At 40.7% G+C, this 57,671-nt stretch carries 52 protein-coding genes and 2 tRNA genes (1 of these 54 running past the window's edge); 35 read left to right on the top strand and 19 right to left on the bottom strand.

What is annotated here, in order from left to right; all coding sequences use genetic code 11:
* On the bottom strand, window positions 1-501 hold the 5' end (the start) of the coding sequence (gene rsmF, locus ABMY41_RS01270; RefSeq protein WP_349273968.1) for a 16S rRNA (cytosine(1407)-C(5))-methyltransferase RsmF. Its footprint begins 939 nt before the window's first position; 501 of the gene's 1,440 nt are visible here — the first part of the coding sequence; the start codon lies at window positions 499-501; its stop codon lies off the left edge, out of view.
* Window positions 502-781: 280 nt separating this feature from the next.
* Between rsmF and ABMY41_RS01265 the strand changes: the two genes are divergently transcribed.
* The 5 genes from ABMY41_RS01265 (at window position 782) to prpF (ending at window position 7,476) form a co-directional block, all read left to right on the top strand.
* A complete protein-coding gene (locus ABMY41_RS01265) occupies window positions 782-1,486 on the top strand; it encodes a GntR family transcriptional regulator (RefSeq protein WP_289098031.1) in 705 nt (234 codons plus the stop codon).
* An 84-nt stretch (window positions 1,487-1,570) separates the two neighbouring features.
* Complete coding sequence (prpB, locus tag ABMY41_RS01260; RefSeq protein WP_054561375.1) at window positions 1,571-2,446, top strand: methylisocitrate lyase; 876 nt, start codon at window positions 1,571-1,573, stop codon at window positions 2,444-2,446.
* Between the two features lie 24 nt (window positions 2,447-2,470).
* Window positions 2,471-3,595 (top strand): 2-methylcitrate synthase, encoded by a 1,125-nt coding sequence (gene prpC, locus ABMY41_RS01255; RefSeq protein ID WP_175078245.1) that lies wholly within the window; start codon window positions 2,471-2,473, stop codon window positions 3,593-3,595.
* A 116-nt stretch (window positions 3,596-3,711) separates the two neighbouring features.
* Window positions 3,712-6,303 carry a Fe/S-dependent 2-methylisocitrate dehydratase AcnD gene (acnD, locus tag ABMY41_RS01250; RefSeq protein ID WP_289098032.1) on the top strand — a complete coding sequence of 864 codons (2,592 nt, stop codon included), beginning with the start codon at window positions 3,712-3,714 and terminating at the stop codon, window positions 6,301-6,303.
* Between the two features lie 3 nt (window positions 6,304-6,306).
* Entirely contained in the window at window positions 6,307-7,476 is a 1,170-nt protein-coding gene (gene prpF / locus ABMY41_RS01245; RefSeq protein WP_289098051.1) for a 2-methylaconitate cis-trans isomerase PrpF, read from the top strand.
* 29 nt (window positions 7,477-7,505) lie between these two features.
* Here the strand turns inward: prpF and ABMY41_RS01240 are convergent, their stop codons facing one another.
* Window positions 7,506-8,414 (bottom strand): transporter substrate-binding domain-containing protein, encoded by a 909-nt coding sequence (locus ABMY41_RS01240; protein WP_289098033.1) that lies wholly within the window; start codon window positions 8,412-8,414, stop codon window positions 7,506-7,508.
* A gap of 194 nt (window positions 8,415-8,608) precedes the next feature.
* Between ABMY41_RS01240 and ABMY41_RS01235 the strand changes: the two genes are divergently transcribed.
* Both ABMY41_RS01235 and ABMY41_RS01230 read left to right on the top strand, forming a co-directional pair.
* Window positions 8,609-10,555 (top strand): glycoside hydrolase family 97 protein, encoded by a 1,947-nt coding sequence (locus tag ABMY41_RS01235; protein ID WP_289098034.1) that lies wholly within the window; start codon window positions 8,609-8,611, stop codon window positions 10,553-10,555.
* 192 nt (window positions 10,556-10,747) lie between these two features.
* Window positions 10,748-11,062 (top strand): multidrug efflux SMR transporter, encoded by a 315-nt coding sequence (locus ABMY41_RS01230; protein ID WP_062565271.1) that lies wholly within the window; start codon window positions 10,748-10,750, stop codon window positions 11,060-11,062.
* Window positions 11,063-11,321: 259 nt separating this feature from the next.
* Here the strand turns inward: ABMY41_RS01230 and ABMY41_RS01225 are convergent.
* The 4 genes from ABMY41_RS01225 to ABMY41_RS01210 all read right to left on the bottom strand — a co-directional run bounded on the left by ABMY41_RS01225 (window position 11,322) and on the right by ABMY41_RS01210 (window position 14,052).
* Window positions 11,322-11,398, bottom strand: a tRNA-Val gene (locus tag ABMY41_RS01225).
* A 110-nt stretch (window positions 11,399-11,508) separates the two neighbouring features.
* A tRNA-Val gene (locus tag ABMY41_RS01220) sits at window positions 11,509-11,585 on the bottom strand.
* A gap of 114 nt (window positions 11,586-11,699) precedes the next feature.
* The gene (locus tag ABMY41_RS01215; RefSeq protein ID WP_289098035.1) at window positions 11,700-12,719 is read right to left on the bottom strand and encodes a DUF3080 family protein; all 1,020 of its coding nucleotides are present in this window, start codon (window positions 12,717-12,719) and stop codon (window positions 11,700-11,702) included.
* Window positions 12,694-14,052, bottom strand: coding sequence for an MATE family efflux transporter (locus ABMY41_RS01210; RefSeq protein WP_289098036.1), 1,359 nt, complete (start codon window positions 14,050-14,052; stop codon window positions 12,694-12,696). Before ABMY41_RS01210 ends, ABMY41_RS01215 begins: the two co-directional genes overlap by 26 nt.
* A 94-nt stretch (window positions 14,053-14,146) precedes the next feature.
* On the opposite strand from ABMY41_RS01210, the gene ABMY41_RS01205 reads away from it, so the two are divergent.
* On the top strand, window positions 14,147-14,773 hold the full coding sequence (locus ABMY41_RS01205) for a riboflavin synthase (protein ID WP_062565281.1): 627 nt from the start codon (window positions 14,147-14,149) through the stop codon (window positions 14,771-14,773).
* Between the two features lie 39 nt (window positions 14,774-14,812).
* Here the strand turns inward: ABMY41_RS01205 and ABMY41_RS01200 are convergent, their stop codons facing one another.
* Entirely contained in the window at window positions 14,813-15,016 is a 204-nt protein-coding gene (locus ABMY41_RS01200) for a CPXCG motif-containing cysteine-rich protein (RefSeq protein ID WP_054561385.1), read from the bottom strand.
* A 228-nt stretch (window positions 15,017-15,244) separates the two neighbouring features.
* Window positions 15,245-16,105 (bottom strand): fructosamine kinase family protein, encoded by an 861-nt coding sequence (locus tag ABMY41_RS01195; protein WP_289098037.1) that lies wholly within the window; start codon window positions 16,103-16,105, stop codon window positions 15,245-15,247.
* Between the two features lie 112 nt (window positions 16,106-16,217).
* Here ABMY41_RS01195 and ABMY41_RS01190 point away from each other — a divergent pair, with 112 nt between their 5' ends.
* A complete protein-coding gene (locus tag ABMY41_RS01190) occupies window positions 16,218-16,913 on the top strand; it encodes a hypothetical protein (protein ID WP_063704977.1) in 696 nt (231 codons plus the stop codon).
* A gap of 53 nt (window positions 16,914-16,966) precedes the next feature.
* Here the strand turns inward: ABMY41_RS01190 and ABMY41_RS01185 are convergent, their stop codons facing one another.
* The gene (locus ABMY41_RS01185) at window positions 16,967-17,329 is read right to left on the bottom strand and encodes a DUF3718 domain-containing protein (RefSeq protein ID WP_287245801.1); all 363 of its coding nucleotides are present in this window, start codon (window positions 17,327-17,329) and stop codon (window positions 16,967-16,969) included.
* Window positions 17,330-17,687: 358 nt separating this feature from the next.
* On the opposite strand from ABMY41_RS01185, the gene ABMY41_RS01180 reads away from it, so the two are divergent.
* The 3 genes from ABMY41_RS01180 to ABMY41_RS01170 all read left to right on the top strand — a co-directional run bounded on the left by ABMY41_RS01180 (window position 17,688) and on the right by ABMY41_RS01170 (window position 21,206).
* Window positions 17,688-18,473 (top strand): hypothetical protein, encoded by a 786-nt coding sequence (locus ABMY41_RS01180; RefSeq protein ID WP_175081871.1) that lies wholly within the window; start codon window positions 17,688-17,690, stop codon window positions 18,471-18,473.
* A gap of 112 nt (window positions 18,474-18,585) precedes the next feature.
* Window positions 18,586-19,968: an amidohydrolase gene (locus ABMY41_RS01175; RefSeq protein WP_062565285.1), complete on the top strand. Its 1,383-nt coding sequence runs from the start codon at window positions 18,586-18,588 to the stop codon at window positions 19,966-19,968.
* Window positions 19,969-19,979: 11 nt separating this feature from the next.
* Window positions 19,980-21,206: an amidohydrolase family protein gene (locus ABMY41_RS01170; protein ID WP_289098038.1), complete on the top strand. Its 1,227-nt coding sequence runs from the start codon at window positions 19,980-19,982 to the stop codon at window positions 21,204-21,206.
* Between the two features lie 65 nt (window positions 21,207-21,271).
* Here ABMY41_RS01170 and ABMY41_RS01165 read toward each other — a convergent pair whose 3' ends face one another.
* Window positions 21,272-22,471: an Nramp family divalent metal transporter gene (locus ABMY41_RS01165; protein WP_289098039.1), complete on the bottom strand. Its 1,200-nt coding sequence runs from the start codon at window positions 22,469-22,471 to the stop codon at window positions 21,272-21,274.
* 223 nt (window positions 22,472-22,694) lie between these two features.
* Between ABMY41_RS01165 and ABMY41_RS01160 the strand changes: the two genes are divergently transcribed.
* The 3 genes from ABMY41_RS01160 to ABMY41_RS01150 all read left to right on the top strand — a co-directional run bounded on the left by ABMY41_RS01160 (window position 22,695) and on the right by ABMY41_RS01150 (window position 24,629).
* A complete protein-coding gene (locus ABMY41_RS01160) occupies window positions 22,695-23,162 on the top strand; it encodes a MarR family transcriptional regulator (RefSeq protein ID WP_251598945.1) in 468 nt (155 codons plus the stop codon).
* Between the two features lie 29 nt (window positions 23,163-23,191).
* Window positions 23,192-23,932 carry an SDR family oxidoreductase gene (locus ABMY41_RS01155; RefSeq protein WP_251598948.1) on the top strand — a complete coding sequence of 247 codons (741 nt, stop codon included), beginning with the start codon at window positions 23,192-23,194 and terminating at the stop codon, window positions 23,930-23,932.
* A 280-nt stretch (window positions 23,933-24,212) separates the two neighbouring features.
* Window positions 24,213-24,629, top strand: a complete 417-nt coding sequence (locus ABMY41_RS01150) for an MAPEG family protein (protein WP_054561393.1) — start codon at window positions 24,213-24,215, stop codon at window positions 24,627-24,629.
* A 74-nt stretch (window positions 24,630-24,703) separates the two neighbouring features.
* Here ABMY41_RS01150 and ABMY41_RS01145 read toward each other — a convergent pair whose 3' ends face one another.
* Window positions 24,704-26,551, bottom strand: coding sequence for an ABC transporter ATP-binding protein (locus tag ABMY41_RS01145; RefSeq protein ID WP_349273964.1), 1,848 nt, complete (start codon window positions 26,549-26,551; stop codon window positions 24,704-24,706).
* Window positions 26,552-26,708: 157 nt separating this feature from the next.
* Between ABMY41_RS01145 and ABMY41_RS01140 the strand changes: the two genes are divergently transcribed.
* From ABMY41_RS01140 to ABMY41_RS01130, 3 genes are all read left to right on the top strand, one after another.
* Window positions 26,709-27,542, top strand: coding sequence for an alpha/beta hydrolase family protein (locus ABMY41_RS01140; protein WP_349273963.1), 834 nt, complete (start codon window positions 26,709-26,711; stop codon window positions 27,540-27,542).
* A 3-nt stretch (window positions 27,543-27,545) separates the two neighbouring features.
* On the top strand, window positions 27,546-27,941 hold the full coding sequence (locus tag ABMY41_RS01135; RefSeq protein WP_349273962.1) for a VanZ family protein: 396 nt from the start codon (window positions 27,546-27,548) through the stop codon (window positions 27,939-27,941).
* 61 nt (window positions 27,942-28,002) lie between these two features.
* The gene (locus ABMY41_RS01130) at window positions 28,003-28,911 is read left to right on the top strand and encodes a GGDEF domain-containing protein (protein WP_130166392.1); all 909 of its coding nucleotides are present in this window, start codon (window positions 28,003-28,005) and stop codon (window positions 28,909-28,911) included.
* A 23-nt stretch (window positions 28,912-28,934) separates the two neighbouring features.
* Here ABMY41_RS01130 and ABMY41_RS01125 read toward each other — a convergent pair whose 3' ends face one another.
* The 3 genes from ABMY41_RS01125 to ABMY41_RS01115 form a co-directional block, all read right to left on the bottom strand.
* Window positions 28,935-30,035 carry a tyrosine-protein phosphatase gene (locus ABMY41_RS01125; RefSeq protein WP_287245197.1) on the bottom strand — a complete coding sequence of 367 codons (1,101 nt, stop codon included), beginning with the start codon at window positions 30,033-30,035 and terminating at the stop codon, window positions 28,935-28,937.
* A 65-nt stretch (window positions 30,036-30,100) separates the two neighbouring features.
* Entirely contained in the window at window positions 30,101-30,859 is a 759-nt protein-coding gene (locus ABMY41_RS01120) for a hypothetical protein (RefSeq protein ID WP_349273961.1), read from the bottom strand.
* Window positions 30,860-30,883: 24 nt separating this feature from the next.
* Window positions 30,884-32,590, bottom strand: coding sequence for a TonB-dependent receptor plug domain-containing protein (locus tag ABMY41_RS01115; protein ID WP_349273960.1), 1,707 nt, complete (start codon window positions 32,588-32,590; stop codon window positions 30,884-30,886).
* A 307-nt stretch (window positions 32,591-32,897) separates the two neighbouring features.
* Here ABMY41_RS01115 and ABMY41_RS01110 point away from each other — a divergent pair, with 307 nt between their 5' ends.
* From ABMY41_RS01110 to gdhA, 5 genes are all read left to right on the top strand, one after another.
* On the top strand, window positions 32,898-33,737 hold the full coding sequence (locus tag ABMY41_RS01110) for a hypothetical protein (RefSeq protein ID WP_349273959.1): 840 nt from the start codon (window positions 32,898-32,900) through the stop codon (window positions 33,735-33,737).
* The gene (locus ABMY41_RS01105; RefSeq protein WP_349273958.1) at window positions 33,734-34,831 is read left to right on the top strand and encodes a hypothetical protein; all 1,098 of its coding nucleotides are present in this window, start codon (window positions 33,734-33,736) and stop codon (window positions 34,829-34,831) included. The genes ABMY41_RS01110 and ABMY41_RS01105 overlap by 4 nt, the downstream gene beginning before the upstream one ends.
* Before the next feature lie 91 nt (window positions 34,832-34,922).
* Window positions 34,923-36,320 (top strand): M28 family metallopeptidase, encoded by a 1,398-nt coding sequence (locus ABMY41_RS01100; RefSeq protein WP_349273957.1) that lies wholly within the window; start codon window positions 34,923-34,925, stop codon window positions 36,318-36,320.
* A gap of 133 nt (window positions 36,321-36,453) precedes the next feature.
* On the top strand, window positions 36,454-36,576 hold the full coding sequence (locus tag ABMY41_RS01095) for a hypothetical protein (protein WP_285835528.1): 123 nt from the start codon (window positions 36,454-36,456) through the stop codon (window positions 36,574-36,576).
* Window positions 36,577-36,658: 82 nt separating this feature from the next.
* Window positions 36,659-38,011: an NADP-specific glutamate dehydrogenase gene (gene gdhA, locus ABMY41_RS01090; RefSeq protein WP_287243782.1), complete on the top strand. Its 1,353-nt coding sequence runs from the start codon at window positions 36,659-36,661 to the stop codon at window positions 38,009-38,011.
* Window positions 38,012-38,254: 243 nt separating this feature from the next.
* Here gdhA and ABMY41_RS01085 read toward each other — a convergent pair whose 3' ends face one another.
* The 4 genes from ABMY41_RS01085 to ABMY41_RS01070 all read right to left on the bottom strand — a co-directional run bounded on the left by ABMY41_RS01085 (window position 38,255) and on the right by ABMY41_RS01070 (window position 42,961).
* Entirely contained in the window at window positions 38,255-39,229 is a 975-nt protein-coding gene (locus ABMY41_RS01085) for a transposase (protein ID WP_349273954.1), read from the bottom strand.
* Window positions 39,230-39,479: 250 nt separating this feature from the next.
* Window positions 39,480-41,195 (bottom strand): AMP-binding protein, encoded by a 1,716-nt coding sequence (locus ABMY41_RS01080; protein WP_289096705.1) that lies wholly within the window; start codon window positions 41,193-41,195, stop codon window positions 39,480-39,482.
* 235 nt (window positions 41,196-41,430) lie between these two features.
* A complete protein-coding gene (locus tag ABMY41_RS01075; protein WP_175078269.1) occupies window positions 41,431-41,883 on the bottom strand; it encodes a DUF3010 family protein in 453 nt (150 codons plus the stop codon).
* A 64-nt stretch (window positions 41,884-41,947) separates the two neighbouring features.
* Window positions 41,948-42,961: an endonuclease/exonuclease/phosphatase family protein gene (locus tag ABMY41_RS01070; protein ID WP_287244333.1), complete on the bottom strand. Its 1,014-nt coding sequence runs from the start codon at window positions 42,959-42,961 to the stop codon at window positions 41,948-41,950.
* 249 nt (window positions 42,962-43,210) lie between these two features.
* Here ABMY41_RS01070 and thrS point away from each other — a divergent pair, with 249 nt between their 5' ends.
* From thrS to ABMY41_RS01020, 10 genes are all read left to right on the top strand, one after another.
* Entirely contained in the window at window positions 43,211-45,121 is a 1,911-nt protein-coding gene (gene thrS / locus ABMY41_RS01065; protein WP_063529252.1) for a threonine--tRNA ligase, read from the top strand.
* 57 nt (window positions 45,122-45,178) lie between these two features.
* Window positions 45,179-45,742, top strand: a complete 564-nt coding sequence (infC, locus tag ABMY41_RS01060) for a translation initiation factor IF-3 (RefSeq protein WP_082389338.1) — start codon at window positions 45,179-45,181, stop codon at window positions 45,740-45,742.
* 208 nt (window positions 45,743-45,950) lie between these two features.
* On the top strand, window positions 45,951-46,151 hold the full coding sequence (gene rpmI, locus ABMY41_RS01055; protein ID WP_054554888.1) for a 50S ribosomal protein L35: 201 nt from the start codon (window positions 45,951-45,953) through the stop codon (window positions 46,149-46,151).
* 15 nt (window positions 46,152-46,166) lie between these two features.
* The gene (gene rplT, locus ABMY41_RS01050; protein ID WP_036968189.1) at window positions 46,167-46,526 is read left to right on the top strand and encodes a 50S ribosomal protein L20; all 360 of its coding nucleotides are present in this window, start codon (window positions 46,167-46,169) and stop codon (window positions 46,524-46,526) included.
* Window positions 46,527-46,725: 199 nt separating this feature from the next.
* Window positions 46,726-48,522: a M14 family metallopeptidase gene (locus ABMY41_RS01045; RefSeq protein ID WP_289096701.1), complete on the top strand. Its 1,797-nt coding sequence runs from the start codon at window positions 46,726-46,728 to the stop codon at window positions 48,520-48,522.
* A 1-nt stretch (window position 48,523) separates the two neighbouring features.
* Window positions 48,524-49,165 carry an MBL fold metallo-hydrolase gene (locus ABMY41_RS01040; RefSeq protein WP_287244326.1) on the top strand — a complete coding sequence of 214 codons (642 nt, stop codon included), beginning with the start codon at window positions 48,524-48,526 and terminating at the stop codon, window positions 49,163-49,165.
* 145 nt (window positions 49,166-49,310) lie between these two features.
* A complete protein-coding gene (locus ABMY41_RS01035) occupies window positions 49,311-49,769 on the top strand; it encodes an Lrp/AsnC family transcriptional regulator (protein ID WP_036968198.1) in 459 nt (152 codons plus the stop codon).
* 144 nt (window positions 49,770-49,913) lie between these two features.
* Window positions 49,914-51,470, top strand: a complete 1,557-nt coding sequence (locus ABMY41_RS01030; protein ID WP_175078273.1) for a SulP family inorganic anion transporter — start codon at window positions 49,914-49,916, stop codon at window positions 51,468-51,470.
* 155 nt (window positions 51,471-51,625) lie between these two features.
* The gene (locus ABMY41_RS01025; protein ID WP_054554884.1) at window positions 51,626-52,699 is read left to right on the top strand and encodes a histidine kinase; all 1,074 of its coding nucleotides are present in this window, start codon (window positions 51,626-51,628) and stop codon (window positions 52,697-52,699) included.
* Window positions 52,696-53,520, top strand: a complete 825-nt coding sequence (locus ABMY41_RS01020) for a LytTR family DNA-binding domain-containing protein (RefSeq protein WP_289096699.1) — start codon at window positions 52,696-52,698, stop codon at window positions 53,518-53,520. The genes ABMY41_RS01025 and ABMY41_RS01020 overlap by 4 nt, the downstream gene beginning before the upstream one ends.
* A gap of 82 nt (window positions 53,521-53,602) precedes the next feature.
* Here the strand turns inward: ABMY41_RS01020 and pyk are convergent, their stop codons facing one another.
* On the bottom strand, window positions 53,603-55,036 hold the full coding sequence (gene pyk / locus ABMY41_RS01015) for a pyruvate kinase (RefSeq protein WP_054561412.1): 1,434 nt from the start codon (window positions 55,034-55,036) through the stop codon (window positions 53,603-53,605).
* 423 nt (window positions 55,037-55,459) lie between these two features.
* On the opposite strand from pyk, the gene gndA reads away from it, so the two are divergent.
* Both gndA and ABMY41_RS01005 read left to right on the top strand, forming a co-directional pair.
* Window positions 55,460-56,833, top strand: a complete 1,374-nt coding sequence (gndA, locus tag ABMY41_RS01010) for an NADP-dependent phosphogluconate dehydrogenase (protein WP_054553937.1) — start codon at window positions 55,460-55,462, stop codon at window positions 56,831-56,833.
* A gap of 128 nt (window positions 56,834-56,961) precedes the next feature.
* Window positions 56,962-57,671 (top strand): IS4 family transposase (locus tag ABMY41_RS01005; protein ID WP_349274019.1); only part of this gene is annotated, 710 nt, incomplete at its 3' end.

Here is a 57,671-nt window from a genome sequence, read left to right as displayed (position 1 = left end):
ACCCATACGTTTGAGGGTTGCAGCCAATACTTTTAAGCGTGACGATGACAACTCATTGGCCACTAACACGCCACTATTATCCATCATGGCGGCGATTTGTGATGTTTTTGAACCTGGTGCCGATGCCATATCAAGTACCGCGTCGCTTTGCTTAACTTCGGCTCTCAGTGCTACCGGTGGTAACATTGAGCTGGCTTCTTGCACATACATAGCACCACTTAAGTGTAAATCGGTATTACCGATTGCAAGGGCGGCTTCTTCGTCGCTTGGTCGTGTTAGCCAGAATCCTTCTTCGCACCATGGAATTGCTGTTAATTCCCATCCTTTTTTGGCGCATTGACGCTGAAATGCATCGACTGACATTTTTAATGTATTTACGCGAACAGATCGTCTTAGTGGGCGGCGACAGGCTGCAATAAAGTCGTCTAATGATAAATGTTCAGGAAGGTAGCTTTTTACATCATCAATAAATGAGTCAGGAATATATGTATTAGCGTCCACTAAATGGCTCTCACATCACGTAATAATAGCTGGATCATACCATTTATAGCGCTATCAGGGGATATTTTTAGCTTTTTAAGAGTGATATTGAAGTGTCGACACATTGCTAATATAAATGTTCTTTATAGCCATTATTTTTGATAAATATCAATTTATGTCGACATTTTTTTGGTTTTTTAGCCTGTTTTTCCGATCTCAAGGTTGACACTTGCAATGATAGGGCGCATAGTGAACTCACAAATTGTCGACAATCTTAATTTAGTACTTTGATAGATCTATTATGACAGAGCAAAAAGCTAGCGATAACTACAACGATATCACGATAACAACAGCATCAGACCAAGTGTTTGTCGACATGCGCCGTGAAATTGTACAGGGCACCATTGAGCAGGGTAGCAAAATTTCTGAGCCAGAACTTGCTAAACGCTATGGTGTAAGCCGTGCCACCTTACGTGAGGCGCTAAATCGTTTAGAGAGCTGTTATTTGGTAGAGCGTAAAGCAAATGTCGGTTGTCGTGTTGTTGCACTAACCGCCGAGCGTTTAATCGAAGTCTATCAGGTTCGTAGTGCCTTAGAAGGGCTGGCTTGTCGGTTAGCTGCCGACAACATGGAACCTGAAGAAGTGCAGGGTTTAAAACAGTTATTGAATCAGCACTTACAAACACAGCGTGTAAAAGAAGGTGAATCATACTACCAAGAAGCGGGCGACCTTGATTTTCATTATCGCATTATTAAAGGGTCGAAAAACGCACACTTAATTCATCTTTTATGTAATGAGTTGTACCAGTTAATTCGTATGTACCGTGTACAAATGGGGATGGTTGGGCCACGTGTATCAAAAGCGTTTGATGAACACTTGGCTATTATTAATGCCATTGAAAACCATGACGGTGAATTAGCCGAAATGCTTATGAAGCGCCATATTAGTGCGTCTCAGGCAAATATTCAGACGAAGTTTGACTTACTCGCAGCAAAAAATCAGTAGCGCCGTAGTTAAACAGTCACAATTTAGATTTAAAAAATAGAGTCAGCCAAAGAGCTGAAACCGTTCAAAGATAGGAGTTATCCAATGTCAGCAGGATTAAAGTTCAAACAGGCAATCGCCAACAACAAGCCATTACAAGTGGTTGGCACCGTCAATGCGTACTGCGCAATGATGGCAGAGAAAACCGGTCACCAAGCACTTTACCTCTCAGGTGCGGGTGTTGCTAACGCATCATACGGCATGCCAGATTTAGGTATGACTAGCCTTGATAACGTACTTGAAGATATTCGTCGAATCACCAGCGCTACCGACTTACCGCTTCTTGTTGATGCTGACACAGGTTGGGGCGGTGCTTTTAATATTGCTCGTACCGTTAAAGAAATGACCAAAGCAGGCGCAGCGGGCTTCCATATTGAAGACCAAGTAGCACAAAAACGTTGTGGTCACCGTCCTAATAAAGAGATCGTGTCTAAAGATGAAATGGTTGATCGTATTAAAGCTGCGGTTGATGCTAAAACAGACAGTGATTTTTACATTATGGCGCGTACTGATGCATTCCAAAAAGAAGGCTTAAATGCAGCTATTGACCGCGCAGCAGCGTGTGTTGAAGCTGGAGCAGACGCCATCTTTGCAGAAGCTGTGCATGATTTAGCAGATTACCAAGCGTTTGCTAAAGCGTTAAATGTGCCAATTCTTGCGAACATCACTGAATTTGGTCAAACGCCACTTTATACAAAAGAGCAATTGAGCGAAGTGGGTGTTGAAATTGTACTTTATCCACTTAGTGCATTTAGAGCGATGAACAAAGCAGCACTTAATGTGTATTCGTCTATTCTTAGCGAGGGCTCACAACAAAGCCAAGTAGACAATATGCAAACACGTGCGGAATTATATGAGTTTTTAGATTATCACTCATATGAAAACACACTCGATAACCTTTTCTCAGCTAAAAAATCATAACGACAACATATAAGGAGAACACTCATGGTAGATAAAGCATTAGGCGGCGCAGGTTTACGTGGTCAAGTAGCAGGTGAAACAGCACTGTGTACAGTAGGTAAGTCAGGTTCAGGTTTAACTTATTGTGGTTATGATATTAGTGAATTAGCAGATAAAGCACAGTTTGAAGAAGTGTCTTTTTTACTGTCGCGCGGTGAATTACCAACAGAGTCTGAGCTGACTGAATATAAAGCAAAGCTAAAATCACTACGTGGTTTACCAGATGCACTAAAAACAGTGCTTGAGAACATTCCTAAAGACGCGCACCCAATGGATGTAATGCGTACTGGTTGTTCTATGCTAGGTAACTTAGAGATGGAGCAAGATTTCTCACAAGCGAATGATGCGATTGACCGCCTAGTTGCCGTATTCCCAAGCATTATTTGTTACTGGTATCGTTTTAGCCATGACGGCGTTCGTATTGAAACTGAAACAGATGATGATTCGGTAGGTGCACACTTCTTACGTTTATTACATGACGAAGCACCATCAGCACTGTTTGAGCAAGTAATGAATGTGTCTTTAATTCTTTATGCAGAGCATGAGTTTAATGCATCAACATTTACTGCGCGTGTGTGTGCATCAACATTGTCTGATATTCACTCTTGTGTAACGGGTGCGATTGGTAGTTTACGTGGCCCATTACATGGTGGTGCGAACGAAGCCGCTATGGATATGATTGAAGGCTTCACAAGCCCAGATCAAGCTGAAGACGCACTAATGGGTATGCTTGAGCGTAAAGACAAGATCATGGGCTTTGGTCACGCTATCTACCGCGAATCAGATCCACGTAACGTGATCATCAAAAAATGGTCAGAAAAACTGGCTGCAGAAGTGGGTGACGATGTTCTATATCCTGTGTCTGTTCGCTGTGAAGAAGTTATGTGGCGTGAAAAGAAATTATTCTGTAATGCTGATTTCTTCCATGCATCTGCGTATCACTTCATGGGGATTCCAACTAAATTATTCACGCCAATTTTCGTGATGAGCCGTGTTACGGGTTGGACAGCACACGTGAAAGAGCAACGTGCTAACAACCGTATTATTCGCCCAAGTGCAGATTATACGGGCCCAGAAGCGCGTAGCTATACGCCAATTTCTGAGCGTTAATCGTAATTAAATCAGTGATAGGGGTAGCTTAGCTGCCCCTTTATGAAGGGGCGAAATAAATACGAAAACAATCAGCCCATCTTTGTTCACCGTCACCAAGTACAAGTAGAATCATCATGAATACAAATTTTAGAAAACCATTAGCAGGCACCGGAGTCGATTACTTTGATACTCGCGCTGCTGTTGATGCAATTAAACCAGGCAGCTATGCCACACTTCCTTACACATCGCGAGTACTTGCCGAAAACTTAGTTCGTCGCTGTGAACCTGAAATGCTAAATGATGCACTGTCGCAATTGATTGACCGTAAGCGTGATTTAGATTTTCCATGGTTTCCTGCGCGCGTTGTGTGTCACGACATCTTAGGTCAAACAGCGTTAGTTGATTTAGCAGGTCTGCGTGATGCTATTGCTGCAAAAGGCGGCGATCCTGCAAAAGTGAACCCTGTGGTACCAACACAGTTAATTGTTGACCATTCATTAGCGGTTGAACACGCAGGTTTTGAACCTGACGCATTTGAAAAAAACCGTGCTATTGAAGACCGTCGTAACGATGACCGTTTCCACTTTATCAATTGGACAAAAACAGCATTTAAAAATATTGATGTGATCCCGCCGGGTAACGGCATTATGCATCAGATTAATTTAGAGAAAATGTCACCGGTGATCCAAAAACGTGATGGCGTGGCATTCCCAGATACCTTAGTTGGTACAGATAGCCACACACCTATGGTTGATGCGTTAGGTGTTATTGCTGTCGGTGTAGGTGGTCTTGAAGCTGAAAGCGTGATGCTTGGCCGTGCATCTTACATGCGTTTACCTGACATTGTGGGTGTTGAACTAAAAGGCAAGCCACAACCGGGTATTACTGCAACCGACATTGTATTAGCGATCACCGAATTTTTACGTAATGAAAGAGTTGTGTCGACCTACCTTGAATTTTATGGCGAAGGTGCTGATGCACTTACATTAGGCGATAGAGCAACTATTTCTAATATGACGCCAGAGTTTGGCGCAACAGCAGCGATGTTCTACATCGATGACAACACACTTGATTATCTACGTTTAACTGGCCGTGAAGAAGAGCAAGTTAAACTAGTTGAAACATACGCAAAAGAGACTGGCCTTTGGAGTGATAGCCTTAAAACTGCTGAATATGAGCGTGTGTTAACCTTTGATCTGTCATCAGTTGGTCGCAATATTGCGGGCCCATCAAATCCTCATCGCCGTGTTGCAACAAGCGAACTTGATAAAGCGGGTATCACTGGCGTTGTTGAGAATGAAGAAGGCTTAATGCCAGATGGCGCCTGTATCATTGCAGCAATCACAAGTTGTACTAATACCAGTAACCCACGCAACGTTATTGCTGCAGGTTTACTTGCGCGTAATGCCAACGCTAAAGGGTTAACTCGTAAGCCATGGGTTAAAACATCACTGGCACCGGGTTCTAAAGCGGTTAAGTCTTACTTAGAAGAAGCCAATTTATTACCTGAGCTTGAACAACTTGGCTTTGGTATTGTTGCCTTCGCGTGTACAACCTGTAACGGCATGAGTGGTGCGCTTGATCCAAAAATTCAGCAAGAAGTGATTGAACGTGATTTATACGCAACGGCTGTACTGTCGGGTAACCGTAACTTCGATGGTCGTATTCACCCTTATGCTAAACAAGCATTCTTAGCTTCACCACCACTGGTTGTTGCTTATGCTATTGCCGGTACTATTCGTTTTGATATCGAAAAAGATGTATTAGGGCATGATCAACAAGGCAACGAAATTCGCCTAATGGATTTATGGCCATCAGACGAAGAAATTGATGCAGTGATCAAACAAAGTGTTAAACCTGAACAATTTAAAAAGGTTTACGAGCCAATGTTTGATTTAAGTGTAGATTACGGTGAAGACAACGATCCGCTTTACCAATGGCGTCCACAAAGTACTTATATTCGCCGTCCTCCTTATTGGGAAGGTGCATTAGCGGGTGAACGCTCTCTGAGTGATATGCGTGCGTTAGCTGTGCTGGGCGACAACATCACTACTGACCACTTATCACCTTCGAATGCGATTTTAGCGTCAAGTGCTGCTGGTGAATACCTGGCTAAAATGGGTCTGCCGGAAGAAGATTTTAACTCGTATGCTACTCACCGAGGTGACCATTTAACAGCACAGCGTGCTACATTCGCTAACCCTAAGTTATTGAATGAAATGGTTAAAGAAAATGGTGAAGTGAAGCAAGGTTCATATGCTCGCATTGAACCAGAAGGCAAAGTGACGCGTATGTGGGAAGCTATTGAAACCTACATGCAGCGCAAGCAGCCGCTTATTATTGTGGCAGGTGCCGATTATGGCCAAGGCTCATCACGTGACTGGGCTGCAAAAGGTGTACGTTTAGCTGGTGTTCAAGTGATTGCAGCAGAAGGCTTTGAGCGTATTCACCGTACTAACTTAATTGGTATGGGTGTATTACCGCTTGAGTTTAAAGCAGGTACCACGCGAACTACGCTAGGTATTGATGGTAGTGAGAGTTTCAGTGTCAAAGGTGAGCCAACACCAGGCGCAACACTGACATTAGTGATTACCCGTGCCAATGGTGAAATCGTTGAAGTACCAATGACGTGCCGTTTAGATACTGCTGAAGAAGTGTCAATTTATTCAGCGGGTGGTGTACTGCAACGTTTCGCGCAAGATTTCTTAGAATCTGAGGAGCACTAAGTGATGGCGTTTAAACCACAAATTAAGGTGCCAGCGACCTATATGCGTGGCGGCACCAGTAAAGGGGTGTTCTTTAACTTGACTGATTTACCCGAGCCTGCCCAAGTGGCAGGTGAGGCGCGCGATAATCTGTTATTACGTGTGATTGGCAGCCCCGATCCTTACCAAAAACAAACTGATGGTATGGGCGGTGCAACCTCAAGCACCAGTAAAACGGTGATATTATCGAAAAGCGCTAAAGCTGATCACGATGTTGATTATTTATTTGGTCAAGTTGCTATCGATAAGGCGTTTGTTGATTGGAGTGGTAACTGCGGTAATTTAACTTCAGCAGTCGGGGCCTTTGCTGTGTCAAACGGTCTTGTTGATGCCAGCAAAATTCCAGAGAACGGCGTTGTTGAAGTTAAAGTATGGCAAGTCAATATTAGTAAAACTATCATAGTGCACGTGCCAATTACTAACGGTGAAGTGCAAGAAACTGGTGATTTTGAGCTTGATGGCGTGACCTTTCCAGCCGCTGAAGTGAAACTTGAATTTATGGACCCTGCAGATGGCGAAGGGGCCTTATTTCCAACAGGTAACTTAGTCGATGAATTAGAGGTACCGGGTATTGGTATGTTGTCTGCAACGATGATCAATGCGGGTATTCCTACAGTTTTCATTAACGCCAGTGAAGTTGGCTACGATGGCACAGAGCTACAAGAAGCCATTAACGGTGATGCATCGGCACTTGAAAAGTTAGAAACGATTCGCGCCTATGGAGCGTTGAAAATGGGGCTAATTTCTCATATTGATGAAGCAAAAGCACGTCAACATACGCCAAAAGTAGCTTGGGTTTCACCAGCTAAAACTTATCACGCATCAAGCGGTAAAGTTGTAAATGAAACCGATATTGATTTAGTGGTACGTGCTATGTCGATGGGTAAATTGCACCATGCTATGATGGGCACGGCTGCGGTAGCAATAGGTACTGCAGCTGCCATACCTGGAACTTTAGTAAACCTTGCTGCTGGTGGTGGTGAGCGACAAGAGGTAAACTTTGGTCATCCTTCTGGCACTTTAAAAGTGGGCGCTGCTGCAACACTTGTTGATGGTAATTGGCAAGTCACAAAAGCAAGTATGAGCCGAAGTGCACGTGTATTAATGGAAGGCTGGGTTCGAGTGCCCGAGTAGCAGTACACATAATCAAAATAAAGCGGCGGTTACGCCGCTTTGTCTAATCCGTAGCATTGTTGCTTCATACCTTCGATAAACTCGTCAAACTTGCCGCTTTGTTGCATTAGTTCTATTTCGTCATTTAAGTCTTCTAAAACTTTTTGCCAGTGCGGCGTTGATTTGCTGACAGAAAAATATAGCGGTTTGTATTCAAGCTTAGGCTCTAATGCGACCAGAGATTCTAAAATTTGTCGTTTGCCGCTATTTGATAATTCAGACTTGTAAACGCTTGCTTTTAACACTTCAAGATCTGCCACAATCAGGCTTACTCGGTTACTAAGCAAGAGATGAATTAGTTGGTACTCATTATTAGCGACGATTGTATCGATTTCTTTATTATCAATCATGGCATCGAGTTCTTTGGTGTTTTTATATGAGCGAACTACACCAATAGGCAAGTCTTTTACGGAGTTTAAACCCCCATTAAATGGAATTTGAGTTCCTTTTAACGCCACGAAAGAAAGATTCCCACCTGGAATGGCATGGCTTAAAGCGAGTAAATTGTTGCGGGTTTTATCAAGGAAGTTATCTGAAATAACATCATCTTCAATGAAATATTCAGGAAAGAGAATATCAGCGCGACCTAATTCAGCTTCTCTTACGGCACGCGCCCAAGGATAAAAGCTAATGTGCACGCCATAGCCTTTTTCAAGTAAGGAGCTTACAGCAAATTGGTAAAGCCAGCCTTTGTTGCATAAGTTTTCGTCTATATAAGGAGGCCAATCTAAAGTAACGAGCTTTAAAACATGTTTGGCATCTAAGTTATAACCATATCCGCCGTTGAAACGCACCGCTTTTTCAGTGATGATTTCGCCATTTTTTTCAAAGCTAACAGGCGTAAGGCCCGCAAGAGCTTGATATGAGGCGAATAAAAAAAATACGGTTAGTAGTTTCATAAATTGTTTAAGTTTTTGTTATTTATCTAAAGCTTAGCCTTTTGCCGTAAATATACAACCTAGTAACTGTAACAATATCTAACGGATGGAGTACATTTTTCGATCACAGCTTATTTTAATAGGCTTGAGTGACAAAAAGTTTACATTTGTATTATGATATCACTTAATGCTTTTGCAGCTTAAGGATAACAACAATGATAAAACCAAGTATCTATATATCACTTCTCACAAGCTCTATGCTTGCTCACGCACAATTACCGCTTAGCGTTACAAGCCCAGATGGACAAATAACTGTAAAACTCGAAAAACAACAAAATCAGCTTGTTTATAGCGTAAATTATGGCAACCAAGAGTTTTTGCAGCAATCACAGCTTGGTTTAAATACCAACCTGGGTGATTTTTCACAAAGCCTAAAATATAAAAGCCATACAACAGCTTCAGTCAATGAAAGCTATAAGCTGCATAATGCGAAGGTGAGTGAAGTAAACTACACAGCAAATTCACTCAAAGCGCAATTTGAAAACCAAGACGGCAGAATGCTTGGCGTCGAGTTTAACGTGTCTGATAGCGATGTTGCATTTCGATATCAGATATCGGGAGCTGAAACAGACACCCGTATCAAGGTGTTAGCTGAATACAGCGCTTTTAATTTACCAGATTCTGCAACTACATTTATAAGCCCACAAGCCTTACCTGAAACGGGCTGGATGCAAACAAAACCAAGTTACGAAGAGCCTTACACCTTTAACGAAACCCTTGGAACACCGTCAGCGAACGGCGTGGGCTATACATTTCCTGCATTATTTAAAAATAGCGATAAAGGTTGGCTTTTAATCTCAGAAACCGGTGTTGATAGCCATTATGTTGGCTCAAAATTAAGCGAAGGCACGAAAGACGGTGTTTATCGTATTTCATTTCCTCAGGCTGGAGAGAACAATGGCATTGGTGCAACTTATGCGGCTATGGCAATGCCTGCAACCACACCTTGGCGCACCATCACGTTAGGAGCAAGTTTAAAACCAATCGTTGAATCAACCGTGGCGTTTGATTTAGTTAAACCCCTTTATCAAGCAAGCCAAGATTATAAAATGGGTCGTTCAACATGGAGCTGGATTGTTTGGCAAGACCCAAGTATCAACTACGATGACCAAATCAAATTTATTGACTTAGCTGCATCATTAAATTTTGAATATGTATTAATCGACAATTGGTGGGATAAAAACATTGGCCGCGAGAGAATGGCTGAATTGGTTAAGTACGCTAATGGTAAGGGCGTTGATGTTATTTTGTGGTACAACTCAAATGGCTGGTGGAATGATGCACCACAGACCCCACAAAATAGAATGAACAGTGCACCAGCACGTCGAAATGAAATGGCGTGGCTGCAAAGCATTGGTGTAAAAGGGCTTAAAGTAGACTTTTTTGGTGGTGATAAACAAGAAACCATTAAACTCTATGAAGATATTCTCACTGATGCAAATCAGTATGGTTTAGTGATCACCTTTCATGGCAGCACCATACCGCGTGGCTGGGAAAGAATGTATCCTAACTTCGTCACATCTGAAGCGGTACTGGCATCGGAGAACCTTGTTTTTCATCAAAATTCGTTAGATTTACATGCCTATAACGCAACTATTTTACCGTTCACTCGTAATGCTATTGGCGCTATGGACTTTGCCCCAGTGTTTTTAAACAAACGCTTATCTCAAGATCAAACAGTCGGCACTATTCGTAAAACCACAGATACATTTGAACTGGCAACAGGTGTGCTTTATCAATCACCAGTGCAACATTTTGGCCTGACGCCAAATAACCTTGAAGAGCAACCTCAATTTGTTCTTGATACTTTAAAGGCGATGCCAACGGTATGGGATGAAACACGCTATATTGCAGGTCAGCCAGGTCAAGATGTAACGATCGCAAGGCGTCATCAACAAACATGGTGGGTAGCAGCTGTGAATGGTGAAAATAAAGCCAAAACATTAGATATTGATTTACCTATGTTAGCAGGCAAAAAAGTCACATTGTTGTTTGATAACAAAAATGGCAGTGCAGGAACCAAGCAAGTCAAAGTAAGTAACAGTGGTAAGTTAACCTTAAACTTATTAGCTCAAGGTGGCGCACTGATTATTGGTCGCTAAATGTGAGTCAAAAGGCGATAAACAAAACCAAGTAGAGAAAAGCGAGCAGGTTGCTCGCTTTTTTTTGGCTATAGTTGCCTTGCTACCTTGGGCGTGCTAGATTTCGTCGGGTGTGGTGATGTACTACACCGCTTTGAGGACGACCTTAAAGCTGAAATTAAATTCGGGGACGACCCCATAAAGAGGTCGACCATGAATTGGATCCTACTTATTGCTGCTGGCTTACTTGAAGTCGCTTGGGCTTATGGCCTAAAACAATCAAACGGTTTTACTAAACCACTCATTTCATTCTTTACAATCTTAACCATGGCTGCGAGCTTCTATTGCTTAAGCGTGGCGCTTAAATCATTACCACTTAGTTTGGCTTATGCGGTTTGGGTAGGTATCGGCGTAATTGGCTCAGCAATTATTGGCATGACGCTATTATCAGAAGGCGTAAGCCTATTAAAAATTGCCAGCTTACTGCTGATTGCTCTTGGCATTATTGGTTTGAAATTAGCGAATTAATATTGTTTTACTTAAGCTGCTCAGTTTCACATCTTTAATTCAGGCAATAAAGCAAAGTGCTTAAGACTGATAGGTGTAGTGCACTAACCAACTGAACTACATATTTTAAATTTGGAAAATTAAGAATTGGTACGACCGAGTGGATTCGAACCACTGATTTTGGCGTGGGTCATAGAGAGCGGTAGTGCTCTAACCAACTGAGTTTCAACTGTATAATATTGATTTTAGGATAATGAAATTATGAGGATTTTGAATAAATTGGTACGACCGAGTGGATTCGAACCACCGACCTCTACCATGTCAAGGTAGCGCTCTAACCAACTGAGCTACGGTCGTACTGAGGTGTTAAAATCAAGAGTGGTGCAACCGAGTGGATTCGAACCACCGACCTATGGACCGGGCCGTTAAGAGTGGTAGTGCTCTTTCCTTTGGTTATACCTAAATCATGGTACAACCGAGTGGATTCGAACCACCGACCCCTACCATGTCAAGGTAGTGCTCTAACCAACTGAGCTACGGTTGTATTTTGATTTAAAACTGTTGTTAGCGTGGCTAAACAACGGAGGCTAATATATAGCGACTGGTTGTGTGAATCAAGCAGCTTTAGCTATTTTTGTGCTAAGTGCTGGTTTTTTATTCATAACGGACTAATTTCGCACGTTCTGTAAAAACCTTGCCACCAAGCAACATGGCTTTTCGCAGAGCGCTTAAGACTTTGTAAAATTGCGGCATTACTGTCGCTATCTACAAACTGTGCCATTTCGGTGTCATGCCATATTTGCTGGTAAAGAGGTTGTAGGGTTTCTAATCGACCCACTAAGAATGATTGATAAGGCTGTAGTTGCTCTAAATAAAACTTTTTAAACACATTACTTAGCGTTTGTGCCTTTTGTTTATTCTTATTTTCAGGGCAGAGCTCATCTTTTGAGTACTGCATGAGCAGCGCTGTTATTTGTTGATTGTAATGTGTTTGCACCCTTGCCGCAGAAATGAGTAGCTTGTTGTATTTAAAACGATTTAATACTTCGAGTTGGTTGATGATTTGCTCAGGCTCTATAGCGTTTATTTTGCCGGTATTAATTTGGTTGTTTAACTTAGCAATTTGCTCCATCGCGCTCACGGTTTCGCTAAAACCTGCGGTGTTTTCATCAATGTGAGTCGAACTTAGCTGCCAGCTTTGCTTAAACTCGGTTTCGTTGAGGAGCATAGCTTTAAAGTAGTTTGATAGGTTTGCTTGCTTTTGTACTGCGGTGAGTTTTATTTTTTCAAATAACTCATCTTGTTCATCAAAACTTTCTAAGCACTCATTTGCGCTTTGAATAAACTTAATTTGATAACTAAGAATGTTAGCAGGAGTTGCTGTTTTGCCGAGCTGGTTATTGTGCTCAGCGATAAGAGTTGCAAGTTTACATTGACGTAATTGGGCAAGCTCGAGCATGCCAATGGTTGCTTTATGTTCATTATTTTCAGTGAAGTAGTTAACAGTTATTGTACTTGGTTTAGATAGCTTAAAACTTTCGGTTTTAAGTACGTTTTCTAATCTTTGCGCGTAGGTGTGATTTACTTCACCGGAGGAGGGCGTGCAGGCAATAAGTGCCACACATGCTGTTGCGATTATAGAGTTTAAAAGGCTATTGGTTTTGCAAAAAAGGTGCATGTTTAAATCGCCTATGAACAGTGAACATCAACATAACTGCTGCGGCACTTAAACCCACAATAATGCCTATCCAAAAGCCATGAGGGCCCAGTGCTGGAACAATTAAATCTGTACGAGCAAGTACGAAGCCAAGCGCAAAGCCGATCAACCAATACGATACAAAGGTGATATAACCAATCGGTGCTGTGTATTTCAATCCACGTAAAATACCATTGGCAGAAACTTGCAGGGCATCTGGTAATTGATAGATACAAGCAAGTACCATGATTGAAGAGGCAAGTGCCAATACTTCAGGGTTGTCAGAATACAATTGGCTTATAATATCTCGAGCAAAAAAGGTCACACTTGCCAGTAAAAAAGCAATAATTGCCGCGAGAATATAACTCGTTTTAACGGCATTTTTTAACTGCTGATAATGTTCTTGGCCAAACAAATTGCCTATTCGAATGCTAATGGCAATTGAGAGGCTTAACGGCATCATAAACAGTAATGTCGTCACACTGGCTGCAATTTGGTGACCGGCAACAGCAACTGCACCTAAGTGCGCTATAAACAAAGGAATACAAGCAAATAGCGTTACTTCAAAAAAGGTAGCTAATGAAATTGGAATACCTACTTTGGTGATAGTCCATATAGTCGCGAGCTTTGGCGCTTTGAAATTGGCTAGCAATGCTTTGGCATCAATCTTTTTGTTAAAGTGACAATAAATAACCTGAGTTAACGCCATTGCTGTAAATACCAACGCCGTGGCAATACCACAGCCCGCGCCACCGTACGCTTGAAAACCTAATTTACCGTGGATAAATACGTAGTTGGCCGGAATATTAACCGCTAAGCCAATTAAACTAATGTAAAAAGCAGGTTTGGTCATTCCCATACCTTCAGTGATATTGCGATACACACTGAAAAGTAAAAAGCCAAAAATACCCCATTTAACAAAATGAATATATTGCTCGGCTAAGTCGGTAATAGACTTTGAAGTATCTAATTGACTTAGCACAGTATCAGCGAGGCTTGCCAGCCCTAAACCGATTATGGCAAGTACTAATGCCAGATACAGGCCCTGTTGAAAATAATGACTAATACCTTGTTTGTCGTTTGAACCAGCAAACTGCGCAATGATACCCGTTAACGCCAATAATATGCCTTGCAATGCAAGCATTAACGGATTCCAAATACCTGTTGCAATAGAAAGTGCCGCCAAGTCTGTTGCACTTACTTGGCCTGCCATCACGGTATCAACAACCGTCATTAAAATAAGGGTTACCTGTGCCAAAAAAACAGGAATGGCTAACGAAATTAACCTTTTGGCTTCCCAACTACAAAAAGACATAAATTACACGACTAAATAAACAGACAGCCATTGTAATCTATTCATAGATCAATAAAAATCGCAGTTATCCATTTAATGAAAAAAAGAGAAAGCGATGTTCACTGGAATTGTGCAAACGCAAGCCGTTGTGGTTGACGCTACTAACCAAGGCGGTGTATTGAGGCTAGCTTTAAAAGTAGATCAGCAATATGCTGAAAACTTGAATATCGGCGCGAGCATAGCCATTAATGGTTGTTGTTTAACCGTGGTGAAGTTTGCATCAGACACGAAAGGCTGCTGTGTTATAAATTTTGATGTGATTGATGAAACATTGAAGTTAACCAACCTAGGTATGCTGGCTGTCAATGATACGGTGAATTTTGAACGTTCAGTGACTTTTGGTACTGAACTGGGCGGGCATATCGTGTCTGGTCACATTCATTGTATGGCCGAGATACTTTCAATTAACCACTTTCAAGATAACTGTAAAATGCAATTAGCATTAGCAAAAGAGTGGCAAAAATACGTGCTTTATAAGGGATTTGTGAGCGTTAACGGGGCAAGCCTCACTGTAGGTGAAGTTGATGAGCAGGGATTTTGGCTACACCTGATCCCAGAAACACTCTCTATTACCAATCTCGATAACTACCGCGAGGGTGATAAGTTAAATATCGAAGTTGATCAGCAAACTTATACCATTATCAACACGGTCGAAAATTATCTCTCGCAACAAGCAAAATAAATACAATAAACGAGCTAAATAAGTATAAAAACGAGCAAATTAAAAAATTTGCTCGTCGTCACTATCGACATGTAATTCGAGTTTGTTATGTGCGTAATCTATATGCATATTTAAATGAATGGGATTGCAACATGCTGCGCAATCTTCATAGTAATCTTGGTCACCGTCGCTTGCATCAAGTGCAACATGAATGTGGTGGCCACAGTGAGGGCATGAAATCCGTTGTGTGTATTGGTCTTTCATCAGCTTTTACCTTAATCAGGCATGCCTGAGTTCGTTAAATTGCAATCTTCGTTAAACCCTAACTCATCAAAAATGAATCTAGATTTAATTAGATTGATATAACTCACTAACCGAATAGATGTAAGCGTAGTGCTACCAATTCGGTTAGCATCTTTATTAATACGCTTTATAAGCTAAATATAGCTGTGTTTAGCGGTTTGTGACATTCCTTTTACAGTGAATTCTCGCTTATTTCAGTAGCTGATCAATTTGTTGTTTTGCTTCAGTAAGATAGTGCCCTGCAAAAATATAGGCATTATTGAGCATAGGGTATAGTTGATAGATGGCTCTACGTTGCTCGTAACCTACCTGCAGAGGATAGATTTCGTTATAGGCATCATAAAAGCTATCAGGCAGTGGCGCATATAGCTCACTCATTGCTATATCGCATTCCCGATCACCATAATAACAAGCAGGGTCAAATACACTGGGAACATTATTATAAAAGCCCATATTTCGACGCCAAAAATCTCCGTGTAATAAGGAAGGCTCTACAACATGGCTATGCAGTGCGTCTTTAACAAAAGCGATGAAGGTGTCTTGATTGACAAGCTCAATGCCTTTTTCTTGTAATAACTGTAATTGCCAACCAATGCGCTCTTCAGCAAAAAATACATCCCATTTTTTGTGCCAGCGATTTGGTTGTAGAGTAGGGCCAAGGAAGTTGTCGTTATCTAAGCCGAACATAGCTTGGGTATGCTTTTGGTGTAAATGGGCAAGGTGCTCCCCCATTTCATGCCAATTGGTATGGGGCTGTTTATCAAGCTCTAACCATTCAAGCACGATAAATGAAAACTCAATATTGCAACCTGTGGTGATGCAATCTGGGATCATAAATAAGCTTTCTTGGGTTAATAGCTCAAGATTAAAGGCTTCGCACTCTAGGCGCTCCAGATCACTCAAGTGAGCGACTTTCACAAAAAAGTGGTGTAGATCATCACCAATTTGGAAGTATTTGTCGTTATTGGGTGATTGTAATTGGCGCTTAAAGGTATGCTTAAAATCAAAGTGCATCGCTTGGCTAATCTGTTCATTCACCGAATTCCACATAATTTTGTTCACCTTTTAACCATATAATTAAACTATGGCAAAAAGACGATGAATTAACAAACCCATAGCGTTAATATTGTTAAAGTTTATCGAAGTATTTATGAGGGATCAGATGAATAAAAGTCTCATTACTAATTTAGTGGCGCTTGCCTTAGTATTAGTCGGATTTTTATTTGAACAAGCAATTGTGCTTTCTGTTGGTTTATTTGCGTTATCGGGCGCAGTAACTAACTGGCTTGCTATTCACATGCTATTCGAAAAAGTACCATTTTTATACGGCTCTGGGGTTATCACTTTAAAGTTTGCGTCTTTTAAGGTGGCTATTCGTAACCTGATCATGACCGAGTTCTTCGCCGAAGAGAAAATAGATCAGGTCATGGCGCTCGCTAAGCCAAATATTGATTTAGAGCCTGTGATCAGTGAAGTTAATTTAAGTCCGGCTTATGACTCATTAATTGAGGTTATCGAAAACTCACAATTTGGTGGCATGCTGTCGATGTTTGGCGGCCGTGATGCGCTCGAGCCAATGCGAGAGCCCTTTATTGAAAAAATGAAAGCAGCGGTGATTGATATTTCTAAGAGCGACGAATTTAAAACGATTCTAGATGAAAAGCTATTTGCCAACTCTCATCTTGGTGGCTCATTACACGGTACAGTTGAGCGTTTAGTAGATGAGCGTCTGAATGAGCTTACGCCAACCATGGTGAAAGATATTATTCAAACCATGATCAAAGAACATTTAGGTTGGTTAGTGATTTGGGGTGGGGTGTTTGGCGGCTTATTTGGCCTGATCGCTGCGCTCGTTTAACAAAGAAGAAACTTGTAGCAGGCCTTTAAAGACCTGCTACAGTGAATTCATCATTATTTAGAACCAGCAATAACAATCACTGTGTCATCAGATACTCTAGCAATATCTTGAATACTTGTTTTTGTTGCTGTTTCAAAATTTAAGTATTTCGCAGAGTTATGAAAACCATAAGTGCTTGCAAACTTATCAGTCGTCATATCATTGCAAAGTAGTTTTTCTGTCATTACTCGTTTGCTTAAGCGTAGATCGCGCATTGTGCTTGATACGTTTAATGGTTTGTTAGAAGCAATGGCCATGCAAGCTTGCGTGCCAGGCGAGTTATCTGCTGCGACAAATTGTGCTGCACTTGCATCAGTTGCTGCTAATGAAGAACCTAAAATTAATGCTGTACCGAGTGCTGTAGTTAACGTATTCATCTTTCTCTCCAGTTGTTGTCCGTATTACGTTTAGTATGTGCGACCTCGCTTTTATGGATACTTCACACTTCCTGTTTGCTGGGCACATTTAAAGTATTACGCTAAACAAGAACAATTGCTGTTAATGAAAATCGACAAGATGTAAGTAAGTATGTAGATGTGAACAAGTAAAACTAACCGCTTGATAAGTGCTATTTTAAAGTGTGAATTTTGACACAAATAGGCTGAAATTTTTTTTCATTTATTTTTTAAAACGTGTTTTGGCTCGTATTAAAGGCTTAATTTTTACGTAGCTTTTACATTTAAGTATTAACTCTAGCTTTTCTTAAAAAGGCTATTCAGAGTATAAGGAGCATGAGTGACCACAAAATTAGCAGGCTATTATCAACAAGCCTATGCATCTGAATCAAAACACTTTAATCAATGTTTTTATTGTGGTTGTGAAGCAACTGAGCGAGATTTTTGTCCGCCATTGCATATGCTGCAAAGCATTATAGATTTAGGCGAAGAGGCTGAATTTATATCAATTCCAGCATGTTATGAGTGCTTTGCATTACTGCATAACGAACGAGTGCTGACTATTGATGGGCGAGTGACAAAGCTTAAAAAGAAACTCTCAACAAAGTATGCAAAAGCGCTGAGAATTTATCACATGTGGCATGAGAGTGAACTTCACGATATGAGTGATGAGTTTGTGCACAGTATTAAAGCAGGCATGAAGTTAGGTGCAGAGGCAGCTGAGCGACTTGCATTTCAAGGTTTCAGCTATGCAACTGAAGATGCCAGTGTCACTATTCGTGAGAAGCGTGCCGAATTTGATGTGCAAGGCAAAGTCTTTTATGACTTTAAAGACGCGCTTAATTACTGCATTAATGATTTACAAGTCGACAGAACAGAATTCTATAAGCTGGTGGTAGAAGATTACAATGGCGATTTTAACCGTGCATTGAGTCAATACCGCCATCGACACGAAAAAGTAACCGCAGCTAACGATGCTGATTCACTGATTAAAAGTTTTGCCAAGCAGCATAAGCAAAACTCAGACTTTGTAACTCGAACTGTGAAACATTTTATCAACAAAGATCCGAGCTTAACGACCGAAGGTGCGTTAGAGCAGCTATATAACAACTACATAAAGAAATAGCGCTCTGTGAGGCTGGTTGTTCGTCTTGAATATTGGTGACTGGCCTCGTTTACTCGCATTAGAATTAACAATTAGTTAAAGTAATTAAATAATAAAAAAGAGGAACGTAAGAATGCAGAAATTTGCACCATCCTTGTTGGTTATGGCGCTTGGTGTCGCGTTAGCGGGTTGCCAAGACAATGGCCCACAAGATCCAAAAGTCTCAATTAACAAAAACCCATACCCAAGCACTTATCAACCACTTGCATCACAAAGTACGTTAATCACTAATGCCACTGTTTTAACCGGCACAGGTGAACGTTTAGATGACGCAGATGTATTCTTTGTTGATGGAAAAGTACAACAAGTAGGTAAAGACCTTTCTGTTCAAGCTGATAAAACAATTGATGCACAAGGCAAATGGGTAACACCGGGTATTATTGACGTGCACTCACATTTAGGTGCATACCCAACTCCATCGGTGGCATCTCACCAAGATGGTAATGAAATGACCAGCCCTGTGACTGCAGAAGTATGGGTTGAGCATTCAGTATGGCCACAAGACCCTGGTTTTAACCGTGCTCGTGAAGGCGGCATTACGTCATTACAAATTCTACCAGGTTCAGCAAACTTAATTGGTGGCCGTGGTGTAACGCTTAAAAACATTCCTTCGCACACAATGCAAGGTATGAAATTCCCTGAAGCACCGTATGGTTTAAAAATGGCATGTGGTGAAAACCCTAAACGTGTTTATGGCCGCAAAGGTGTTTTACCATCAACGCGTATGGGTAACATGGCGGGCTATCGCACAGCGTGGATTGAAGCGACTGAGTACAAACGCGAGTGGGATAAATACGAAAGTGATTATGCCGCGGGTAAAAACCCTGCAGCACCTCATCGCGACATTAAGCTAGATACGCTAGCTGGTGTGTTAGAAGGTGACATTTTAATTCATAACCACTGCTATAAAGCAGAAGAAATGGCCATGATGATCGACCTTGGTAAAGAGTTTGGTTATCACTCAGGTACTTTCCATCACGGTGTTGAAGCATACAAAATTGCTGATTTACTTGCCCAGAACGGTAACTGTGCGGCACTTTGGCCTGATTGGTGGGGCTTTAAAATGGAAGCCTACGACATGGTTCAAGAGAACGTAGCAATTGTAGATGCTGTTAAAAATTCATGTGCCGTTGTTCACTCTGATTCTGATACAACTATCCAACGCTTAAACCAAGAAGCCGGTAAAGTGATGTATCGCGCAAATGATGTGGGCTATGATATCTCTGAGCAACACGCAATCAAGTGGATCACTTCAAACGCGGCTAAATCGCTAGGTATTGATGATAAAACAGGGTCACTTGAAGCAGGTAAGCAAGCTGATGTGGTTATTTGGAACCAAAACCCATTCAGTGTTTATGCGAAAGCTGAACAAGTATTTATCGATGGTGCCAAAGTTTATGATCGTAACGATGATAAATACCAAGCACAAAGTGATTTCATGCTAGGTCAAAAATAGGAGTAACATTGATGACAAAATTAACTAAATCATTAAAGCTGTCACTTGTTGCTGCTGGCTTATTTTCTGCGACAGCAAGTGCTGCATCGGTAGCGATTGTAAATGCAACACTACACACTTCAACAGAGCAAGGCGTACTTAAAGGCGCAAGCGTTGTTATTGAAGATGGCAAAATTGTTGCTATTAACCCTGCGTCTATCAACGCGGATACAACCATTGATGCAAAAGGCCAAATCGTGACTGCTGGCTTTATTGGTACTATGAACCAATTAGGCTTAGTCGAAGTGGGTGCTGTTGCAGGGTCGCGTGATGGTGGTGACGACAAAGCGGGGATTGATTTTGATCCAAGCCTTGCATTCAACCCACGCAGTAGCTTAATTCCTTATGCACGCAAAGGCGGCATTACTCAAGACGTGATTGTACCAAACGGCGGTGACAGTATTTTTGCGGGTCTTGCATCTGTAGTTGATCTATCAGGTAGCTTTGAAAGCGTAAATAAAAAGCAAGTTGCACTTGTTGTTCATTTAGGTGAAAAGAGCAAAGGCTCACGTGCTATGTCGATGAAAACACTTATCGACAAGCTTGAAGGCGAAAAGTCTGCTAAAAAAGATGACAAAAAAGAGCCATCAACAGAGCAAAAAGTGCTAGCAGCTGTGCTTTCGGGTGATATGCCGCTGATTGCGAGTGTTCAACGCGCATCTGACATCTATGAACTTGTAAAGCTAAAAGAAACCTATGGCATCAATTTAGTGATTCATGGCGGTGATGATGCTGTTGTGGTTGCGGATGCTCTAGCTAAAGCGGATGTACCTGTGATCATCAGTTCTATGGCTAACTTACCGGGTAGCTTTGACTCATTACATGCAAACCTTGCTAACGCAGGTAAGCTTGAAAAAGCCGGTGTAAAAGTCATTATTGGTGTTGCTGGTGACTCAAGTCACAATGTATACCAATTACGTTTTGATGCAGGTAATGCCGTGTCATACGGTATGAGCCAACAAGGTGCACTTAGCGCAGTAACCAGCAATATTGCTGATGTTTTTGGTTTAAACTCAGGCGCAATTGCCAAAGGTAAACGTGCAAACCTAGTTATGTGGTCTGCAGATCCATTTGAGCTAAACTCACACGTAAGCAAAATGTGGATCAACGGTGAAGAGGTTTCAACCGAAGCGCGTCAAGACAAACTACGCGATCGTTATACAACTGATTCAGCGATGCCACGCGCTTATACTAAATAAGCGTTCAGCATATGAAAAAGGCCGCAAACTTGCGGCCTTTTTAATACATATTTTCAAAGTAAAAGCTAAAAAATTAGATTACTTAGTTTATAAACGCTAAGGCCAAATATAAGCAGTATTACTGGCACAATTACAAGGTTAAGTAACAGCGAATTAGTGTAGCCTTTCATCACCGATTTTTGATTTACCAACCAAACAAGGTAACAGGTTACAATTGGCAGTAATAAACCATTGGCAGCTTGCGCAAAGATGATTACCGCAACTGGGTCAAGCCCAAGTGATGCGACCAGTGCACCAAAAACAAGGATAGTGATAGCAACCAGTTTAAAACGTGTATCACTCATTTGTGTTGACCAACCAAGCATGCCGCATACAGCATAGGCACCCGCAAGTGGTGCGGTGATTGCACTAGTAAGCCCGGCAGCACATAAACCGATAGCAAAGAAATAATGAGCCATACCACCTAGAAGTGGCTCAAGCTGCACAGCCATATTGGCCGCTGAAATTTTACCTGCATCGGTACCGTAAAATGCCACAGAGGCTGTTGATAAGATAGCTAACGTGATTATGCCACCTAAAGTTATCGAAATACCGGTATCAAGGTTTGTTTCTTTGATAACTTTGTCGATATTTTTTGAACTATCGTGTTTTTCTGCAAGTACCCCAGAGTGTAAAAACAGGTTGTAGGGCACAATTGTTGTGCCTATTAAGGCAAGTACCGTGGTAATTGAATTATCAGGTAAGCTAGGTATAAATCCTTTTAGCACTTCGCCAAGTGGCGGAGCCGCCATCACCAGCGTTGAAATAAACACTAAACTCATCAACACCACTAAAACAATTAACGCACCCTCAATGACTTTATGTTTGCCAGTGTACAAAAGAACTGCACTTAAAATTGCAATAAGGGGAGTCCAGAGTAATGGGCTTACAGAAGGTAGTATTTCTTGCAGTCCTAAACTTGCACCAGTCAGATTACCAGCTTCATAAGCTGCACTGCCAATGCCAATCGCACTTATTACTAATATTACAGCCAGGGCTTTAAATACCGGTGTTTGAATGGTGGTTCTAAGTGCAGAGGCTAAATCTAGCCCAGTAGCCACACCAAGACGAGCTGCCATAGATTGCAGCAAAATAGTCGCTATTACGGAGAACAATAACGTCCAAATAAGAGCAAAGCCAAAATTAGCACCAGCAACACTTGCCGTGGTGATGGTACCTGGGCCAATAAAAGCAGCGGTGACCAGAAGTCCGGGACCTAAACGCATAAAAAACCTTTATTATTAGAGTTTTAGTATTTTTGTGGGGGAATATTATTCATACCACAAAATGATCAATAGGTAAGGGTAAAGGCTCTTAAGGCTGCGGTAAAGTAGAAATAGCAACAAGGTTAACCTTAATCGAAATTTAAGAAAATTGAATAATGCTAATTGCAAGTAAGTCTTATTTAAGTTATTTTGTTGTATATGCAACTATATGTGGTGAATGCTTTTGGAAAACAATAAACACCAAGCAGAAGTGCCTTTAACGGTCTCTATGGGACATTTAACAGGTTTAGCGAGTCGTTTATTTAATCGGCTTTTAACTTCTCGGTTTAAGCAGGCAGGTATAAATATCACTGCGGAACAATGGGGAGTGATCTTAACTTTAAAGCAATATGGCTCCATATCACAGAGCCAAATCTGTGACATTTTGTATCTTGAAAAATCAAGCGTAAGCCGCTCAGTAGAAGTATTAGAGAAAAATGGCTGGATTATGCGAGTTAAGTCACAAACAGATAGCCGTACTAAATTGGTTAACCTGACAGAGCAGTCACTCGATGTTGTAAGCGAATGCACAAAAATTGCTCAGGGTGTATTAGATGATTCTCAAAATCATATTGATCTTAAAGGTTTAAATGAATCGCAAGAGCTATTAGTTAAGGTTGTCTCAAATCTTCGATCTTTGCTCAAATCTTAAATTATATTTTTTATTAATAAGGAATTAGTATGTCTAAAAGAAATGCATTAATTACAGGTGGTGCGCGTGGTATTGGTGCAGCTTGCGCAAAGGCATTGGCTGCTGAGGGTTACCGAGTATTTATTAATTATGTAAATAGCTCAGAAGTTGCAAACAAGCTTGCTGATGAAATTATCGCAAATGGTGGTGAGGCTTTTGCTGTTAAAGCAGACGTCCGAGATCCGCTTCAAGTTGAAGAAATGATCAACAATATTAGCCAGTATGGCGGAGTTGATGCACTTATCTCAAATGCGAATATGAGTTTTACTTCGAAGCCATTTCTTGATCAAACTTGGCAAGAATTTTCTCAAAAATTAAATGATGAAATGTTTGCGGCTTACAACACAGCTCAACTTGCAGCTAAAGTAATGAAAGAAAAGCAGTTTGGTCGATTAATATTTATTTCAAGTACTTTATCAGAAATGCCAGCACCCGCTTTTATTGCCCATGGTACTGCAAAAGGCGCGCTTGATAGTTTCAATAAATATTTGGCTCAAGAGCTTGGCCCTTATGGGATCACTTCAAATATTGTCGCGCCTGGTCTTGTAGAAACAGATGCAACAAAAGAAGCGCCAGAAGAGTTTAAAGAAATGATTAGGCAACACACTCCAACTCAAAAAATTGCTCAACCTGAAGATGTTGCGAATACAGTGAGCTATTTAGCAAGCGAGAAAAGTGGCCATATCACAGGCACTTACAACCCTGTTTGTGGTGGTGCTTATATTCAATAATTTGAATAAACGTACAGCAAAACTAACGGTGCTTTTTAAAGCACCGTTTTAGTTTAGCGACCTGTTAAAATAAATTTAGTTTTATTAAGTTTCAAATAATACTCACATTTATTATTACTTCATAAATTGCTCAGCAACGCTGTAAAATTTATACACTTTGCGAACAATTGGTACTGCAAAAGCTAAATCATATAAATAACCAATTATAAATCAGTGCTTTAAATTGGTTGGTTTTTTGCAAGGAATAGGCATTCATGTTGTCATAGAAAAGGAAATGAAGATGCCTGAACTTACTTTTTCAGCTTATGCGGCTGTGTATGTTTTTCTAATTATGCTTACTATTCAGTGGATAGTTGCAGCTGTCACAAAAGCCAAACAACCCAATGCGGTGCCTGGTAAACTCGATAATTCATTAAGTCATGACAGCTTTGTGTTTCGTTCACATCGCACATTTATGAATACCTTAGAAAATAGCCCGTTATTTTTAGGTACCGTATTTCTGGGGTTCTTTTTAAACTTGAACAGCAGCGCATTTGCACTGTGTATTTGGATGTATGTGATAGCCAGAATCATTCATATGCTGCTGTATTATGGTGTGGCTACTGAGAAGAATCCAAGCCCACGCAGCTATTTCTTTTTAATCGCTGCTTTGGCAAATATTGTGATGCTAGTTCTGATTGGTTTACGTTTGATTTAAACAGCATTGCTAACATATAAAAAAGGCATTGAAAGAATACTCATTCAATGCCTTTTTTAATAGTGAAAAACTAGCTACTCAACGCCGATAAAGCCACCGGTTTGATGTGACCATAAGGCTGCATAGATGCCACCTTGGGCAATTAATTGCTCATGAGAGCCTTGTTCAACCACACCACCTTCATCAAGTACAATGAGCCTATCCATTTGCGCAATAGTTGATAAACGGTGTGCAATGGCAATTACTGTTTTGCCAGTCATTAAATCGTCTAGGCTGGTTTGAATCGCAGCTTCTACTTCAGAATCAAGGGCACTGGTTGCTTCATCCAATATAAGAATTGGCGCATCTTTTAGAAGCACTCGTGCAATAGCAATACGTTGACGTTGACCACCAGAAAGCTTCACACCGCGTTCACCAACTTGTGCGGCAAAGCCTTTATTGCCTTTGCTATCTTCTAGGTCTTCGATGAACTCAAGTGCTTTAGCTTGCTTTGCGGCAGCGAGCATTTCATCTTCAGTAGCATCGGGCCTGCCATATAGAATATTATCTTTTACTGAGCGGTGTAACAACGAGGTATCTTGCGTTACCATCGCAATGTGCTTACGTAAGCTTTCTTGGCTTACCTCAGCGATGTTTTGACCATCAATGCGAATTGTGCCTGAGTCAACATCATAAAAGCGCAGTAATAAATTAACTAAGGTAGATTTACCTGCGCCAGAGCGACCCACTAAACCTATTTTTTCACCCGGTTTGATGTCTAGATTTAAACCATTGATAACAGGACCGCGATGGGTTTCGTTGGCAGCTTTACCATAGTTAAATTGCACATTATCAAAGCTTATTGACCCATTATTAACTGCAAGGGTACTCGCGTTTTCTTTATCATCCACTTCAATCGGTGTTGATAGCGTTTTCATACCATCAGCAACAGTACCAATGTTTTCAAATAGACTACTGATCTCCCACATGATCCACTGTGCCATACCGTTTAATCTCAGTGATAAACTTACCGCAATGGCGATAGCACCAACACTGATGGCGCTAATTGACCATAGATACAAAGAGAGGGCTGCAATACTGAATACCAATAAATAATTTAGCGTGTTAATAGAGAAGTTTAGGCTAGTAACTAAGCGCATCTGCTTGTATACCGGCTGTAAAAACACATCCATGCTATCTTTTGCATATTGCTCTTCTCGCTGCGTGTACGAGAACAATTTGATAGTCGAAATGTTGGTGTAACTATCCACCACACGGCCGGTCATTTCTGAGCGTGCATCAGCTTGCGAGCTGGCTACTTTTTTTAGCTTAGGAACAAAATACATTTGAATAGCGGCGTATAAAACCAGCCAAATCAATAATGGCAACATTAAACGCCAGTCAGATTCTGCGACCAAAAACACCATAGCACCAAAGTAGACCACGATATACATAAGTACATCGAGCAATTTCATCACTGATTCACGAACAGCTAATGAGGTTTGCATCACTTTTGTCGCAATACGGCCAGCAAATTCGTTTTGATAAAAACTAACACTTTGGCGAAGCAAATAACGGTGGGCTAACCAACGGATAGACATAGGGTAGTTGCCAAGCAGTGCTTGATGTAACACCGCTGAGTGAAAGAACACGACAATAGGTAACACCACCAGCAACATAACCGCCATTTTTGTAAGTTCAGCCTGCTGTTCAACAAACAAGGTATCTGGGGTATATTCGCCAAGCCAATCGACCAGTTGCCCCATGTAACTAAATAGCGATACTTCTAAAATAGCGAGTGCTGCGGCGCTTAACGACATTAGCAGCAATGAAAGCTCCATGCCACGTGTATAATGACGGCAAAAAGCAAATAAGCTATTAGGTGGCTGTGAGGGTTGCTCTTTAGGAAACGGATTAGTCATCCGCTCAAATAAACGATACATAGACGACGCTTTTTAAAAAATCAAAGTGGCCTTACTATATCATTTGAGTGGTTTTTTAGCAGTTCATTTAATTTAAAAACTAAGATTAAAATCTATCAACTATTCAGTTATTTACATCTAGTGCGAGAAATGAAAATATAATAAGAAAAAGGAATTAATGATGAAAAAGTTGCTTTGTATGCTGTCCCTCGTTTTTAGCTTACCGCTTTGTGCCCACCAAACCGACACCCACATATTTAAGGGCAAAAAAACCGCCATCGAGAAACCTGTAACGGTGACATTACCTGATGGCTATCAGGAGTCAAAAAAGTACAATGTTATCTATGTGTTACATGGCTACAGTGGAAATCACAGCGATTGGACTAAGCTGACAAACATTGAAAAACTGGCAGACCAATATGATGTCATCATTGTTAACCCTGATGGCAATTTTGGTTCGTGGTATCTCGATTCTGATATCGACAAAAGCTCGCAATACGAAACCTACATCGCAGACGATTTACTAAATTATATCGATTCTAAATATTCGACCAACCGGTCTAAAAGTGGCCGTGCAATCACAGGCTTATCAATGGGGGGCTTTGGTGCTTTGCACATTGCAATAAATCACCCAAACCTGTTTGCTGCAGTTTCAGGAATATCTGCTGGGGTTGATGTTAGGCCCTTTAGTGCAGAGTTTGACCTTGCAAAAGTACTAGGCAGTTACGCTGAAAACAAAGAAAAATGGGATAGCATTGCCATTATTAACAACCTCCATAAAATTGCTGCTGGCAATACGGCATGGAAAAAGGGCGCGGATACCTTACCTATTATGCTTGATATAGGCGTTGATGACTTTTTTATTGAGCAAAACCGAGCGCTACACCAGGCGATGTTAAAAATGCGCATCCGCCATGACTATGTTGAACGTCCGGGCATTCATGACTGGCACTATTGGAATAAAGTGATTGCCTATCAATTTTTATTCTTAACCTCTCATATGGCGCCATAAAAGATGTTTCAACGTATTCTTGTGTTAATTGCTATCGGCTTTTTTGGTTTTATTGGTTGGGTTATCTATCTTGCCAACACTGGGCAAAAGTCGGTGTTTTTCGAACTCGTTGCGGCAATTCCTTACGGTGATAAGTTGGGGCATTTTTGTTTATTTGGACTACTTACGCTATTCATCAATCTTGCCTTTAAGTTTAAAACAATGAACGTTGCTGGGCGGCCTATTTATTTAGCAGTGTTGATTGTTAGTACATTTGTGATTTTAGAAGAGCTAAGCCAGAATTTTGTCGAATCTCGAACGCTAGACTTTGTCGATTTAATTGCTGACTTTGCGGGTATTGCGGTATTTAGCGCTATTTCAGCTTGGCATTGCAAAAAGTTATATCCAACTAAGGTCTAAACTTTCAGTGACTTGTTAGGTTTCGTCTATACTCAGTGTAGACCTAGCTTAAAAGTTGCGTATGAACAAAGATACCTCGGATTATTTGTCAGACATTATTGAGCTTCTACTCGATGCAGTATGCGTAGTTGATGCCAAAGGCACGTTACTTTTTACTAATCCAGCCTTTGAAACAATTTTCGGATACGCGCCAGAAGAAGCCATCAATAGAAACATGCTCGACTTTGTCTATCCAGAAGACAGAGCCAAAACCATCAATGCCATTAATCAAATAGTGGTTAATGATCAGCACCCACGATTTGAAAACCGCTGGGTTAGAAAAGATGGCAGAGTAGTGCACGTTTTGTGGTCTGTTTATTGGTCTAAAGAAAAACAAGTCAGAGTGGCTATTGCTTATGACATTACAGAGCAAAAAAAGCTCGAACAAAAATTGATTTATATGGCAGGGCACGACCCTCTGACCGATCTTCCCAACCGCAGTTTCTTAACCACCCAGCTTGAAGAATCATTGTCGATTGCGAACACCATTTCAACTGTGATTGCAGTACTGTTTATTGATATTGATGGCTTTAAGCAAGTTAATGATATTCATGGTCATGGCGCTGGCGACAAACTATTAAAAACCATTGCCATGCGTATTCGTCATGTTCTCAAAAAAGAAGACAGTGTAGGGCGCTTAGGTGGCGATGAGTTTGTAGTTATCCTCAATAGCATTAAACACAAAAAAGACGTCATCGAAATGGTTGATGAATTGATAGCTGAGATTTGCCAACCCTTAATTTATAACGATGCAGAGCTTATTTACTCGCCAAGTATTGGTGCCGTATTGTTCCCCGAGCATTATGGTGACGCAGAATATCTCATTCAGTGTGCCGATAAAGCCATGTACAAAGCAAAGTATGAAGGGGGTAATCGCATGGTGTTTTATAATGAAGGAATAAAGTTACCCGGCGCTAAAAGCACAGGGTAACTTTGGAGTGAACGCAGTGTTATTTACAATAAGTACTTGGCACGCAGGATTTGAATGTCTTCATCGCTTACGTCTAATTCAGCTTGAATGTAATTAAGTACACTTCCGTGTTGCTGCTCCATGCTCTCAATTGCAGATTCAAGTAAAGGCTGAGTGACCCCTTTAAGTGGCATCGCTACTTCTTTTGGTAGGCTGGCAAAAAACTGCATCATTGCTGCATATTTTGGGTCCATTTTGCCAGTGTCTTTAGCAAGCATATTTTCAAAATCGAGGTAGTCGTTTGATGCAAGATAGTCATTCATAATTGTCTGTTGATCAACGCCTAGCACAGTTAAAATCAATGCAGCACTGATACCTGTACGGTCTTTTCCTGCCGTACAATGGAACAATAAACCGCCGTCTTTATTTACTAAGCGGTCGAACATTTGTGTGTAGTTTTGCTTTTGGTCTTCTACAATTCGCGGGTACATTTGTACCATCACATTTTCGAGCTTTTCACGGCTTAGGTTAGGGTCACGAAGCACTTTGCCGATTTGTCCCATATCAAAGTCCATTTCGTAGTCACGGTCGATGATTTCGACCTTATCAGCAGCCCACACTGTCACTTCTGAATCTCGCTCTGAATTAGCACGAAAATCAACAAGGGTATCGATATTTAAGCTATTGATAAGCGCATAGTCGTCGTTTGTTAGATTCGCTAAAACCCCAGAACGGTAAATTTTGCCCCATTTTACAGTGCGGCCATCTTGGGTTTTGTAGCCGCCTAAGTCGCGGAAGTTACGGCCACCTTCAAGTGGAATTAGTCGCGTTGTGGTCATAGTTACTTCACCATTTTCTGGTTTTACAAAAAAGTAGTAACGCTGATGCTCATCACTTGGTGACCAATTAAATACATTGGTAGTAATATCATCAGCAATGAGTATTGCATTCGTTAAATCGGGTGTTGTTGATACCAGCACATCAACAGCTGCAGGGACATCTTGCTGCCAGCTAATTTGGTAGTTTTCATTATTAAAATTAGTTTGCGCAGATTCAATAGCGACTTTAGGCGCAGTTGCTGTGCAAGCTGCAAGTGTTGATGAGACTAAAGCAGCAATGGCAATCTTTTTAAATATTGTTTTCATGGTTATTCCTTAGTTATTACTCGGCTCAGAGCGATTAAACTCTGAGCTGAAAATTCAAAAGTAGGTTAGAAGTTGATGCGAACACCCGCCATATAACGGCGGCCGTAGCGTTCAATTTGGTTAGGGGTGGCTTCTGTGCCGATGTAACGCACGTCAATTTCATCGGTAAGGTTGTTGATGTTGGCGTAAAAACTCACATCTGAACCATACACAGGCTCTGCTAATGTGTAACTCAGTGAAAGGTCTAAACGGGTCTGTGCTGCCCAATATTCACCCATGCTGTCGTTTTCTGTGGTTGATAACCAATCATCACGATACTGATAATTTAATCGCGCGGAGAATAGGTCGTTTTCATAGTAAACAGAGCTGTTGAAAATCATGTCTGATGTGCCTGGTAAACTAAAGCTGCTACCTGAAAGCGTGGTAAATTCACTGTCTAAGAGGGTTAGGTTGGCAGAGAAACCAAAACCATCCCAACTTTCAGAGATAAAATCGCTGGCTTGGCCAATAAAGTTAAGCTCGATACCTTGGAAGTGACCTTCGTCACCATTGATAAACCCTGTGTATTTCCATTGTTCACCGGCAAATTCACTTATGTAGTTACCTGCATCTACATAGGTCGTATCCGCATAAATCACATCATCAATGTGTCGGTAGAAAGCGCCTACTGCAGCAAGACTTGCATCGCCTGAATACCACTCTAATGACATATCAGCACCATATGAAGACTCTGCCTCTAAGAACGGATTACCCCCCGAGATGGTTTGCTCTGTGGTATCAATCGATGCTGATGCGCGCCATTCATTGTAAGTAGGGCGGCTCATACCCGTTGAAAGTGCGGCTCTGAATTAAACTTGATCAGATAAATCAACATTTAAATTCACACTCGGTAATACTTCGGTGAAGGTATCAGAATGTTCTCCTTCTGGACCACTGCTGGTGTAGTCAGTACTTTCAATACGTACCCCACTGACTAAAGAACCCCATTTGAATTGATTGGTCACCATGGCATAGGCGGTAGTGATGTTTTCATCAATATTTATTTTGCTGGCGTTATCTGGGGTGACTGTAAGTCCACCTGATGCGCTTTCTAAATCTGCTCTAAGCTGTTTATTGTCGAAGTAAGTGCCGTTAATGCTGTTTGTGAAATCTGTATGCCACGCTTGATCAGTTACATAGTCACTTGGATTGATCCCATATAGTGATCCCATGCCACCATTTGTGCCATAGCCATGTGCTTCACGCTGGTCATGGCCTAGCCCCATTTTAAAGGTGTTGTTATGCCCTGCGAAAGTAAAGTCAGTTTCTGCGTCTAGTTTAAATTGCAAGCTATCAATCGATAACGCACTGCCGTAAACCAGCAGCATTTCGTAGCCATAATCTATATCATTAAGGGAAGTGCCTGGTGCAAGTGTGACAAGAGGGTCGTTAATATCTGTTACATCATAGCTTGCGACCGCTGCGCCATATAAACTATAAGGCAGGGGTAAAAACACATCGTTTTCGGTTTTTGTGAAGTTTGTACGCGCTTCTAAAAACCAATCACCTAACTGGAGATCAGCACCAAGTGTGTTGGTCCATGTTGAGTTCTCATACAAACCATACTCTAAAGAGCGGCTTACCATGGCAAGGCCTGTGCCTGTTTCACCTGCAGCTAGGTTGCTGCCCGCAGCTTCTGCACCGCCTGCAAAATCAAACACATACTGGTTGCGCTCTTCATGATCTTGGAATTTACTGTATAGCGTGCTGAAGAAAAAACGGTTCATTGAATCGCTCGGACGATATTCAAATCGGCCACCATAGGCTTCGTCTTCACGTTTTACTTTATAGCTACGCATATCAAGTTCGTTAACTAGAAGCTCTGAATCCACTTGTTCTAAGTCGAATTCGCGGTTATCCGTGATTTGTTCACGGCTGTTTTGTGATGCGAATAAACTAATGCCTACATTTTCACCAGACCATGATGTTCGCACTGAAAACTTACTAATATCGCCATCCCCTAATGCTTGATTACCTAAACCTACATCAGTGGCTAGTGAGAAACCTTCAACATCAAACGGGTTAAAAGTTTCGATATTAATAAAACCAGCAATCGATTCGCCTGGCATATCAGGCATAATTGCTTTATTGGCAGATAAACGACTAGTAATAACAGACGGGAAGCTGTCAAAACGCGGAATACGGCCATTTTCAGCGCCAGGAATGGTCATGCCATCTATGGCAATTGTGGTGTAACGAAATGGTGCACCGCGAAAGTTTATATAGCGTGCTTGGCCTTGATCGCGTTCAATAGCAAGGCCTGGAACGCGACCCAATGAATCCGCTAAGTTTTGGTCAGGAAAGCGTCCAATGGTATCAGCAGCAACAATATCAACAAAGTTAGAGGCAGATTGCTTTGCCATAATAGCTGCTTTTTGGCTGTCTTTGATAGGGGATGCAACAGCAACAACTTCTTCTATTTCGTTATAGTCGTTTGTTTGTGCTGCATAGCTATATGACGATGAACAGGCAAGTACTACGCAAGCCGCTAATCGATTTCGAGCAAATGGTGTCACTTGAATACTCCGGGTTATTTTGGATGTTTTAAAAAGTTGGGCAAAGAATGGAATAGAAATATTGCAGTTTGGTTAAACCGGCATCGATATAAAATACAGGGATATCCTTTAAATTTTTGTGTTTATTAAACAATGGGTTGGAAATTTTTAGAGATGTCTTTTTGTTAATTTACTTAACCAAATAAGGGGACATGAAAAGTTAAATTTGATGTTTTTATGACAAATAAACTAACCCAAACGCTTTTCATAAGTTTGTAATACAAATGCTATAAATTAGTCATTTAAAAGACACTTTTAACAATAAAAAATGCCACGTAATTTTGTTTTCACTGTTTTAAGACTGCTTATTGCTACACTGGTTTTACTGCCTGCCATGGTGTTTTTAAGCCAGCAAACAATTGAGCCTGTGGTTTTAAAAGAGCAATACAGTTACAGCTGCAAAGTAAAAAATACGAGCGGTAAAAAGCATTTTCATATTTATATGCCGACTAATTGGCAGGTTGAAGAGTTTGCGCAGACCTTATGCGATACGTTGCTCGCTAAGCAGAGTTTTGAAACTGTCACTGTGTCTTGGCAACCCAGAGAAATGCTAAGCACAGAACAATTACTCAGTGACAATTATGCGCTTTTTCTAAATCGTGATTATGCCTTAAGTGGTCTACTGCCAAATTGGGATGATTTTTATACAGCAATATTAAGCTTGCCAAGTTATCAGATTTCGTGGTTTTCACATCAAGACAATATGCAGCTTTCAGCAAATTCATTAAAAAATAAACGAATAGGTTTACTCGAAGACAAGCGCAGTGAGTCTGGTTATTTAGCCCCTATGAGTGAATTAAAACAGTTTGGTCATGGGCTTGATAATGCACAATTGGTTTTTTACCCGAATAGAGAAAGTTTGGTTAATGATTTCTTGGCAGAAAAACTCGATATTATTCCGAGTGTCGGTCACCATGGGCAATTAAAGCGTTGGCCAGCTTCAAAAACACAGCCTTTACAGCATGTTTCATCAACCTTATCTTGGTACCTTAATGATCAATATGCTGATTTAGCGCCGCCCCTTGTAACCTATTTACAGCAATATCAGTCAAGGCTGTTAAAGGTTCATACCACGCATCCTTATAGTCTCGATAAGGGGCTAAGATGAATTACTTAAAAGCCCTTGTATTATTTTTACTTATTTTTGTTGGGCTGATTTATTTATCTGGGCAAAATGCTAAGCAGCAACTAATGATGACACTTGCAGAGCAGCTTCCTCAGGTTGTTAACCCTTCACTCAATAATGCCATAGATGAAAGCCAAGAACTTTCGCGCATGAGCCACTCACTATTAGATGATTTGCATGACATTACTTTTGTATCAAAGCTACCGGGGGATTTAGTTGCTTCTTTGACTGTGACTGAATTAAACCTAAGTAAAATAAAGCTCTCAGGAAGCGACACACTTAACTGGCTATTTGGTAATCACGCACTCTATGCAAGCATTGATAGTTCAGTTAACTTTAACTATTGGCTGGTGGCTTTTTGGGCAAGCGCATTTACTGCACTAGGTCTACTTATTGATTATTTGTTCAAGTTTATATTTAAGCTCCAGACTAACAGGCAGAAAGTACCTATACCCGATCAATTAACGACTGCGGAAGATAAGTTAAGCACTGCTATTGAAGAGTTACGCTGGTTTGATGGTTTAAAGCAACAGGGTTTAATAAAGGGTTTAACGGCACAGCAAGAATTACAATTGGCATCGCTTAAAGAGCAGCAAAAATGTTGGTTTAGCATAGCCCTAAAGCAAGGTTTAAACATTGAACAAGCATTAAAAGCAGCAGAGGCTGATGATGCGTTATGCTTTGACTTAGCAAATCAACAAGTGATTATCCATGGAGTGCCTATCCGGCTTTCAAAGACACCTTTACTTTATTATTTTTGGTATGCAAAAAGAAAGTTTGAAGCCGAGCCTGCTTATTTAAATCCGCCACAGGGTAAACCTGATCATAAAAATGGCCAGCAGCTAGCCATATTAATGCAGCAGTATGGTGGTCACCAAAAAGCGATACGTGATCTTAATGAAGGCTTAAAAGGTAAAACCTTAGATCAAAACCGCAACAAAATTAAAACTGAGCTGCAACGCGTGCTTGAAGGATTGGCATGTGATTATCTTTTTGATAGTGAAAGGGACGAGCGAACTGCTCGCTATCGTTATAGCTTGAAGTTACCAGCGTCTAAATTAAAGCTTGGCCCGTAGTTTTAACCTAGTAATTTGTCTTCTAACTCATAACTATTGCGCGAAATGAAATATTAGTTAGCCTTTAATGATTCATTGAAGGAGTGAAACTATGTTTAAGCGTAAAATAATAACAACAATGGGTGCTTTGTTTAGCTCATCGCTGTTATTGATCTCGGCAGCTCATGCCACAACACCTCAATATAAAGATCAACAAGCTTTGCATGATATTGCAAATGCCGTTTCTAAAACACGTATAGAGCAAGATATTCAAACGCTGGTTGATTTTGGCACTCGCCATACTCTCTCTGAGACGAAATCAAATACGCGTGGTATTGGTGCTGCAAGACGTTGGATCAAGTCTGAGTTTGAGGCGATTTCTAAAGCCTGCGGTAACTGCCTAGAAATCATCGAAGTAAAAGACACTATTTCTGGTGAAAAGCGTATTCCAAACCCGGTTGAAGTTGTCAATATCGTGGCTATTCAGCGCGGTCAAGTTGATGCGAACCGTATGGTTATGATGTCGGGTGATATTGACTCGAGAGTGTCTGATGTAATGGACTATACCTCAGATGCGCCAGGGGCTAACGATAATGCATCTGGTGTGGCTGGCGTGCTGGAATCGGCGCGTGTTTTATCAAAGTATAAATTTAATGGCTCAATTGTTTATGCAGCTTTATCTGGTGAAGAGCAAGGCTTGTTTGGCGGTAAAATTTTAGCTAAATATGCACAAGAGCATAATTGGCGTGTTCATGGTGTTTTAAACAACGACATGATTGGTAATTCAACCGGCATTAATGGAGTAACAGATAACACAACTGCACGTATCTTCTCTGAAGGCACTCGCGTTATAGAAACCAAAGAGCAAGCCCATAAACGCCGTTTTACCGGTGGTGAAGTTGACTCTGCAAGTCGTAACCTAGCGCGTTACATAGATACAATCGCAGATCGCTACATTGAAAATCTAGATACCATGTTGGTATATCGACTCGATCGTTTTGGTCGAGGAGGGCATCACCGTCCATTTAACGATGTTGGCTTTGCCGCTGTGCGTATAATGGAAACTAACGAAAACTATAATCAACAGCATCAAGACTTGCGTACTGAAAATGGTATTACCTACGGTGACACCATTGACCATGTTGATTTTGCCTATGCGGCGAAATTAACGTCACTTAATGCAGTGACAATGGCTTCAATGGCATGGGCTCCAGCGCCACCAACGGGCGTTAGTATTTCAGGTGCAGTAAAGCCAAGTACAACATTAGCGTGGCATAAAAGCGATGATCCAACGGTGGTCAGTTATAAAATCTATTGGCGTTACACCAGTGAGCCACAATGGCAATTTAGCCGCGATGTTGGCAATGTAACCGAAGCAACACTGAAAAATGTTGTTATCGATAACTACTATTTTGGTGTTGCTGCTGTAAACAAAGACGGTATTGAATCACCGGTTGTTTTTCCTGGTGATGTTGGCGCGTTTGAATGGCCAGACAAATCAACTAAATAGGAATCGTTAAGTCATAGCGGACACCTCCCAGTTCGCTATGAGCTTCGACAATTTTTTCATTGTTAATAAAGCTGATTAAAATTAATGCTTATTGCAGGCACCTTTAAAGTAAAGCAAATTAACGTCGACTGTGATGCTGGCAAATAGTGCCTTAGAGCTTGTGGCAGAAGTTTGGTTTTATGATTCTCAAAATGAATCACTGCGTTTTGAGTGGCAATATGATGGGGAGCAATCAGCGGTGTTCACTATTCGTTAAACATGAGTGATCGATATTATGTCTTAGTCAGTTTAATTCTAATAGACTGAATATTTTCAACAGCTTGAAAGAGGATTTTGTAATGCAATATATCGAAGAGGTACTGCAATCAGTTAAAGAGTCTAATCCAAATGAGCCTGAGTTTTATCAAGCTGTTGAAGAAGTGCTTTCATCAATAAATCAGGTAGTAGAAGGTAACAGTGAATATCAACAGCAGGCAATTCTAGAGCGGTTAGTTGAGCCTGAAAGGCAAGCAATATTCAGGGTTCCTTGGCTTGATGATAACGGCAAAGTGCAAGTTAACCGTGGTTTTAGAATCGAATTTAGCTCAACTCTAGGCCCATATAAGGGAGGCTTGAGATTCCATCCGAGTGTTAATCAAAGTGTGGTGAAGTTTTTAGGCTTTGAGCAAGTTTTGAAGAATGCACTCACAGGGTTGCCATTAGGAGGCGCTAAAGGCGGTGCTGACTTTAACCCTAAAGGAAAAAGTGACAATGAAATTATGCGTTTTTGTCAGTCATATATGACTGAACTCTATCGTCACATAGGTGCTAACACAGATGTTCCTGCTGGTGATATTGGCGTTGGGGCGAGAGAAATTGGTTATCTATTTGGTCAATATAAACGGATCACTAATCAATTTGAAGGGGTACTAACTGGTAAGCCTGAGATTATGGCAGGTTCTTCACTGAGAACAGAAGCAACTGGCTATGGTGTTGCATATTTTTTAAGTGCCATGCTAGATGCTAAAGGCGATTCTTTAAGAGGTAAGCGATGCCTAGTTTCTGGTGCTGGTAATGTAGCATTGTATTTGATGGAAAAGCTTGACCAATACGATGCTGTTATTCTTAGCTGTAGTGATTCAAAAGGGACCTTGTATTGTAAAGATGGGCTTGATGTGGCTCTTGTAAAACACTTAAAAAATGAACAAGGTGCTGAGCTTAGGGATTATTTGAACGAGCACAAAGATGCTGAGTTTACGCCTGTAAATCAATACCCTAGCGACGGACATCATGTATGGCGATATGAGGCGGATATTGCACTTCCTTGTGCAACTCAAAATGAAATTACCGAAAAAGATGCTGAAGCTTTGGTTGAAAATGGCTGCTCTGTTGTATGCGAGGGTGCAAACATGCCGACCACAGCTGATGCGTTAAAAGTGTTTAAAGACAATGATGTATTTTTAGGTCCAAGTAAGGCTGCAAATGCTGGTGGAGTTGCTACCAGTCAATTTGAAATGGCTCAAAATGCCAGTATGCAAAAGTGGCGAGCTGAGCAAGTTGATGAGAAACTTCAACAAGTTATGAAGTCTATTTTCGATACAATTTCAGCTACCGCCAAACAGTACTCGAATGAACATGACTTGGTCCTTGGTGCGAATATAGCAGGGTTCGAACGAGTTGCAGATGCAATGTTAAAACAAGGAGTTGTGTAACGTTTCTTAATTAAAGTTAAAGAGACATCCATTTTTTAAAAAAGACACCCACTTCTAGTATGTAAAAAGTAGATAGTCAGAGCTTTTGGTTGAGTTCATTTATGTACAAATTATGTTTAGTTCTTTGTTGTTATTTAAATTTAAAAATCAGTTATTTAATTCTAGATGAAATTAAATTCAGTACGTAGAAATTTCTATTTTTTAAAATAGATGAATAAAGTAGTAAATGAAAAGTTTAAGTGTTTAGCAAAACAAAGTTTGGCTATTAGTTATTGAGCTTCTTCTCTTTCGTTTCATGCGATTTGAATAAGCATTGATTGCCAGCTCTTTACCCGCTGTATTTTTAAACGAGCGGGTAAAGGAAGTGGTGAGTGTGAGCCAGTTTTCAGTACAGATGTTTAATCTTTCAAGTATTGGTAATGCATTTTCTGGGATTTTACCTGGCTTATCTTCTCGTATTGAACGGCCTGTCCAATCTACAAGTTGCAGATATGTCTTGAGCTCAAATGGTAGTCCCTTAGGCATATGTTTACGAGGTTTACCTGCAAAGCGCATAAGCGATTTCGGTTGCTTATCATTTTGAGCTGCATTAAATCTAGATTTAATACTGGTGTAGTCAGATTCTTCTGGTAAATCAGCCGCTTTTGCTCTAACAGGATTTAAATCTACATAAGCGAGGCAAGCGGCAAGTGCTGCTTCATCAAGTAAAGCTTGTGATTTAAAGCGACCTTCCCAAAATCGTCCTTTACATTCATCCTCTAGATTCGCTTTTCGTGCAATGCTCTCATTAAGAACTCGCATAAACCAACTAATGCTGCTGAGCCGTTCTCGATATAAATTTACTCTGGCATTAACTGCAGCGAGCTCAGCTTGTGTTAGCAATTCGCCATTTAAGAATCGTTGGCAAAGGAATGTACTTTTGAATAACTTGTGCCATCTAATAAGAATCGCTCTATTATTCAGGCGCTTTGCTTTTGCTATATCGATGTGAAGGACCAAGTGCGTGTGATTACTCATAACCGCGTAGGCGCAAATATCAATACAAAATATCCTGCCAAGTTGAAATAGTTTCTTTTCAACCCAATCGCGCCGGTGTTCATACGAACGACCTGTTAGTGGGTCTTGCCCGCACAAATAAGCGCGACGAACGCAGCGTGAAATGCAGTGATAGTAAGGTGTGTTTGAAACGCTAATTAAGTTTCTACGTGGGGTTGCCATGCTCTTCTCCTCCATGAGTTGAACAATTTAAGTTTAGTCATAATTTTGTGAAGTGAGAAATATTAAGTTGGATGTCTTCTTAAATTTATTCTTTAGATATGAAGTTCGGTTAACTCCTTAAATAAATATGGGCGTCTTAATTTAATATGGGTGTCTTAATATCTTTTCATAATATGGGTGCCTTAATAAATTAAAAAGCTCAGCGGTGCTGAGCTTGGTTGAAATTTGAGAGTATTTTGCAAGTAAATGATTACGAAAAGGCTTTTTCGCTTAGGAGTTCTTGCATTTGTTCGCGCATTTTAAATTTTTGAAGTTTGCCTGTTACTGTCATTGGGTATTCATCAACAAAGCGGATGTGCTTTGGTACTTTGAAATAGGCTAGTTTATCTTTTAAGAAATCACGAATGGCATTTTCATCAAGTACTGCATCATCTTTAGGTTGGATCCAGGCACATACTTCTTCACCGTATTTTTCATCGCTAATGCCAAATATGGCTGCATCTTGAATACCAGGGTAGGTGTAGAGAACTTCTTCTATTTCTCTTGGGTAAATGTTTTCACCACCACGGATGATCATGTCTTTTATTCGGCCAACAATAGCAACAAAACCATCTTCGTCCATCACACCTAAGTCTCCAGAATGTAACCAACCGTCTTGATCAATTGTTGCTTTCGTTTTCTCTTCATCATTCCAATAGCAGCGCATAATTCCAGCACCACGACTACATACTTCACCCGGTATGCCAACTTTTTGAATATCACCCAGCTCGTCGATAATTTTCACTTCAGTATGGGCTAATGCACGGCCCACTGTGGTAACTTGTTTTTCGAGAGGCGAGTCGGTTTCGGTCACGTTATTGATAGGGCTACACTCAGTTTGGCCATAACCAATTACAACTTCTTTCATATGCATTAATGAATGAACTTTACGCATAACTTGCTCAGGGCAGGTTGAGCCGGCCATTACGCCTGTTCGAAGGCTAGATAAGTCATAGTTTGCAAAATCTTTAAGCTCTAACTCGGCGATAAACATAGTTGGAACACCATGCAGGCCGGTACAGCGTTCCTTTTCAACAACTTCTAGGGTTGTTTTAGGGTCGAATGAATCACCCGGAAAAACTGCGGTGGCGCCTTTACTTATACATACTAAATTGCCAAGCACCATACCAAAGCAGTGATATAGCGGTACAGGAATACAGAGTTTATCCTCATGTGTCAGCTTCATCGCTTGGGCCATCAAAAATCCGTTATTGAGGATGTTTTTATGAGATAAGGTCGCTCCTTTTGGATTACCCGTAGTACCAGAAGTAAATTGAATATTGATATCTTGGTCACAGCTTAAAGTAGCAGCTATTGCATCAAGCTCTAGCTTATGGGCATCTGTTGCGCGCTGCATGATATCGCTGAAGCTAAATATGCCAGTAGCAGGCTCATCACCAATACGAATTATATTTTTTAGGTGTGGCAGGGCGTTTAAATTTAACTCACCTGCTTGTGAATCTTTAAGTTCCGGTGCGAGCTCATTGAGCATGCTTATATAATTACTGGCTTTAAATTCACTTGCTGTGATAAGTGTTGAACACTCAACACTATTGAGTGCGTATTTTAATTCGCTTGGTCGGTATGCAGGGTTGATGCACACCATAATTGCACCAATCTTGGCTGTAGCAAATTGGGTTAAGCACCATTCAATATTGTTAGGAGACCAAATACCAACCCGGTCGCCAGGTTTTACGCCAAGTGATAATAATCCCATTGCTAACTGGTTAATCTGCTGCTGGTATTGTCTATAGGTTAATCGGATCTGTTGATGATGAACCACAATTGCGGGATGATCAGGGTAATTGTCGACAATATTGTCAAGGTACTGTCCAATTGTTTGTTCTATCAATGGAATGTCTGTACGGCCTTGATAATAGCTTTGAGTAAGTGGAAGCGCATTATAGTGTGTGTTCTTTGTCTGCATTGTATTCTCCGTGTCCGGTTAATTTGTTGTCATGGACTTGATGCAAAAGAATTGAAACAATCATTTAGGATGATTTCAAAACATGCGTACCTGATTAACTAAACATAGATTGTCGACAAAGAAAAGCTTTATAAGACTAATGTACAGAGTGTAATTTTAATAAAGCAGAATAAAGAATGGGTTTTGAGGTATAAAAAAACGTGCCGTAGCACGTTCTTTTAAGAATAAGCAGAAATTAAGCTTTTGGCTCATCTTGCTTATAAGTTTTACGCATGATGTACACGTAAGCACTAATGAATGCGTTTTCTTGGAATTTTTTCAGGCCTGTGTCTTCAAAATCAATAGGTACTGGGTTGCGCTTAAGCTGCTCTTTGATTTCAGTTGCAGATAAAACTTGCACATCTAAGTGCTCGATTAACTGAATAGCCGTTTCCATTTTGAAACCTTTCGCACTACCAGCGAATTTACCTTTAGCTTGGCGCTCTTTGATTGCTACAGAGTCAATTTGGTAATCTTCCATTAATTTTTTGAAATCAAATTGGAATTTACGCATTACTTCTGTGTCATTACCGTTACCTAAGGTAAAACGTGTTTGTCTGACATCACGGATATCAAATACGTCATTGTCTTTGGTTAAAATACACAGTAGTACGTCGCTACCTGTAATTTCTACACCGCATGTTCTCATGGTCATTCTCTAAATAACTTAATTTGCGCAATTATAGCAAGTAACGTTATGAAAAACAGTTGCTTTAAAAATGAATTTTTATAGCGATAACACTATGGTCACTTACACTAATGTCTTCGGTCAGTTGTGTAGGGGAAATATGCTTGTCATAACTTTCATAGTCGAGTGCTTTCACCTTTGAAACTTGGCAATCGGGATTAAAATGTGCAGAGGCAAGAATATAATCTAGTACATTACCTTTACCTTGGTAATAATGGCTAAAGGGTTTGTTTTTCTCATTATAAAACGAGCGGCTAAACTCGTAGCTGTCGGTTAGGCCAACAACGGGTTCGTTATGTTCTATGCAGGGCTCACAGCGTGTAGGATGAAACCCTTGTGTCATAAACGATAAAGTAGGGCTAGTAAGTACATCGTTAAAGTCACCCATAACGAGCGTTGCACATTGCTTTTCGCGTTGGGTTTTTAGCGCATCATAATAAACAATAGATGCTTCCAATGAACGCGATATTTGAGACTGCATGGTACCCACAGTCTGGTGTAACAACTGCAGCAACGGATCTTCAAGGTTATGAATATTAAGAATATGCGCCATTGATTGCACACGTTGTGACTTAAAGTGAACAACATAAAGACAGACTTCACCAAAATCAGGTAAATCAATCATGCATTTAATCGGAGTGCGGTTAAATTTAAACTCATTTTGATTGTTTAAGTACTCAAGTAATTCAGGGCATGGCGATAGTGCATCGGCCGATTTAAACGGGTATTTACTGGCAATGGCTACCACTGGATTGAATAACACTTGCGGATAAAGGCTATCATGGGACGGGCTATCGACCGTTTTAAAATAATCATATCCCGCTTCTTTGCATTGTACTTCTAGAGCATGCTGACTAAACACTTCTTGAAACGCCACCACATCAGGGTTTGCCTCATTTAAGAAATTAGCTACAAACAATTGTTTTTGCTGCCATTGCGTATTGTTATAGCGTTCATGTAATTGGTAAAACGAGTAGGGTGGCACGGTGTAATTTAATAAATTAAACGTTGCGAATTTGAACGTACGCGTGTTTGGCATTTTCATCACTCTAAAAGTACTGACTCACTAAGTATGAAATGACTTAACTAATTGTCAATTTAGTCTTCTAACTACTTGTATTTGAGCACGTGAGCAGCGACAATAGCTGCTTGTATTTGCGAAGACTCAGTAAATACAAGCTTAAATAGCAATGCTTATTCGTAAAAGCGTTGCAGAGTTACATAAAATTTTTTTAAAAATATTACATGTGATGCATTGTAGGCATCACCACTGTATTAAGGATTTATAATGCCAGTTATTACCCTCCCTGACGGCAGTCAGCGTAGTTTTGAAAACCCAGTAAGTACATATGACGTAGCGAGCGATATCGGTCCAGGTCTTGCCAAGGCAACGATTGCAGGCCGTGTTAATGGTACTCGTGTTGATGCATGTGACTTAATCACTGAAGATGCGCGTTTAGAAATTATCACAGCAAAAGATGATGATGGTTTAGAGATTATCCGTCACTCATGTGCGCACCTTATTGGTCATGCAGTTAAGCAGCTTTTCCCTGAAGCAAAAATGGCAATCGGTCCGACCATCGATAACGGATTCTATTACGATATCGATATGGAACACTCTTTAAGCCAAGATGATTTAGATGCTATCGAAAAGCGTATGCTTGAGCTTGCTAAAACAAACTACGACGTTGTTAAAAAGACCGTAAGCTGGCAAGAAGCACGCGATACTTTTGAAGCGCGTGGTGAAACCTATAAAATGGAAATTCTAGACGAGAACATCGCGAAAGATGATCGTCCAGGCTTATACCATCACGAAGAATACATCGATATGTGTCGTGGTCCACACGTTCCAAACATGAAATTCTGTCAACATTTCAAAATCATGAAAGTGGCAGGTGCTTATTGGCGCGGTGATTCTGAAAACAAGATGCTGCAACGTATCTACGGCACTGCATGGGCAGATAAAAAGCAACTTAAAGCGTATTTAAAACGCTTAGAAGAAGCTGAAAAACGTGATCACCGTCGTATTGGTAAAGCGCTTGATTTATGGCACTGGCAAGAAGAAGCGCCAGGCATGGTGTTTTGGCACAATGATGGCTGGAGCATTTACCGTGAACTAGAAGACTTCGTTCGTGAAAAATTACGTGAGTACGATTACGAAGAAGTTAAAGGCCCATTAATGATGGACCGTGGTTTATGGGAAAAATCAGGTCACTGGGACAAATACGCAGATGCGATGTTCACAACTGAATCTGAAAAGCGTGAATACGCAATCAAACCAATGAACTGTCCGGGTCACGTACAAATCTTTAACCAAGGTTTAAAATCATACCGTGATCTTCCATTACGTATGGCTGAGTTTGGTTGTTGTCACCGTAACGAACCATCAGGTGCATTACACGGCTTAATGCGTGTACGTGGCTTTACTCAAGATGATGCGCATATCTTCTGTACTGAAGAGCAAATCATGGATGAAGTTTCTGCATGTATCAAAATGGTTTACGACACATACGAAACGTTTGGTTTTGAGAAGATCGTTGTAAAACTGTCTACTCGTCCAGAAAAGCGTATCGGTGAAGATGAAATGTGGGATAAAGCTGAGCTTGCGCTAGCTGATGCATTAAAAGCAAACGACATTGAGTTTGATTACCTACCAGGTGAAGGTGCATTCTACGGTCCTAAGATTGAGTTTACACTCTATGACTGTTTAGACCGTGCATGGCAATGTGGTACTGTACAGCTAGACTTCGCATTACCAGGTCGTTTAGGTGCAACTTATGTTGCTGAAAATAACGAACGTCGTACACCAGTTATGATCCACCGCGCGATTTTAGGTTCAATTGAGCGTTTCATCGGTATTTTAACTGAAGAATACGCTGGTTTGTTCCCAACGTGGCTTGCTCCTAAGCAAGTTGTGATCATGAACATCACGGACAAACAAGCAGATTATGTGCAAGAAATTGTACAAAAATTAAATAAACTTGGAATTAGAGCCGCTGCTGACTTGAGAAATGAGAAGATTGGCTTTAAAATCCGTGAACATACGTTAAAACGTATTCCATATTTACTTGTTGTTGGCGATAAAGAAGTTGAACAACAAGAAGTGGCAGTACGCACTCGCACAGGTGAAGACCTAGGCAAATTTAGTGTTGATGATTTCATTGCAAAAGTAAGCGAAGAAATTAAAAATCGACAATAAATCATGAGCGTGTAGGGCAAAACAAACAGCCAACTACACGCTTTTTATTTTATATTCTTGGAGGATCGTACCATTAGAGGCGGCAAGAAAGGGCAACAAACAGCTCAAAAAAATCGTATCAACGAAGATATTACAGCTAAAGAAGTTCGTTTAATTGGCATCGACGGCGAGCAAGCTGGCATCGTGTCATTAAAAGAGGCGCAAGCTATCGCTGATGATGCGGGTGTAGATCTTGTAGAAATCAGTCCTAATGCTGAGCCACCTGTTTGTAAGGTTATGGACTACGGTAAGTTCATCTTTGAAAAAAGCAAAGAACTAAAAGAACAAAAGAAAAAGCAAAAGCAAATCCAGGTTAAAGAAATCAAATTCCGTCCAGGTACGGATGAAGGTGACTACCAGGTTAAGCTACGCAACTTACGCAAGTTCTTAGAAGCGGGTGATAAAGCTAAAATCACTATCCGTTTCCGTGGTCGTGAAATGGCTCACCAAGAAATTGGTATCGAATTATTAAACCGTGTTAAAGCCGATTTAGAAGATGTTTCACAAGTTGAATCATTCCCAAATCGTGTTGAAGGTCGCCAGATGGTTATGATGATGGCACCTATTGCTAAAAAGCAATAAACAGGGTATATTACGCACCGATTTTATTTCAGGTCTGCAAGTAACAGTTTACTGTTCACCTGAAATAACCGGTTATAAGTAAGGTTGCACTGCTTTTGTAGTGAACCTTCACCGGATTATGGCAGTAAGTTAGGCCTTAAAAGTAGAGCTATTTTTATATCTCTCGCCTGCTTGCTAATTTTTAAGCAATACATTTGGAGTTATTGCAATGGCTTACAAGCTAAAAACTCACAGAGGCGCGGCTAAGCGTTTCAAGAAAACTGCTTCTGGCGGTTTCAAGCGTAAACAAGCGCATCTTCGTCACATTCTGACTAAGAAAACTTCTAAGCGTAAATTACACTTACGTCCTAAGATGATGGTTCATAAGAATGACCATGGTCTAGTTTCACGTATGTTACCATTCGCTTAATAGGAGTCTTCAGAAATGGCAAGAGTTAAACGCGGTGTTATCGCACGTGCACGTCACAAAAAAGTTTTAAAGCAAGCTAAAGGTTACTACGGAGCACGTTCACGTGTTTACCGCGTAGCTTTCCAGGCAGTTACTAAAGCGGGTCAATACGCTTACCGTGACCGTCGTGCTAAGAAACGTACTTTCCGTCAACTTTGGATTGCACGTATCAATGCAGCAGCTCGTCAAAACGGTCTTTCATACAGCCGTTTTATCAATGGTCTTAAAAAGACTTCTGTAGAAATCGATCGTAAGATCCTTGCAGATATCGCTGTTTATGACCAAGTTGCATTCGCAGCGCTTGTTGCAAAAGCAAAAGAAGGCCTAGCGGCTTAATTTCGCTTTTCATAAAGTTTAAAAAGGAGCCTTGTGCTCCTTTTTTTGATCTTAATTAATATTCATAACTAACAACGATTTTGCATAGCGTATGTCGTTTGCTCCATTTTTTTGTTGAATCACCGCAGTTTACGCAATCCATTCAGATTAGTTGTTATAATTTCCCCAATATAGAATAAGTACCGCACTTGAGAGTGATATGTTTGCGAGTTTAGTGTTTTTATCTGCTGCAGTAACTTTAGACAGCCACTTACCCCCACTGTTGCCATGGCAAGGCGATAGTGTGTCTTTAATGCAAGAAAAAGGACCTTTAACCACAGATTTTGAATTAAGCGAAGGCACTTTATCGCCTGATTATGCAGACACTATGGCTTTCGTAGATCGCCTTGTTGCCGCAAACCCAACACAATTCAAAGTAACGACTATTGCGACAAGCAGCGCTGGTCGTGCGGTTAAGATGTTAGTGGCGAATGAGCAAGGTTTGTTTGATGCCAAACAACTTGTTGCTGATACAAAACCAACCATCTTTATTCAAGCAGGCATTCACAGTGGTGAAATTGATGGCAAAGACGCCATGTTTATGTTGCTACGCGATATTGCAACAGGTAAACGCCGCGATATTCTCAGCAAAGTCAATATTCTGTTTATTCCTATTTTAAACGTTGATGGTCACGAGCGTAGTAGCCAATACAACCGTATTAATCAGCGTGGTCCAGTAGAAATGGGCTTTAGAACGAATGGTCTAAATTTAAATTTAAATCGTGATTACACTAAGCTTGATACACCCGAAGTACGCGGTGTAATGCAGGTTATTAATCAATTTAAGCCAGACTTATACGTGGATGTCCATGTAACAGATGGTGCTGATTACCAATATGATGTTACCTACGGCTATAATCCGGTTTTTTCTAGTGAATCACCAAGTGTGTCACAAGCGCTGGATAATCTATTTAAACCTGTTATTGATGCCAAACTCGAAAAAGCAGGGCATATTCCTGGTCCACTGGTTTTTGTAATGGACAAGCGCGAATTTAAAAAAGGTTTAGCTGGTTGGGTGGCAACACCACGTTTTTCAAATGGTTGGGGTGATTTACGGTCATTACCAACAATATTAGTTGAGAACCACTCTTTAAAACCTTATAAGCAGCGCGTATTAGGTACTTATGTATTTATTGATGGTGCTATTGACGCTTTAGCTGCAAACGATAAAGCCCTTAATGAAGCGGTTCAAAAAGAGCTAGATTTCAAACCGACACAATTAGTTGTTGAACGCGGTTATGCTAAAGAGCCAGATACCATCGAATTTAAAGGGATCGCTTATTCAAGAACTGAAAGCGCATTGTCAGGGCAACCTGAAGTTAAATATTTAGGTGAAGCTAAAAACTATGACGCATTACCGGTTTTTTGGCAAAAAGAAGTTAAAAAGACCGTTAACGTTCCTGCTGCGTTTTATATTCCGCCGGCGTACAGCCAATTGGTAAGTAAACTTAAATTACACGGCGTAGAAGTAACGACACTTAATGAAACTGTTTCTGAGCCATTAACGCAAGCAAGCGTTGCTGATTATTCATTTGCAAAAGCTCCTTTTGAAGGGCGCTTTCGTGTAGAGGCGACATTTGATTACAACACCGTAGAAAATGTCGATATGACCGGCTGGTATAAAGTTTCGACTGAGCAGCCATACTCAGAACTGGCTACACACTTACTACACCCAGAAGCGCCAGATTCATTCTTTGCTTGGGGCGAGTTTAATACTATTTTTCAGCGTACTGAATACGTTGAGAATTACGCTTTAATGCCGTATGCACGTCAAATGCTAAAAGAAAAACCTGCATTGGCTTTAGAGTTCGATAAAAAAATTCGTGAAGATAAAAACTTTGCAAAGGATGCTGATGCGCGCTTGCATTGGCTTTATGAGCGTACACCGTTTTATGATCAAGGCTATTTAAAATACCCAATTTTAATGGCGTTTGAGCAGTTACAAAAAGGACAATAACATGAAAGTGAAAGCTGTTCCTGTTACTGGCTTTGCGCAAAATTGCCGCATTATTATTTGTGAGCAAACGAATAAAGCGGCATTGGTTGACCCTGGTGGCGACGCAGACAAACTTCAAGCAGAACTTGCTGCTTTAAATTGCCAATTAGAGGCAATTTATTTAACACATGGCCACTTAGACCACGTGGGCGCTGCAAAGCAACTCGCAGAGCATTTTAGCGTTGATATCATTGGCCCACATTTAGATGATAAATTTTGGTTTGATGCCTTGCCAATGCAAGCGCAAATGTTTGGTTTTGCACTAATTACACCGTTTTATCCAACGAAGTGGCTAAATCATGGCGATACAATCACAGTGGGTAAACTTGAATTATCTGTACGCCATTGCCCAGGGCATACGCCTGGTCATGTTGTTTTTTACCACCAAGGTTCAGAACAGCTGATTGTGGGGGACGTGATTTTCCAAGGCTCTGTCGGTCGTACTGACTTCCCGAAAGGGGATAGTGCGCAATTAATCGAATCAATTAAGTCTGAGATTTTATCATTCTCTGATGAAGTTGCTATTTTGCCAGGCCACGGTCCGAATACCACCGTAGGGCATGAGCGAAAAACCAATCCATTTATTAGCGGACGTTTTGGTTAATGCCAACGCGTAACAATAGCTTAGTAGTTTGTAAGTGGATCAGTATAAAATTGCAATTTTTTTGCATAAATAGTAGAAAATAGGCAGACTGATTTTTAAATCAGTTATATAATTTAACCAGTATTTTTACAGAAAAAGAAATAAAATGTCTCTGAACCAAGTAGATCGCCAAATTTTGGCATTATTACAGCAGGATGCTAGCTTATCTACGGCAGAAATTGCCGATAAAGTTGGTTTATCTCAATCTCCATGTTGGCGTCGTATTGCTAAGCTTGAGCAAGATGGCTATATCAAAGGTAAAGTTGCTTTGCTTGACGAGAAAAAGCTTGGCTTTGATATGTTAGTTTATGCCCATGTCCGTCTATCTAACCACGGTAGAACGAATCTAGCTGAGTTTGAGCGTTTAATTATGAGCTATGATGAAGTAACGGAGTGTTACAGCATGGCGGGTACCATGGACTTCATGCTTCGAATTATTTCTAAAGGTATTGAAGGTTATGAGCAGTTTGTTCGTGATAACCTACTAAACCTTGAGTTTGTTCAAGAAGTTCACTCAAATGTGACCATGACATGCGTTAAGCGTAGTACGTCTTTACCTCTTTAATCTTTTTCTACTACGTTTTATTTTTTCGAAAACGGTTAGTGCTTTTAGGTACTAGCCGTTTTGTTGTTAATAATTGTTAACTTTTGCGGATTTTGCTAGAATTCTGCGCCTTGCCGAAATGCATTCACTATAAAGAGGATCTTAATGTTTAACTTACTCAGCAAAGCGCCAAGCTCTGCTAAAAACGATATTCTATCAGGCCTGACCGTTGCGTTGGCATTGGTACCAGAAGCGGTTGCGTTTGCTTTTGTTGCTAATGTTGAGCCTTTGGTTGGTTTATATGCCGCATTTATTGTTGGCTTAATTACGGCTATTTTTGGTGGTCGTCCAGGTATGATTTCTGGTGCTACCGGTGCACTAGCCGTTGTAATGGTAAGTTTAGTTTTAGATCATGGTGTAGAGTATTTATTTGCTACCGTCTTATTGATGGGGATACTGCAAGTACTCGCAGGTATCTTCAAACTCGGCAAGTTTATTCGCATGGTTCCGCACCCAGTAATGCTGGGCTTTGTAAATGGTCTTGCGATTGTTATTTTCTTAGCTCAACTTGGGCAATTTAAAGTACCAGACGGTATGGGCGGCCAACAGTGGATGGAAGGGCAAGCACTTTATATTATGCTTGGCTTAGTAGCGTTAACTATGGCTATTATTCATTTCTTACCTAAGCTAACCACTGCTGTACCTTCATCGTTAGCTGCCATTGTTACTGTAACAGCGATTGTGATTGGTTTTGATTTAGAAGCGCGCACTGTACTTGATTTCTTAAAAGGAATGACAGGTAATGAGCAGGCAACGATTGCCGGTGGCTTGCCGGAGTTCCATATTCCTATGGTGCCATTTAATCTTGAAACATTAAAAATTATCTTCCCTTACGCTTTAGTTTTAGCGGCGATTGGTTTAATTGAATCGTTATTAACACTGACCTTAATTGACGAAATTACTGAAACCCGTGGTCACAGTAACAAAGAGTGTATTGGTCAAGGCGCTGCAAACATTACCTGTGGTTTCTTCGGTGCAATGGGTGGTTGTGCGATGATTGGCCAATCTATGATCAATATTAACTCGGGCGGTCGTTCACGTTTATCTGGTATTAGTGCCGCAATAATACTGCTAGCATTCATCATTTTTGCAGCCAGCCTCATTGAAATGATCCCACTGGCTGCCTTAGTTGGCGTTATGTTTATGGTTGTTCTTGGTACCTTCGAGTGGGCAAGCTTCAAGATGATGAAGCGTGTACCTAAGTCTGATGCTTTTGTTATCGTACTTGTTTCAGGTGTAACCGTAGTAACAGATCTTGCGATCGCGGTATGTGTGGGTGTGATTGTTTCGGCTTTAGTTTTTGCTTGGCAGCATGCTAAACACATTTACACAAGCAATTACATCGATGAGCAAGGCTCTAAAGTGTATGAGCTTCATGGTCCTTTATTCTTTGGTTCGGTTAAGAACTTTGGTGAGTTATTTGATGTTAAAAATGACCCAGAAGACGTGATCATTGAATTCAAACATAGCCGTGTTGCTGATCATAGTGCGATTGAAGCGATTGACAGTCTCGCAGACAAATACGCAAAAGTGGGTAAGAAACTGCATTTACGTCATTTAAGCCCTGATTGTATTCAACTTTTACACAATGCGCGTGATTTAGTTGAAGTCAATGTGATTGAAGATCCAAATTATAAAGTGGCTTCAGATAAACTAGCTTAAAAATAAAGCAGAGAAAAAGCGAAGGCTGTTGTGGTCTTCGCTTTTTTAATGTCTGAAGAATGCGGTAAGGCTATAAAAAATTAAGATAGGCGGCAGTGCTTTGTTCTCGTGACTATCGGTATAATAAAAATAATTATGAAAGGTAATCTGATATTTTGAATTGGCAATCATTAGTTGATAATCGACAACGCTTTTTCTGGGTTTTGCAAATTGCAGGCTGGATAGGTTATGCGTTAGTTAATTATATCGGCTCAAAAGTCTTTGAAATGCGTGATATTTACGTATTTGTTATTGTATTAAACGCTTATGCAGGCTGTTTAATGACAGTACCTTTACGTTATATGTATCGTAAAGTTTGGAATGCCTCACCTTGGGTATTAATGCTTGTCGTTTTTGGTGCTTCCTATGTCACAGGCACATTATGGGCCGTTGTACAAAAATTCAATTTATGGGAAATCTATCGTCACGGTTACCGTCCAAATGAATGGTTTTATTACTTTCAACAAGGTTTAGATTCGGTTTATATCATCCTTTGTTGGAGTGGTTTGTATTTTGGTATTAAGTATTACCAGCTATTGCAAAGTGAGCGACAAAAGGCTCTAAAAGCAACCACAATGGCTCACGAAGCTCAGCTGAAAATGCTGCGCTATCAACTTAATCCGCATTTCTTATTTAATACCCTAAATGCAATCTCAACCTTAATTTTGGTAAAAGAGAACAAAGATGCAAATTTAATGGTGTCAAAATTGAGTGACTTCTTACGATACACACTCAATACTGACCCAATAAAAAAGGTGCCATTAGAGCAAGAAATTCATGCCCTCATGCTGTACTTAGAAATTGAAAAAGTACGCTTTGATGAACGTTTACAAGTTAATGTAGATGTAAGCGAGCAGGCAAAAGAAGCCTTGGTACCAAGCTTGATCCTTCAACCTATTATCGAAAACTCGATAAAGTATGCGATAGCGCAACTAAATGAAGGTGGTGTGATTGATATTAAAGCACAAGTTTTTGCAAATGAACTATTATTGGAAGTAGGCGATAATGGTCCTGGTACTGAGCTTAAAAATGGCCAACTGGTTAATTCTCAAGGCGTTGGCATAGCTAATACACAGGACCGCTTAAAAACACTTTATGAGAACAACTACTCGTTTGTTCTCTCTGACAATACGCCAAGTGGATTAAAAGTTAATCTGCGCGTTCCGTTTGAAAAGGCTGTTAAGAAATGAGCAAAATTAGAACTTTGATCGTTGATGATGAACCGCTAGCAAGAAAAGGCTTAGCAGTTCGACTTTCTGAGTTTGACGATTTAGAAGTCATTCGTTTATGTAGCAATGGTCAAGAGGCAATTGATGAATGCTTATCGGGCAATATTCAATTGGTTTTCTTAGATATTCAAATGCCAAATATGAACGGTTTTGAAGTTGCAAGAGCACTTAGCGAGAGCGTTAATCCATTACCCGCTATTGTGTTTGTAACGGCTTTTGACCAGTTTGCAGTTAAAGCATTCGAGATTCATGCGTTGGATTATATTCTTAAACCAGTCGATGACAACAGACTAAAACAGGCGGTAGAAAAAGTGCATACCTATTTAAAAACGCAACAAGATAACGCCCATAAGAAAAAACTAGCGAGCTTTGTTGCAGGTATTACAGGCAATAATTGCGAAGAAATTTTAAAGAAGTTAGCAACGGGCGATAGCCTTGCTGACCGTCGTTATCCAGAATCATTAGCTGTAAAAGAGCAGGGCGAGATTGTTCGTGTGCCTGTTATTACAATTCAATGGGTTGATGCGGCTGGTGATTATATGTGCCTTCATTGCCAAGATGGGCAAACGCATATCCTTCGTAAAACAATGAAAGAGCTTGAACAAGAGCTTGATCCGCAACTATTTGTGCGAGTTCATCGCAGTGCCATTGTGAATACTAAGCAAATTAGCAAACTTGTAACTCAAGTAAGCGGTGAATACCTATTAGTGTTAGATAACGGCCAAGAACTAAAAGTAAGCCGTAGCTATCGCGATAAAGTGAAAGCAGCGCTCGCGAACTAATAGCTATTCAAAATTTAATCAGTTAAAAACAAAAAAGGCGCAATTATTAATTGCGCCTTTTTTATTGAAAATTTGTAGCAGATTAAACAGTTACAATCTTCATTGTGTTTGTTGCACCAATCGTTTCCATTGCATCACCGTGAGTTAAAATCACAGTATCACCAGCTACTAGTGAGCCTTGCTCAACAAGTGTGTTTAATGCATCACGTACCATGCTTTCGTCTTCACACTTCGTTGAATCAAAGAATACAGGATAAACACCACGGTAAAGTGCTGTTTGGCCTAGCGTGCTTGGATGACGTGATAATGAATAAATTGGTAAACCAGAGCTGATGCGCGACATCAATTTAGCTGTACTACCTGATTCAGTCAGAGTCACAATAGCTTTAACAGAATCTAAGTGGTTAGCTGCATACATCGCAGATAATGCAATTGATTCAGCATTTGATGAAAAACGGCTGTCTAAACGGTGTTTAGAAACGTGCGTTTCTTTTTGTGATTCAGCACCTAAACAAACGCGAGCCATAGTCGCTACGGTTTCTTCAGGGTAGTCACCAGCGGCTGTTTCTGCAGATAACATAACTGCATCAGTACCATCTAATACGGCGTTTGCTACGTCCATAACCTCTGCACGTGTTGGCATAGGGTTATCGATCATAGATTCCATCATTTGTGTTGCAGTAACAACTGTACGGTTAAGTGAACGAGCACGGCTAATGATAAGCTTTTGCTTACCAACTAGGGCTGCATCACCAATTTCAACACCTAAGTCACCACGCGCAACCATTACAGCGTCAGAAGCAAGTACGATATCGTCAATTGCTTCAACGTTCTCAACTGCTTCTGCACGTTCGATTTTTGCTAATAGTTGTGCGTTTGAGCCAGCGGCTTCTGCTAAAGAGCGAACATAACGCATGTCATCACCACTGCGTGGGAATGAAACAGCAATATAATCAACACCAATCTCAGTAGCAGTGATTAAATCTTCTTTATCTTTATCAGTGAAAGCAGGGGCTGTTAAACCACCGCCTAAACGGTTGATACCTTTGTTATTTGAAAGTACGCCACCAACAGTAACAGTCGTGTGAACTAGGTCACCGTCAACGCTATCTACTGTTAATTGAATTAATCCGTCGTTTAATAACAGTAAGTCGCCTGTTTTAACGTCGTTAGGTAGCTCTTTATAGTCGATACCTACCGCATTAACGTCGCCTTGGCCTTTTTCCATTTTTGCATCAAGGGTAAATTTTGCGCCAACTTCTAGGTTTACTTTACCGTCTTTAAACGTTGATACACGAATTTTAGGACCTTGTAAGTCTGCAAGGATAGCAACGTGTTTGCCTAAACGCTTAGCAATGCTGCGTACCGCTTCTGCGCGGTCTTTGTGATCTTGTGCTACGCCATGTGAGAAGTTCAAACGAACCACATTTGCACCTGCACGAATAATTTTTTCTAGGTTGTTATCGCGATCGGTTGCCGGTCCAAGGGTCGCAACAATTTTTGTGCGTCTTAGCATCAAATTCTCCTGTGCGCTCAAATATATTAAGCGAATTGATGGTTATCTATTAAAATGTCGTGCTATAAACCTTTAATATAGGCTTATACATAAGCACAATGTAGAACTCATAAGTAAAAAATGATTGTTTTTACTTATGAGAATCTGGCTCTTTGTATTAATTATAGAGTATACAAAGGGTGAATGACGTTATTATGACACCGGTGTCAGGTAGCGTCAATACACATACCTTTTTAAAGGGTATTATAAAAATCTGGTCCGATGCCTTGGTTATTTTGATATACTGGGGGCAACGTCGCTTCATGATTTCGATGATTTATCTCAAGTTGGCTGTCAAGCTCGCATTTTTGGGCTGCTTGGGTATAATGCGCGCGTAATTATTTTGATTAACTAACCAATAGTTGTTACCGAGGAGGACACTAAATGCAAGTTGCATTAGTAGGGTTAGGCGTTATGGGTAAAAATCTTGCCCTCAACCTGATTGAAAAAGGGCTGACATTAGTAGCTTATGATAAAAACCCAGATGCGGGTGCCGAGTTACTAAGCTGTGCGAAAGCACTAGGTTTGGCAGACCGTTTACATATTGTGTCTGATTTAAATGATATGGTTAGACGCTTAGAGCCGCCTCGTTCGATTCTTCTTTTAGTTCCTGCTGGTGAATTGGTTGATAAAGTATGTACAGAGCTTGCAGAAGCAGGTGTTGACTGTGATGACATTATCGTAGATTGCGGCAACAGTAACTACAAAGATGGCATTAGCCGTAAACTTAAATATCAAAACAAATTTGAATTTGCCACTATGGGTATTTCTGGCGGTGCAGAAGGCGCACGTCACGGTCCTGCAATGATGGCAAGTGGTTCAGAAGGCGGCTGGGAGCGTGTTGAGCCGTGGTTTGAAAAAGTAGCGGCAAGCTACAAAGGTGAGTCGTGTTTTGCACGTGTAGGCCAATCTGCAAGTGGTCACTTTGTGAAAATGGTTCATAACGGTATCGAATATGCGTTAATGCAATTAATTGCAGAAATGTATCAATTATTACGTTTAGGTACTAATCGTTCACCAAAAGAAGTGGCTGACATTTTCAATGAATGGTCTGAAGGCACTTTAAATAGCTACTTACTGTCAATTTCAAGCCATATCTTGAGCCTTGAAACGACTGAAGGCGAGCCACTAGTTGATTTAATCGACAATAAAGTTGGCGCGAAAGGCACGGGTTTATGGACTGCACAAAATGCCCTAGAGCTTGGTATTGCAGTGCCATCACTAGTCGCAGCTGTTCAAGCACGTCACTTAACAAATACTTGTGATACGCATGCTGCTAAAGAAATGACTTACGCTGCTAAAGCAACTGATACCGTTGATTTAGACTTAGCAGAGCTAAAAGATGCATTCACATTGGCAAGTTTACTTGCTTACCGTCAAGGTTTAGCCCTTATCAAAGGTGCGTCTCGTGCGCATCAGTGGAAAGTAGATCTTTCTAAAACGCTACAAACGTGGCGCGCAGGTTGTATCATCCGTGCTGATTACTTAGACAATGTAGCTGAAGGTGTAGAATTTATTGATTCTATGCAGCGTGAATCAGCAGCATTACGTAAGGTAACGGGTGCAGCAGTTGCATCTGGTCTTGCATTCCCAGTGTTAACTGCAACGCAAACTTACATTGCGACGTTAACAACACCAAGTAATGGTCACCTTGTTCAAGCACAACGTGACTACTTCGGTGAGCATGGTATTAAAACTCATAGTGGTGAGATTTGCCATTTAACAGACTTAGTTGAGATTGACGAAAAAGTTCGTTAATTATCAAAAAGCATAAAAAAGGCACCAATTGGTTAATGCTGATCAGTTAAGAAGTTGATCAGTTGACCGATCAGAATGATCATGCACAATCCGTAGTTAGGCAACTAACTACGGATTTTTTTGTGAATATAGAACAAGCTCTTCATTCTGCTTTCGAAGAAAGCACTCGTTACCACACGTTTGAAAAATTATCTGAAATTTTATCTTCTGACCTGATTGAACAAGGCTTTCAACAAGCTGGAGTAGCCACAGTTAGAAAGCGCAGGTTGCCTTTAGAAGCTGTGCTTTGGTCTGTTATTGGCATGGCATTATTTCGTAAAGAATCTGTCTGGAATATTGCGAATAAACTAGACATTATGCTGCCTGGCAAAAATCAGTTAGTCGCCCCGAGTGCCATGGTTCAAGCTCGCCAGCGATTAGGTGATGACCCCGTTAAGCAAGTCTTTAATAAAGCTGCTGATAATATGTACCATACAGAAGAGTTTGACACGTGGGCTGGGTTAAATTTATTAGCGGTTGATGGTGTTGTTTGGCGTACGGCCGATTCAGATGAGAATCGTGAAGCATTCTCATCGGCTAGCAACCAATATGGTGATACAGGATTCCCACAAATTCGCATGGTTTGTCATATGGAACTCACCAGCCACCAACTGATAAGCAGTGAGTTTGATAACTATAAGACGAATGAAATGAAGCTTGCTGAACGACTGATTGAGCGTACACCTAACCACTCGTTGACCATGTTTGATAAAGGATACTATTCACTGGGCTTGTTAAATCGATGGCACAGCACTGGAGAAGAAAGGCATTGGCTAATACCTGCAAGACCTGATTTACA

Source organism: Pseudoalteromonas sp. BZA4, from assembly GCF_040104395.1.
In the GTDB taxonomy this organism is placed as follows: domain Bacteria; phylum Pseudomonadota; class Gammaproteobacteria; order Enterobacterales; family Alteromonadaceae; genus Pseudoalteromonas.
This window is presented reverse-complemented; position numbering and strand designations above follow the sequence as displayed.

Excerpts from the sequence above, each read along its gene's own strand:
- ABMY41_RS01265 (WP_289098031.1), top strand. The coding sequence starts at position 782 with ATGACAGAGCAAAAAGCTAGCGATAACTACAACGATATCACGATAACA.
- prpB (WP_054561375.1), top strand. The coding sequence starts at position 1,571 with ATGTCAGCAGGATTAAAGTTCAAACAGGCAATCGCCAACAACAAGCCA.
- prpC (WP_175078245.1), top strand. The coding sequence starts at position 2,471 with ATGGTAGATAAAGCATTAGGCGGCGCAGGTTTACGTGGTCAAGTAGCA.
- acnD (WP_289098032.1), top strand. The coding sequence starts at position 3,712 with ATGAATACAAATTTTAGAAAACCATTAGCAGGCACCGGAGTCGATTAC.
- prpF (WP_289098051.1), top strand. The coding sequence starts at position 6,307 with ATGGCGTTTAAACCACAAATTAAGGTGCCAGCGACCTATATGCGTGGC.
- ABMY41_RS01240 (WP_289098033.1), bottom strand. The coding sequence starts at position 8,414 with ATGAAACTACTAACCGTATTTTTTTTATTCGCCTCATATCAAGCTCTT.
- ABMY41_RS01235 (WP_289098034.1), top strand. The coding sequence starts at position 8,609 with ATGATAAAACCAAGTATCTATATATCACTTCTCACAAGCTCTATGCTT.
- ABMY41_RS01230 (WP_062565271.1), top strand. The coding sequence starts at position 10,748 with ATGAATTGGATCCTACTTATTGCTGCTGGCTTACTTGAAGTCGCTTGG.
- ABMY41_RS01215 (WP_289098035.1), bottom strand. The coding sequence starts at position 12,719 with ATGCACCTTTTTTGCAAAACCAATAGCCTTTTAAACTCTATAATCGCA.
- ABMY41_RS01210 (WP_289098036.1), bottom strand. The coding sequence starts at position 14,052 with ATGTCTTTTTGTAGTTGGGAAGCCAAAAGGTTAATTTCGTTAGCCATT.
- ABMY41_RS01205 (WP_062565281.1), top strand. The coding sequence starts at position 14,147 with ATGTTCACTGGAATTGTGCAAACGCAAGCCGTTGTGGTTGACGCTACT.
- ABMY41_RS01200 (WP_054561385.1), bottom strand. The coding sequence starts at position 15,016 with ATGAAAGACCAATACACACAACGGATTTCATGCCCTCACTGTGGCCAC.
- ABMY41_RS01195 (WP_289098037.1), bottom strand. The coding sequence starts at position 16,105 with ATGTGGAATTCGGTGAATGAACAGATTAGCCAAGCGATGCACTTTGAT.
- ABMY41_RS01190 (WP_063704977.1), top strand. The coding sequence starts at position 16,218 with ATGAATAAAAGTCTCATTACTAATTTAGTGGCGCTTGCCTTAGTATTA.
- ABMY41_RS01185 (WP_287245801.1), bottom strand. The coding sequence starts at position 17,329 with ATGAATACGTTAACTACAGCACTCGGTACAGCATTAATTTTAGGTTCT.
- ABMY41_RS01175 (WP_062565285.1), top strand. The coding sequence starts at position 18,586 with ATGCAGAAATTTGCACCATCCTTGTTGGTTATGGCGCTTGGTGTCGCG.
- ABMY41_RS01170 (WP_289098038.1), top strand. The coding sequence starts at position 19,980 with ATGACAAAATTAACTAAATCATTAAAGCTGTCACTTGTTGCTGCTGGC.
- ABMY41_RS01165 (WP_289098039.1), bottom strand. The coding sequence starts at position 22,471 with ATGCGTTTAGGTCCCGGACTTCTGGTCACCGCTGCTTTTATTGGCCCA.
- ABMY41_RS01155 (WP_251598948.1), top strand. The coding sequence starts at position 23,192 with ATGTCTAAAAGAAATGCATTAATTACAGGTGGTGCGCGTGGTATTGGT.
- ABMY41_RS01150 (WP_054561393.1), top strand. The coding sequence starts at position 24,213 with ATGCCTGAACTTACTTTTTCAGCTTATGCGGCTGTGTATGTTTTTCTA.
- ABMY41_RS01145 (WP_349273964.1), bottom strand. The coding sequence starts at position 26,551 with ATGTATCGTTTATTTGAGCGGATGACTAATCCGTTTCCTAAAGAGCAA.
- ABMY41_RS01140 (WP_349273963.1), top strand. The coding sequence starts at position 26,709 with ATGATGAAAAAGTTGCTTTGTATGCTGTCCCTCGTTTTTAGCTTACCG.
- ABMY41_RS01135 (WP_349273962.1), top strand. The coding sequence starts at position 27,546 with ATGTTTCAACGTATTCTTGTGTTAATTGCTATCGGCTTTTTTGGTTTT.
- ABMY41_RS01130 (WP_130166392.1), top strand. The coding sequence starts at position 28,003 with ATGAACAAAGATACCTCGGATTATTTGTCAGACATTATTGAGCTTCTA.
- ABMY41_RS01125 (WP_287245197.1), bottom strand. The coding sequence starts at position 30,035 with ATGAAAACAATATTTAAAAAGATTGCCATTGCTGCTTTAGTCTCATCA.
- ABMY41_RS01120 (WP_349273961.1), bottom strand. The coding sequence starts at position 30,859 with ATGAGCCGCCCTACTTACAATGAATGGCGCGCATCAGCATCGATTGAT.
- ABMY41_RS01110 (WP_349273959.1), top strand. The coding sequence starts at position 32,898 with ATGCCACGTAATTTTGTTTTCACTGTTTTAAGACTGCTTATTGCTACA.
- ABMY41_RS01105 (WP_349273958.1), top strand. The coding sequence starts at position 33,734 with ATGAATTACTTAAAAGCCCTTGTATTATTTTTACTTATTTTTGTTGGG.
- ABMY41_RS01100 (WP_349273957.1), top strand. The coding sequence starts at position 34,923 with ATGTTTAAGCGTAAAATAATAACAACAATGGGTGCTTTGTTTAGCTCA.
- ABMY41_RS01095 (WP_285835528.1), top strand. The coding sequence starts at position 36,454 with ATGCTGGCAAATAGTGCCTTAGAGCTTGTGGCAGAAGTTTGGTTTTAT.
- gdhA (WP_287243782.1), top strand. The coding sequence starts at position 36,659 with ATGCAATATATCGAAGAGGTACTGCAATCAGTTAAAGAGTCTAATCCA.
- ABMY41_RS01085 (WP_349273954.1), bottom strand. The coding sequence starts at position 39,229 with ATGGCAACCCCACGTAGAAACTTAATTAGCGTTTCAAACACACCTTAC.
- ABMY41_RS01080 (WP_289096705.1), bottom strand. The coding sequence starts at position 41,195 with ATGCAGACAAAGAACACACACTATAATGCGCTTCCACTTACTCAAAGC.
- ABMY41_RS01075 (WP_175078269.1), bottom strand. The coding sequence starts at position 41,883 with ATGAGAACATGCGGTGTAGAAATTACAGGTAGCGACGTACTACTGTGT.
- ABMY41_RS01070 (WP_287244333.1), bottom strand. The coding sequence starts at position 42,961 with ATGCCAAACACGCGTACGTTCAAATTCGCAACGTTTAATTTATTAAAT.
- thrS (WP_063529252.1), top strand. The coding sequence starts at position 43,211 with ATGCCAGTTATTACCCTCCCTGACGGCAGTCAGCGTAGTTTTGAAAAC.
- rpmI (WP_054554888.1), top strand. The coding sequence starts at position 45,951 with ATGGCTTACAAGCTAAAAACTCACAGAGGCGCGGCTAAGCGTTTCAAG.
- rplT (WP_036968189.1), top strand. The coding sequence starts at position 46,167 with ATGGCAAGAGTTAAACGCGGTGTTATCGCACGTGCACGTCACAAAAAA.
- ABMY41_RS01045 (WP_289096701.1), top strand. The coding sequence starts at position 46,726 with ATGTTTGCGAGTTTAGTGTTTTTATCTGCTGCAGTAACTTTAGACAGC.
- ABMY41_RS01040 (WP_287244326.1), top strand. The coding sequence starts at position 48,524 with ATGAAAGTGAAAGCTGTTCCTGTTACTGGCTTTGCGCAAAATTGCCGC.
- ABMY41_RS01035 (WP_036968198.1), top strand. The coding sequence starts at position 49,311 with ATGTCTCTGAACCAAGTAGATCGCCAAATTTTGGCATTATTACAGCAG.
- ABMY41_RS01030 (WP_175078273.1), top strand. The coding sequence starts at position 49,914 with ATGTTTAACTTACTCAGCAAAGCGCCAAGCTCTGCTAAAAACGATATT.
- ABMY41_RS01020 (WP_289096699.1), top strand. The coding sequence starts at position 52,696 with ATGAGCAAAATTAGAACTTTGATCGTTGATGATGAACCGCTAGCAAGA.
- pyk (WP_054561412.1), bottom strand. The coding sequence starts at position 55,036 with ATGCTAAGACGCACAAAAATTGTTGCGACCCTTGGACCGGCAACCGAT.
- gndA (WP_054553937.1), top strand. The coding sequence starts at position 55,460 with ATGCAAGTTGCATTAGTAGGGTTAGGCGTTATGGGTAAAAATCTTGCC.